Origin of the sequence: Pseudomonas veronii, from assembly GCF_002028325.1 — a bacterium.
GTDB lineage: Bacteria > Pseudomonadota > Gammaproteobacteria > Pseudomonadales > Pseudomonadaceae > Aquipseudomonas > Aquipseudomonas veronii.
The window spans coordinates 4,057,236-4,114,906 of record NZ_CP018420.1; the positions used below are offsets into that span (position 1 = coordinate 4,057,236).

Sequence of the window (57,671 nt, forward strand, 5' to 3'; positions counted from 1 at the left end):
CTTGATCGCCGTGGCCAGGTCGCGCACCTCTTGCTCGCTGCGGCAACCGCAACGGCCGCCGACCACGCCGTACTCGATCATCACGTTCAGGCGCAGGCCACGGGCGGCGAAGAACAGGCCCAGGTCGGCGACGTTGTCCGGGTGGTCGACCAGACAGTGGAAGTCGAAGTCTGCGTCGGCCAGCAAGTCGGCGATCAACGCCATGTTCGGCGCGCCCACCAGTTGGTTGGCCATCAACACACGGCGCACACCGCCGGCATAGGCGGCGCGGGTCTGTACCGCGCTGGCCAGGGTGATGCCCCAGGCACCGGCGGCGATCTGGCGCTGGAACAGGGCCGGCATCATGCTGGTTTTGCCATGGGGCGCAAGCTCGGCGCCGCTGTTGCTGACAAAGGCCTGCATCCAGCGGATGTTGTGTTCGAGGGCGTCGCGGTGCAGCACCAGGGCCGGCAGGCTGACGTCACGGACCAGATGGGCGCCGACAGCGGCGGCGCCCTTTGCAACGGCGTTGATGGCAGGCATGAACTGCTCCTATTCGTTGATGCGACGGGCCAGGTTGTTGGCGCTTTCGATCAACACCCGGCGGTAGTCGTTGTAGTTTTTACTGGCATCGGCGCGGGGCGCGACGATGCACAGGGTCGCAATGCTGACGCCCTGCGCGTCCCGGACCGGGGCGGCAAAGCAATGGGTAAAGGTGTCGGCCACGCTGTCGAAGGAAAAGAAGCCATCGACGCTGGCCTGACGGATCTGAGCGAGGAAGGTCTCCAGCGGCAAGCGCTGGCCGTCCGGCAGGACGAAATCGTCGGGGTCGATCAGCTCGACGATCTGCTGGTCGCTCAAATGCCCCAGCAACAGGCGCCCGGACGCGGTCCACGGGATCGGTGCGTTTTCGCCGATGTCCGAGGAAATCCGGAAATGCCGCTCGCCTTCACGCATCAGCGCCACCGTGTATTTGCGCCCGTTGAGCAGGCACATCTGCGCGGTTTCGTGGGTCTGGCTGACGATTGCCTGCAAGGCGTGGTCGGCCTCGCGGGTCAGGTCGAAATGGCGCAGGTGCGCCTGGCCGAGGAAGTACAGCTGACGGCCGAGGTAGACGTGCCCGTCCTTGCCCACGGTTTCCAGGATGCGGCGTTCCAGTAAGGAGGCGACCAACTCGTAGACCGTGGACTTGGGGCTGCCGATGCCGCTGGCGATATCATTCGGGCGCAGGGGCTGGCCGACTTCCTTGAGGAAATCGAGGATGTCGAATGCACGGTCCAGGCCTTTGGCGCGGCGTTTGATGGTGTCTTCGGTCATGGAAGTTTCGGTCCGCTCGAAATGGTAGGGCTGGCGCAGGTCCACTGTGGGAGGGGGCTTGCCCCCGATGGCGGTGTGCCAGTGGACACATCTGTTGCTGAGACACCGCTATCGGGGGCAAGCCCCCTCCCACATTGGATTTGATGTGGTCTTGAGAGTGGGGCATTTAGCCCTTTTTCTTGTAGGCCACGCAATCGATCTCGACCTTGCAGTCCACCATCATGTTGGCCTGCACGCAGGCACGTGCCGGGGCGTGTTCGGGGCTGAAGTATTCGCCGAAGACTTTGTTGAAGCTCCAGAAATCCCGTGGGTCTTCCAGCCACACGCCGACGCGCACCACGTCGTTCAAGGCGTAGCCAGCCTCTTCGAGAATCGCCACCACGTTGCGCATCGTCTGGCGGGTTTGCTCGACGATACCGCCGCTGATGATTTCACCGTCCACCGCTGGCACCTGGCCCGAGACGTAGAGCCAGCCGTCCGCTTCCACCGCGCGGGCGAAAGGCCGAGGCTGGCCGCCGCCGGCAGTGCTGCCGGTGCCGTAACGAGTAATGCTCATAAATAGTGCTCCTTGACTGACAGTTAAAAACGAATGTTCTTCAGGAATTCCGCCAGGCGCGGCGACTGCGGCCGTTCGAAGATGTCCTTCGCCGAGCCTTGTTCTTCAATGCGCCCCTGATTCATGAAGACGATTTTGTCCGAGACTTCGTAGGCAAAGCGCATCTCATGGGTCACCAGCAACATGGTCATGCCCTCTTCCGCCAGGCCCTTGATCACGCTGAGCACTTCGCCCACCAGTTCCGGGTCGAGGGCCGAGGTGACTTCGTCGAACAGCATTAGGCTGGGGTTCATCGCAATCGCACGGGCGATGGCCACGCGCTGTTGCTGGCCGCCGGACAACTGGCCGGGGAAGTGATTGCGGCGTTCCAGGAGCCCTACACGGTCCAACCATTTTTCCGCCAAGGCCACGGCTTCGTCCTTAGGCATTTTCTTAACTTTCAACAAGCCCAGGGTGACGTTCTGCAGCGCCGTCAGGTGCGGGAACAGGTTGAACTGCTGGAAGGCCATGCCGGTCATGGCGCGGTGCTGGGCGATCACCCGCTCCGGGTGGCGCACGCGCTTGCCGGCGATGTCGCTGTAGCCGATGGACTCGCCATCCAGGCTGATCTGCCCGCCCTGGAACTCTTCGAGCAGGTTGACGCAGCGCAGCAGCGTGGTCTTGCCCGAGCCGCTGGAGCCGATCAACGTCACCACGTTGCCGCGCTGCATGGACAGGTCGACGCCCTTGAGCACTTCCACCGTGCCGTATTGTTTGCGCAGGCCGCGAATGTCCAGCAGCGGTTGGGTCGTTTGAGGTTGGTTCATGGCAAGGCCACCCGCTTTTCAATGTAGCGCCCGAATAACTCGATGGCGTAGTTGATGACAAAAAACAGAACACCCGCGAACAGGTAGAACTCCAGGGTCATGAAGGTGCGCGCGATCACCTGCTGGGTGCTGAGCAGCAACTCGGCGACACCGATCACCGACAGCAGGGTCGAGGCCTTGACGATTTCCGTGGAGGAATTGACCCAGGTCGGCAAAATCTGCCGCAGCGCCTGGGGCAACAGCACGTAGCCCAGGGACTGGTAGAACGTCAGACCAATCGCCTTGCCCGCTTCCATTTGCCCGCGGGGAATGGCTTGCAGCGCGCCGCGCACGATCTCCGCGACGTGGGAGCCGCAGAACAGCGTCAGCCCGACCGCACCGGCCTGGAACGCGCTGATCTGCCAACCGAGCGCCGGCAGCATGTAGAAACACGCCAGCACCAGCACAAACACCGGCGTGCCACGGATCAGGTCGACATACAGACGAAACGGCAGGCGCATCCAGAATCTGCCGTAGGTCAGGATCAACCCGGCGACGATGCCGATCAGGGTGCCGAAGATAATCGCCAGCGCCGAGACATAGACGCTGGCCTGGAACCCGGCCCAGAGGGTGTCCCGGGCGATCCACAACTCATGCAGCCAGCTGGGGGATTGGTACATGCGAGCCTCTTCTAACGACGGATCGCCAGACGCTGTTCCAAGTAACGGAGCAGCATGGCGATCAGGTAACAGGCGGCCACGTAGAGCGCGGTCGTGACCAGCCAGGTTTCAATCACCCGGTAGCTTTCGACGTTGATCTTGCGGGCGTAATAGGTCAGCTCCGGCACCGCGATCGCGGCGGCCAGCGAGGTGTCCTTGAACAGCGAAATGAAGTTGTTCGACAGCGCCGGCAGTACGTTGCGCAGCATCACCGGCACGGTGATATAGGCGCGAATCCGCCACTCGCCCAGGCCGATGGCCAACCCGGCTTCGCGCAAGCCCTTGGGAATATTCAGCAGCCCGGCGCGGAACACTTCGGTCAGGTAGGCACCGGCGTACAGCGACAGGGTGATGATGAACGACGGGATCTTGTCCAGGCGGATACCCAGGCTGGGCAAGGCGAAGTAGATCAACAGGATCAGCACCAGGATCGGCGTATTGCGCACCACCGTCACATACACCGAGGCCAACAGGCGCAGCGCGCGGTGCTTGGACAGCATGGCAAACGCCATCAGCAGGCCGATCACGCAACCGATGGCGATCGACAGCAGCGCCAATTCGAGGCCCAGCCACAGCCCCGCCAGCAAGGTGTCGAAGTCGCGCCACACGGCGGCAAAGTTCAACTGATAGTTCATGGTCGACAGTACCTGATGGGGGCGCCGTTCGCGGCGCCCCGGTTTTCACGAATCACTTGAACTCGACGGGGAAACCAATCGCCGGCTCCGGCAGGTCGACGCCGAACCATTGCTTGAACGAGGCCTTGTAGGTGGGGAATTCCACACCGGTCATGGCTTCGTGCAGTGCGGTGTTGACGAAGTTCAGCCAGTCCTGGTCGCCACGCTTGACCGCGCACGCGTAGGTTTGCGGGCTCCAGGCATACGCCGGGCTGCGGTAGCGCCCAGGGTTCTGCACCATCAGGTACTTGACCGAAGACTGGTCAGTGGCGGCGGCATCGGCGCGGCCGGAGTTCACCGCCTGGTACATCAGGTCGACGCTGTCGTACTGGTCGACCTTGGCCTTGGGCAGCGCCTGGTGGACCAGTTCTTCGGCGTAGACGTTTTGCAGCACGGCCACGGTGACGCCGTCGCCAGCAGCCTGCAGGTCTTCGATTTCCTTGTATTTGCTGTTGTTCGGCAGCAGCAGGCCGACGCCTTCGCGGTAGTACGGCAGGGTAAACGCCACCTGCTGCGCACGGCTGGCGGTGACGGTAATGAACTGGCAACTCATGTCGACTTTGTCGGTCAGCAGGTTGGGAATCCGCGCGTCGGAGGACTGCACCACAAACTCGACCTTGCTCGGGTCATTGAACAAGCCCTTGGCCACGATGCGACCGATGTCGATATCAAACCCCTGCAACTTGCCATCCGCTCCCTGGAAGTGCCACGGCGCATTGGTACTGCCTGTACCCACGATCAGATGCCCACGCTTGAGCACATCATCGAGCTTGCTACCCGCCGCCTGCACAGTGCTTGCGAGGGAAGCCGATGCGGCGAAGAGAAAAACACACGCTTTGAACACGGAAGGTCGGTGATGCATGACAAGCACTCCAGGAATTGTGTATTCCGCTATACCGGAACTTAGTATGTAACAACGGAATAGACAGCAGAAAGTGTGCCATACGCAGCAACGGAAAAATATGCAGGGAATAAACTCGTTCTAAATCAGACGGATAAGTCTTGAGAAGCGACAAGGCGCAGTGCCAGCAGTGGCAATCACGTTGCTACCCAAGGCCCCACACGGCGGTGACAGGCTCAACCGAGCGCACCACGCCAGCGTTACCCCGCACTGTTACGGGGCATGAAGCAGACCTGTGAAGGTTGACAGTAGACGACGGCGCACGCCGCGCTTAGCGTTGGCAAACAACCGTGTCTGTCCAGGAGGAAAGCCATCATGGGGTATGCCAACGCGATTATTGCCAATGCCGAGGACTATCAACGGGTGCTGAGTACATCCCGTCCAGTATTCCTGTTGTTCGTCTCAAGCCACTGCGCCGCCTGCTCGAACGCGGTGCCGCTGTTCAAGCGCATTGCCGGGGAACACCCTGACACAGTCAGCCTGGTACTCGATTGCGCAGAGACGCCGAAGCACCCGCAAGTCACAGGCACTCCGACCCTGCTGATCTACCTCAACGGCCAGATGGTGGAGAAAGCCAAGGGGTTTGGCCCCCAGACAGAACAGACACAGTTCGTCGAGCACCTCTTCAAGCGCTACGCCCCGCACTAGGGCGCAACGTCACGTGTATCACCCGCCGTTCCTGACGATGCCCGGCCCTTCGATCTCACTGGCGTCCGGCAGCTCACCGGCGATGGATTCGAGGATATCGGTCATGCTCAACACGCCGATGAAATCACCGTATTCGTTGATCACGAACGCGATGTGGGTCGAGGCTTGGCGCATCTGCTCCAGGGCGTTGAGGATCGAGCAGCTCTCCAGCAAATTGATCGCCCGCCGCACCAACCGCTCAAGGTCCGGTTCGTTGCCCGCCAGGTAATCCTTGAGCAATTCCTTCTTATGCACAAAACCTAATGGCTCATCGACAGCACCGTTGCGGATCAACGGCAGGCGCGAGTAGGACGAACGCATCAGTTTCAGGCGGATAGTGTCGCGATCGTCTGCCAAATCGATAAAGTCGACCCTGGCCCGCGGCGTCATCAAGCTGCGGATCGGCCGCTCGGCCAGTTGCAGCACGCCGCTGATCATTACGCGCTCACGTCGGTCGAACAGCGGGCCCTGAGTCACATCCGGTTCACCCAACAGATCAGCCACCTCTTCGCCCACCTCGTCCTCCGTCAGGTTGCGCCCGCCGAGCAAGCGCATCACCGCATGGGCGGTGCGCTCCCGCACGGGCAACACGCCTTGCGCCGACTTCTTGCGCCGGGCCCGGGCAATCTGGTTGAACACCTCGATCAGGATCGAGAAACCAATCGCCGCGTACAGGTAGCCTTTCGGAATATGAAAGCCCAGGCCTTCGGCGGTCAGGGCAAAACCGATCATCATCAAGAAGCCCAGGCACAGCATGATCACCGTCGGGTGCGCGTTGACGAAGCGGGTCAGCGGCTTGCTCGCGACGATCATCAAGCCGATGGAAATGATCACCGCGGTCATCATCACCGCCAACTCATCGACCATGCCCACGGCGGTAATCACCGCGTCGAGGGAGAACACCGCGTCGAGCACCACGATCTGCGCGACGATCGGCCAGAACATCGCATAGGCCACATTGCCCGAGCGTTGCGCCACATGGCCCTCAAGGCGTTCATGCAATTCCATGGTGGCCTTGAACAACAGGAACACACCACCGAACAGCATGATCAGGTCACGCCCGGAGAAGCTCTTGTCGAACACCTCGAACAACGGCTGGGTGAGGGTCACCAACCAGGAAATACTCGCCAGCAAGCCCAGGCGCATCAGCAAGGCCAGGGACAAGCCGATCAACCGCGCACGGTCGCGCTGCTCCGGCGACAACTTGTCCGCCAGGATCGCGATAAACACCAGGTTGTCGATGCCCAGCACCAGTTCCAACACAATCAACGTCAACAGGCCAAGCCAGGCCGTAGGGTCCGCTAACCATTCCATTTATAGAGTCTCTTTATCGGTGTTCAGAATGCCGGGCACGGCAAAGCGCGGTCAGGGGACCGGGAAAGGGTTAACCATTGGAATACGAGGTGCTTCAGCGGGAACAGCGACAGCGGTTGTCTTGGAGAAAGACGACTGGGGGGCTCCGAAAGGGCGTTCATGCAAGTCCTGAAATAACAAAAGGACCTCAATCCTACATTCGAAATACAAATTCCCTACAACACAAAACCATTACAAAACCTGTCCCCAAACCCCATGTGGGAGGGGGCTTGCCCCCGATGACGGTGTATCAGCCAGCATATGAGTAACTGAAAAACCACTATCGGAAGCAAGTCAAATCGTCGCACCGCCCTCCCACACCTTGACCTGTGGCGTGTCAGGCTTTACGGGTCGCTTCATCCAGCGCCAATATGGTATGAGCATTCGTGACCGTGGTCGCAAGGGTGTTGATCACCCCCGACCGCAACGCCCCCAACGTGGCCGCCGCCTTGGTGTTCTCGCTGGCAATCGCCACCACATCCGGAATCCGGAACAACTCCTGCACCGTCAGCCCGATCACCCGCCCCTGGATGGCGTTGACCGCCGGCTGCCCGTGGATATCGATAAAGTCATACCCCATCATGTCGCCCACCGTGCCGGACAACCGCGCCTGGGCAATCTCCTGGGGCGAGAACCAGCCCATGCGTACCATGTTGCTGTTCTCGCTCATGTCGCCGATGCCGATCAGCGCAATGTCGGCACGCCGCGCCCGATCGAGGGTCGAGCGCACCGTGTCGTTATTGATCAGCACGCCGCGCAGCTCCGGGTTGGCCACCAGGGCCGGCGCGTACAGGCTTTCACTCTCGCCGCCAAAGCGCAGGGCCAGGCGCCGGCAGATATGGTCGGGGTTCATGTATTCGCCAGCCTTGAGCGAACCGCCGATGGCGCAGACAAATGTGCAATTGCGCGTCACCGGCAGGAACACGTTATCGGCCACCGCGCCAACATTACGCCCCATGCCCACGGCGACGATCATGCCGTCGCTCAAAGTCTTGTTCAGGTAATTGGCCACCAGACTGGCGACGGCCGAGCGCTGGGTGTCGGGGTCGCTGTGGTCGACGGCGATCAGGGCACGGTCGAGCTTGAAGCGCTCCACCAAGGCGCGTTCCAGCTCATTGTTCATCGCCGGGTGCTGCAACACGCGCACTTCGACAATGCCTTCATCGCGCGCACGTTTGAGCAGGCGGCTGACTTTTGCCCGCGACAGGTCAAAGCGCTTGGCGATGGCTTCCTGAGTGACGTTTTCGAGGTAATAGAGCATCGCCACTTCGGTCATCTGATCGATATCGCTGGCAATGCGCTGGCTACTGTCACTCATGGGGACGGGCTTCCGTTTCGGCGTCAAAGGCACATTCTCCCGACTCTTGCCCCGCCACGTCCACTACTGATGCCCATCGCGCTCGATCGCATTGATGCGCGCGACCTTGGCCCCGGAACGCGCCGCCTCGAACTCCGAGGCCAGGAACGCAGTGACGATGCTCTTGGCCAGCTCGGCGCCGATCACCCGTGCGCCGATGGACAGGATCTGTGCATCGTTGCTCTTGCGCGCGCGCTCCGCCGAGTAGGTGTCATGGGCCTGCGCCGCGCGAATCCCCAACACCTTGTTCGCCGAGATGGCCATGCCGATCCCGGTGCCGCACACCAGCACGCCCAGGCGCTGCTGCCCGGCATTGATGGCATTGGCCACGGCCAGCGCGATGTCCGGGTAGAGCACCGGCGCGGTGGAATGGGTGCCGAAGTCGGTCACCGGGTAGCCCAGCGTCTCGATATGGCGCTTTAACAGCTCTTTGAGCTCAAAACCCGCTTCATCGCATCCGATAGCCACCGGGAAAGGTGTGTTCATGGCGTCTGGCTCCGCTGCCGAGGTCGTACTTATGACTGATCAGATGATCACTCAGTGAAATATCGTTCAGTCATTTCGCGGGCATCACCCCCTCTCTGTCAAGCATGATTTAACTGACCCGGCAGTCAAAGCGGTCTAGAAAGGCGTTATTGGCGAAAAACATCAGAATCCCAGCTTTTACATGAAAGAGATTGACTGATCAGAATTTCATTTGATACACATATGCTCACAGCGAAACATGACTGTGCGACCTAATAAGAATTCACAGCACGAGGACACGCCGATGGCCACGCCATTACTGCTCCAGGCTGAACACGTCGCCAAGGCTTACGCCGGTATCCCTGCCCTGCGTGACGGGCGCCTCTCTCTGCGTGCCGGCAGCGTCCACGCCCTGTGCGGCGGTAATGGCGCGGGCAAGTCGACGTTCCTGAGCATCCTGATGGGCATCACCCCGCGCGACGCCGGCACCATCCTGCTCAACGGCACAGCGGTGCAGTTCAACCGCCCGAGTGAAGCCCTGGCATCGGGGATCGCAATGATCACCCAAGAGCTGGAACCCATCCCCTACATGACCGTCGCCGAAAATATCTGGCTGGGCCGAGAACCACGCCGCGCCGGCTGCATCGTCGACAACAAGGCCCTGAACCGGCGCACCCGCGAGCTGCTCGAAAGCCTGGAGTTCGACGTCGACGCCAGCAGCCCGATGCACCGCCTCAGCGTGGCGCAGATCCAACTGGTGGAAATCGCCAAGGCGTTCAGCCATGACTGCCAAGTGATGATCATGGACGAACCCACCTCGGCCATCGGCGAGCACGAAGCGCAGACCCTGTTCAAGGCGATCCGCCGCCTCACCGCCCGTGGCGCCGGCATCGTGTATGTGTCGCACCGCTTGAGCGAACTGGCGCAGATTGCCGATGACTACAGCATCTTCCGCGACGGCGCCTTCGTGGAAAGCGGGCGCATGGCAGATATCGACCGCGACCATTTGGTGCGCGGCATCGTCGGCCAGGAACTGACGCGCATCGACCACAAGGTCGGCCGCGAATGCGCCGCCGCCACCTGCCTGCAGGTCGACAATCTGAGCCGTAAAGGCGAGTTCCACGACATCAGCCTGCAACTGCGCCAGGGCGAGATCCTTGGCATCTATGGCCTGATGGGTTCGGGGCGCAGCGAGTTCCTCAATTGCATCTACGGGCTGACGGTGGCCGATTCCGGCAACGTCACCCTGCAAGGCAAACCCATGCCGATCGGGCAGCCCAAGGCAACCATCGACGCCGGCATGTCGCTGGTCACCGAAGACCGCAAAGACAGCGGCCTGGTGCTGACCGGCAGCATTCTGTCGAACATCGCCCTGTCGGCCTACAAACGCCTGTCGAGTTGGTCGCTGATCAACGCGCGCAAGGAAACCCGCTTGGCCCAGGACATGGTCAAGCGCCTGCAGATCAAGACCGCCTCCCTGGAACTGCCGGTGGCCTCCATGAGCGGCGGCAACCAGCAGAAAGTCGTGCTCGCCAAATGCCTGTCGACCGAACCGGTGTGCCTGCTGTGCGACGAGCCCACTCGCGGCATCGACGAAGGCGCCAAGCAGGAGATCTACCACCTGCTCGACCAGTTCGTGCGTGCCGGCGGCGCCGCCATCGTGGTGTCGTCGGAAGCCCCGGAACTGCTGCATTTAAGCGATCGCATCGCCGTATTCAAAGGCGGCCGGCTGGTGACCATCAGCACCGACACCGCCCTTTCCCAGGAAGCCTTGTTGAGTCTTGCCTCATGAATGCCAAAACCCTGTCCACCCCCGCCACCTCCATCACCGCCGCGCCGCGCAACCGCCTGCGCCTGTCCCTCGACCGCTTCGGCCTGCCGCTGGTGTTTATCCTGCTGTGCGTGGTGATGGCGTTTTCTAGCGAATACTTCATGACCTGGCGCAACTGGATGGACATCCTGCGCCAGACCTCCATCAACGGCATCCTCGCCGTGGGCATGACCTACGTGATCCTGACCAAGGGCATTGACCTGTCCGTGGGTTCGATCCTGGCGTTTGCCGGACTGTGCAGCGCGATGGTCGCGACCCAGGGTTACGGCCTGCTGGCGGCGGTGAGCGCCGGGATGTTCGCCGGGGCGATGCTCGGCGTGGTGAATGGCTTCATGGTCGCCAACCTGTCGATCCCGCCGTTCGTGGCCACCCTCGGCATGCTCAGCATTGCGCGCGGCATGACCTTCATCCTCAACGACGGCAGCCCGATCACCGACCTGCCAGATGCCTACCTGGCGCTGGGTATCGGCAAGATCGGCCCGATCGGCATCCCCATCATCATCTTTGCCGTGGTCGCGCTGATCTTCTGGATGGTGCTGCGCTACACCACTTACGGCCGCTATGTGTACGCGGTGGGCGGCAATGAAAAGAGCGCGCGCACCTCCGGCATCGGCGTGCGCAAGGTGATGTTTTCGGTGTACGTGGTCTCGGGCCTGCTCGCCGGGCTGGCCGGCGTGGTGTTGTCGGCACGCACCACTTCCGCCCTGCCCCAGGCTGGGGTGTCCTATGAGCTGGACGCGATTGCCGCCGTGGTGATCGGCGGCACCAGCTTGTCGGGCGGCACCGGCAGCATTGTCGGCACGCTGTTCGGCGCGCTGTTGATCGGCGTGATCAACAACGGGCTGAACCTGCTCGGCGTGTCGTCCTATTACCAGCAGGTCGCCAAGGGCCTGATCATCGTGTTCGCAGTACTGATCGACGTGTGGCGCAAGAAAAAACGCTAGAGAACGACCCAACTACAACAATAACGGAGTTCCCCTCATGAAACTTGGTACCACCTTGGCCGCCGTGGCGGCCCTCTCCCTGCTCGCCAGCAGTATCGCCGTGGCCGCCGACGGCAAGACCTACAAGGTCGGCGCAGCCGTCTACGGCCTCAAGGGCCAGTTCATGCAGAACTGGGTCCGCGAGCTCAAGGAACACCCGGCGGTCAAGGACGGCACCGTGCAATTGACCGTGTTCGACGGCAATTACGACGCCCTGACGCAGAACAACCAGATTGAAAACATGGTGACCCAACACTACGACGCGATCCTGTTCGTGCCCATCGACACCAAGGCCGGCGTCGGCAGCGTGAAGCAGGCCATGAGCAACGACGTGGTGGTGATCGCCTCCAACACCAAAGTGGCCGACGCCGCCGTGCCGTATGTGGGCAACGACGACGTCGAAGGCGGCCGCCTGCAGGCCCAGGCCATGGTCGACAAGCTCAACGGCAAGGGTAATGTGGTGATCATCCAGGGCCCGATTGGCCAGTCGGCGCAGATCGACCGGGAAAAAGGCGAGCTGGAAGTGCTGGGCAAACACCCCGGCATCAAGATCATCGAGAAAAAAACCGCCAACTGGGACCGCGCCCAAGCCCTGGCGCTGACTGAAGACTGGCTCAACGCCCACCCCAAAGGCATCAACGGCGTGATCGCGCAGAACGACGACATGGCCCTGGGCGCCGTGCAGGCCCTGAAGTCCCACGGACTGACCTCCAAGGACGTGCCCGTCACCTCGATCGACGGCATGCCGGATGCGATCCAGGCGGCGAAGAAAGACGAAGTCACCACCTTCCTCCAGGACGCCCAGGCCCAGTCCCAAGGCGCATTGGACGTGGCATTACGCGCCCTCGCCGGCAAGGACTACAAACCGCAATCGGTGATCTGGGAACGTTATGCCAAGGACGTGAAATGGGCCGACGGCACCGCCAAGACCTACATCCTGCCGTGGGTGCCGGTGACCAACGCCAATGCCGACGCGCTGTACCAACAAGTCAGCGGCGGCAAGTAACTACTGGCTTGAAACACACTCAAGTGTGGGAGCAAATGTGGGAGGGGGCTTGCCCCCGATAGCGGTGCACCAGTGATAGATCAGGTGACTGACACACCGCCATCGGGGGCAAGCCCCCTCCCACATTGAATCTCCAGTGCTATTAAAAGAGGAGTCATTCATGTCTGGATTCTGGAACCAAGCCTTCGACCTCACCGGCCGTTGCGCGGTGATCACCGGCGGTGCCGCCGGCATCGGCCTGGCCTGCGCCAGCCTGCTGGTCGAACGCGGCGCGCGGGTGGCGCTGCTGGACCGCGACCCGGCGGTGGTGGCCGTGGCCGCCGGCCTCGGCGCCGAGCATCTGGGCATTGCCGTCGACCTCAGCCAGATCGACCAGGTGCAACACAGCGTCGACCGGGTTTTCGCCCACTTCCAACGCCTCGATTACCTGATCAACAGCGCTGGCGTGGCCTTGCTGGACAAGGCCATCGACGTCAGCGAAAACGCCTGGGACACCACCCTCGACATCAACCTCAAAGCCAGCTTCTTCGTCGCCCAGGCCTGCGCCCGGCACATGCTCGCCCAGGGCGGCGGGCGCATCGTCAACCTGGCCTCCCAGGCCGCGGTGATCGGCCTGGACCGGCATGTCGCGTATTGCGCGAGCAAAGCGGCCATCGTCGGCATGACCAAGGTATTGGCCATGGAATGGGCGCCACAGATCAACGTCAACGCCATCTCCCCCACCATCGTCGAGACCGCGCTGGGCAAACAGGCCTGGGCCGGCGAAGTCGGCGAACGGGCCAAATTGCAGATCCCGGCGGGCCGCTTTGCCCAGCCGGAAGAAATCGCCGGGCTGGCGCTGTACCTGCTCAGCGACGCGGCACAAATGATCACCGGCGCCAACATGGTGATCGACGGCGGCTACAGCATTCAATAATTCATCTATTTGTCGTGAGGTTTTGTCATGTCCACCGTTACCGAACGCACGCCCGAGCAACTCACCCCGATCATCCCGAAAACCATGCAGGCCGTGGTCTGCCATGGCCCGGAAGACTACCGCCTGGAAACCGTCGACGTGCCCACCCCCGGCCCCGATGAAATCCTCACCAAGGTCGAGCTGTGCGGCATTTGCATGGGCGACATCAAGACCTATCGCGGCGCCCCGTCGTTCTGGGGCGACGCCGAGCAACCGCGCTACGTCAAGCCGCCGATGATCCCCGGCCACGAATTCGTCTGCCGCGTGGTGGCCCTCGGCCCCGGTGCGGAAAAGCGCGGGGTGAAGGTCGGCGACCGGGTGATCTCGGAACAGATCGTGCCGTGCTGGGGTTGCCGCTTCTGCAACCACGGCCAGTACTGGATGTGCCAGAAACACGACCTGTATGGCTTCCAGAACAATGTGCAGGGCGCCATGGCGCAGTACATGATCTTCACCAAGGAAGGCATCATCCATAAAGTGCCGGACTCGATTGCGCCGGACGAGGCGATCCTGATCGAACCGCTGGCCTGCTCGCTGCACGCGGCGGAGCGCGCCAATGTGGATTTCGACGACGTGGTGGTGGTCGCCGGCGCCGGTACGCTGGGCCTGGGGATCATCGGCGCGGTACGCATGCGCAATCCGAAAAAACTGATCGTGCTCGACATGAAACCCGAACGCGCCGCCCTCGCCCTGCGCATGGGCGCCGACGAAGTGTGGAACCCGGCCGAGGTGGACGTGCTGGCGAAGATCCGCGCAATCACCGACGGCTACGGCTGCGACATCTATATCGAAGCCACCGGTCATCACAAGGCCGTCAACCAGGGCCTGGCGATGCTGCGCAAACTCGGGCGATTCGTTGAGTTCAGCGTGTTCAACGACGAGGCTACGGTGGATTGGTCGATCATCGGCGACCGCAAGGAACTGGACATCCTCGGCTCGCACCTGGGGCCGTACATGTACCCGCGCGCCATCGACTTTATCGGCAACCGCAAGATCGACATGCGTGACGTGGTGACCCACAAGTTCGCCCTGGCGGACTTCAAGGAAGCGTTTGCGGTGATGGAACGAGGCGACAAATCACTCAAGGTCGTCCTCGAACCCTAAGCACACCACACATCCCAATGTGGGAGGGGGCTTGCCCCCGATAGCGGTGGCTCAGTAATTGATGAGCTCACTGTCACGCCGCCATCGGGAGCAAGCCCCCTCCCACACTGAACAGCTGTGAACCCATAAAACAAGAACACAGGAACCCGCGTTATGAATCGAGTCATCAACGATCCGGACCACGTGGTCGAGGACATGCTGCGCGGCATCCTGGTCGCGCATCCGCAATTGCGCCAGTACGAAACCAATCCACGGGTCATCGTCAAAGCCAAACCGTCGGGCCAAGGCCGCGTCGGCATCGTCACCGGCGGCGGCTCGGGCCATGAGCCGGCCTTCCTCGGCTACGTCGGTCCCGGCCTGGTCGACGCCGTGGCCATCGGCGAGATCTTTTCCTCGCCCACCGCCAAGAGCTTCTTCGATGCGTTCCGCGCCGCCGACCACGGCGCCGGCGTGGCCTGCCTGTACGGCAACTATGCCGGCGACAACATGAACGTGAAGCTGGCGATGAAAATGGCCGCCAGCAAAGACATGCGTATCCGCACCGTGGTCGCCAACGACGACGTGGCGTCCGCGCCCAAGGCCGAGATCGCCAAGCGGCGCGGCGTGGCCGGGGAAATCTTCATGTGGAAGATCGGCGGCGCCGCCGCTGCCCAGCACTACGACCTGGACGGTGTGATCCGCGTCGCCCAGAAAGCCGTCGACCACTGCCGCTCGATCGGCATCGGCCTCACCCCCTGCACCATTGCCGCCGTGGGCAAGCCGAACTTCGAGATTGCGGACGGCCAGATGGAACTGGGCATCGGCCATCACGGCGAACCGGGCATCGAAGTCATCCCGATCGAACCCGCCGCCGCCATGGCCGAGCGCATGCTCGCGCCGATCCTCGCCGACCGCGACTTCAGCCAGGACGACAGCGTGGTGGTGCTGGTCTCCGGCCTCGGCGCCACGCCGGTGATGGAGCTGTATATTTTCTACGCCGAGGTGGAACGCCAACTCACCGCCAAGGGTTTGAAGATCCACCGTTGCTACGTGGGCAACTACTTCACGTCCCTGGAAATGATGGGCGTGACCCTGACCCTGCTCGGCCTCGACACCGAGCTGAAAACCCTGATCGACCAACCCTGCCGTTCCATCGGCATGACCCAGGCGGAGTGAACCATGAGCGAGCATTTTCCCACCCGCGACGGCAGCGCCATCGTCGCCGACCTGGTCAGCGTGATCGTGGCCAACCGTGAGTACCTCAGCGAAATCGACGGCGCGATTGGCGACGGCGACCACGGCATCAACATGGCCAAGGGCTTCGCCCATTGCGGGCGTGCGATCGAAGGCCGCCAACTGAGCCTGGCCGAAGCCCTGGACGAACTGACCCTGAGCCTGATGGAAGGCATCGGCGGCTCCATGGGGCCGTTGTACGGCAGCCTGTTTATCGGCATGGCCGATGAAGTGCGCGGCTGCGAAGACATCGATGCGGCCACCTTCGCTCATCTGCTGCGCGGCGGCCTGACCTCGTTGCAGGACATCACCGAGGCCGGCGTGGGTGACAAGTGCCTGATGGACACCTTGATCCCGGCGGTCGAAGCGTTCGAGCGGGCTCATGCGCAGGGGGCGTCCTTCGGCGATGCGCTCGACGCGATGAAAACCGCCGCCTCACAGGGGCGCGACTCGACCAAGGACCTGGTGGCCAAGATCGGCCGCGCCAGCCGCCTGGGCGAACGCTCACTGGGCGTGCTGGATGCCGGCGCGGTGTCGTGCTGCCTGATCCTCACCCGCCTGGCCGATTCCGTGCAGCCGCGGCTGGTGTAACGCCTCAGGCTGGCGCTTGCTTGACCTGCTGGATATACCGCGCCACCGCCGGCGCTTGCTCGAAGCGCCGGTGAATCAACGACAGCCACGACGCCGCCTCACTGCCCTGGATACTGCGATAGACCACGCCCGGCAGACTCACATGCCCGACCACCGATGCCGGCACCACGGCCACGCCCTGCCCCAACGACACCAATGCCACCACCGCGACCAACCCGCCCGGCTGCGGCCCCAGGCGCGGCGCATAACCGCCTTGGGCGGCGACGTGCAACGTGCCGCTGATCTGCTCCGGCAGGATAAACGTCTCGTTTTGCAGATGCTCGCAACCGATGCCCTTCAAGCCCAGTAACCAGGAATCCTGGGGCAGCGCCAGCACGAAACCTTCGCGGTGCAGGCGTACCGCCTCCACGCCGTCGGGCAACGTCATCGGCGAACGGATGTAGCCTATGTCGTAGCGCCCATCCGCCACCGCGCCGGGCAAGGTCGCCATCGCACATTCGCGCACGTTCACGCTGACGTCGGGAAACGCCTGGCTGAACCCGTGCATTTGTCGCTGCAACAGCCCGGAATACACCGCCGAAGCCACGTAGCCCAATTCGATGTGGCCGGTCTCGCCACGCCCGGCACGCTGGGCACTGCGCTGGGCAAATTCGAATTGACGCACGGTGGCTTCGGCCTCGACCAACAGCGCGGCGCCGGCTTCGGTCAGGCTGACTTCGCGCTGCTGACGGATAAACAAGCGCGTGCCCAGGCTGGTTTCCATGTCCTGGATCTGCCGGCTCAAGGTCGGCGGGGCGATGCCCAGTTGCTCGGCGGCGCGGGTGAAGTTGCGCTGTCGGGCCACGGCCAGGAAGTAGCGAAAATGGCGGATGTCCATACGAGGATTAGCTCAAAGGTAATGAAGTGCTTCGCCGTGGCTAACAAAGGCAGCAGCGTGCGGGGATAAGCTCAAGGTACTTCAACAGTAGAGAGCCCTTGCGATGTCCGTCAACTGCCTTTTCCATATTGCCTATAGGGTAATTACAGCATGAGCCGGGTCAGTCCACGCCTGACACTGCTGACCGCTTCCGGCGTCTGCTCGCTGATCGTGCTCGACACCAATATCGTCGCCGTCACCCTGCCGAGTATCGCCCGCGACCTGGGGGCCAATTTCGCGGATATCGAGTGGGTGGTCAGCGCCTATATGCTCGCCTTCGCCGCGTTGTTGTTGCCCGCCGGCAGCGTCGCCGACCGCTTCGGCCGCAAGCAGAGCCTGATCTGGGGCCTGGGTATTTTCATCCTCGCCTCCCTCGGCTGCGGCGCCGCGCCCAGCGCGCTGTGGCTGGATATCGCGCGCGCCGTCAAAGGCGTCGGCGCCGCGCTGCTGCTCACCTCGGCGCTCGCCTCCATTGGCCACACCTTCCACGACGAAGTGGAACGGGCCAAGGCCTGGGCGTTCTGGGGCGCGTGCATGGGCGTGGCAATGACCGCCGCACCGACCCTCGGCGGCTTGATCACCGAGTACCTGGGCTGGCGCTGGATTTTCTACCTCAACCTGCCGGTGGGCCTGGGGTTGATGGCGCTGGTGCTGCACGCCATCCCCGAGTCCCGCGATACCCTGGCTGCGCGGCTCGACCCGTGGGGCAGCCTGGCATTCAGCGCCAGCCTGTTGTGTTTGATCTGGGGGTTGATCGAGGCCAACCGCATCGGCTGGGACAACCCGCTGACCTACGCGCGCCTGCTCGGTGGCGGGTTGCTCCTGGGCGTGTTCGTGCTGGTCGAGCGGCTGCAGCAGCGGCCGATGGTCGACCTGCAACTGTTCCGTCACCCGCGCTTTATCGGCGCCCTGCTGGGCATGTTCGCCTACGCCGGCTGCGCCCAGGTGATGATGACGTTGCTGCCGTTTTACCTGCAGAACGGCCTGGGCTTTTCCGCGATTGCCTCGGGCCTGGGCATGCTGCCGTTCGCGCTGACAATGCTGATTGGCCCACGGATCGGCGCACGCCTGGCGCAACGCTTGGCGCCGGCGACCATGATGGCCAGCGGTTTGACCCTCGTCGGCTGCGGCAACCTGTTGAGCGCCTGGGCGCTGAATGTCGGCGGCTACCTGCCCTTTGCCCTGGCGATTGCAGTCACCGGGGCCGGTGCCGGTTTGCTCAACGGCGATACGCAGAAAAACATCATGGCCTGCGTGCCACGGGAGCGTGCGGGGATGGCCTCGGGCATGAGCACCACCATGCGCTTCAGCGCGATCATGTTGGCCATCGGCGTATATGGGGCACTGCTGAGCAGCCACAGCGAACAGTTGTTGCGCGCAAGTATCGACCCGCAATGGCAGGCGCAGGTGGCGGGAATCGCTTCGCGGGTGGTGGCGGGTGATATGCCGGCGGCGCTGAACCTGGTGCCCGAGGCGGCGCGGGTGAGGCTGCAACCGCTGGCGCGGCAGGCGTTTGTGGACGGGTTCAGCGGGGTGTTGTGGGTGGCAGGGTTATTGGGATTGCTCGGAGCGCTGGTGGTGGGGAGGCTGATGCGCAAGCCGATACCCACACAGAACTAAATGTGGGAGGGAGCAAGCTCCCTCCCACAGGTATTACCTATACCCCAAAAAGGCTTACCAGAACCGCTGCTGGGTCAACCGGCTCCACCAGGTCAGCAGCACGCGGTCCACCGAACCGCTGGCCGCCAGGCCCACGCGCTCTTGCAGGCTCTTGCGCTCAGAGTAATGCAGGTGGAATACCTCGGCGGTCTTGGCCTTGGTGGCCAGGTATTCGTCGCTGGTTTGCAGCTCGTCGACCAGTTGCTTGTCGAGGGCTGCAACACCCAGCCACACTTCCCCGGTCGCCACTTCGTCGATCGCCAGCTGCGGGCGATAGCGCGACACGAAGTTCTTGAACAACTGGTGGGTGATGTCCAGGTCTTCCTGGAACTTCTCCCGGCCCTTCTCGGTGTTTTCGCCAAACACGGTGAGGGTGCGTTTGTATTCGCCGGCGGTCAGCACTTCAAAGTCGATATCGTGCTTTTTCAACAGGCGGTTGACGTTGGGCAACTGCGCCACCACCCCGATGGAACCGAGGATCGCGAACGGTGCGCTGATGATCTTCTCGCCAATGCACGCCATCATGTAGCCGCCGCTGGCCGCGACCTTGTCGATGCACACGGTCAACGGCACGCCCGCCTGGCGAATCCGCGCCAGTTGCGACGACGCCAACCCGTAGCTGTGAACCATGCCGCCGCCGCTTTCCAGGCGCAGCACCACTTCGTCCTTGGGCGTGGCCAGGCTCAGCAAGCCAGTGATTTCATGACGCAGGCTCTCGGTGGCCGAGGCCTTGATGTCGCCGTCGAAGTCGAGCACGAACACCCGTGGCTTGGCCTCGGGTTTCTTTTTGCTGTTCTTCTTTTCGGCTTTGCTTTCAGACTTGCGCAGGGCCTTGAGCTGATCCTTGTCGAGCACGGTCGATTCAAGGCGCTCGCGCAGGCCTTTGTAGAAATCATTCAGCTTGCTGACCTGCAACTGGCCAGCCGATTTGCGACGACCTTTGCTGCGCAGTGCCGCGAAGCTGATCAGTACCACCAGAATCGCGACCACCAGGGTGACGGTCTTCGCCAGAAAGCTCGCGTATTCAGCCAAAAAATCCATGTGTCTCCTTAACAATGCACGGCGCCAGGCGCGGATCGCCCAAGCATACCGACGGGACCGCCGGGGAGCCAGTGCTCAAACCGCCAGCAGGCAGGCGCTCTAACACGCTTTTAAAACAAGCGTATGTTTTTTCATTGACAGCTCGCAGGCATCCTCATAACCTCGCCAGACTTTCAACGTACCGGGAAAACGGACGTGGGCAGCATCTATCTGATTCGACATGGCCAGGCCTCCTTCGGTGCAGACGACTATGACGTCCTGTCGCCCGTCGGCGTGGAACAAGCGCAAATCCTCGGTCGCCACCTGGCAGACATGGGCGTGACGTTCGACCGCTGCGTCGCCGGCGACCTGCGCCGCCAGCAGCACACCGCCACGGCCGCGTTCGATCAATACAGCGCCCTCGGCCTGGCGGTTCCAGCCCTGGAAGTCGACAGCGCCTTCAACGAATTCGACGCCGACGCGATCATCCGCGCCCTGCTCCCCGACCTGCTCACCCGCGAACCCGACGCCCTGGACATCCTGCGCAACGCCGCGCAGAACCGCAGCGAGTTCCAGCGCATCTTCGCCCTGATCATCGAGCGCTGGGTGGCCGGCACTTACGATACGCCGGGGCTGGAAAGCTGGCTGGGGTTTGTCGAGCGCGTCCAGGGTGGCCTGCAGCGTCTGCTGGAAGCGGCCGACAACACGCACAAGATCGCCGTGTTTACCTCCGGCGGCACTATTACTGCCCTGCTCCACCTGATTACCCGGATGCCGGCCGCCCAGGCCTTCGAACTGAACTGGCAAATTGTTAACACCTCGCTCAACCAGCTGAAATTCCGCGGTCGCGAGGTGGCACTGGCTTCCTTCAACAGTCATACCCACTTGCAACTGTTGAAGGCGCCGCAGCTCATCACTTTCCGATGAAGTGCGGCCAACCGTGACCCCAAGGTCGCTGGACTCTACCCTAAAGGATCGAAACCATGACTGACGTAGCTAAAGCCGTAGAAGCAATGAAAGCCAAATTCAACCCAGCCGCTGCTGCCGGCCTGGACCTGGTATTCGGTTTCTGTATCGATGACAGCGAACACTTCTCGCTGATCGTCAAAGACGGCACCTGTGAACTGCAGAAAGGCGAAAACCCAGACGCCCTGGTGACCCTGGTCATGAACGGCGAAACACTGAAAGGCATCGTCAGCGGCGAAACCGACGGCATGCAGGCCTTCATGAGCGGCAACCTGCGCACCGAAGGCGACATGATGCTGGCGATGAAGCTGAGCGATCTGTTCCCTTCCTGAGAACGCTGGCTGTAACGCACGCATTGAAACGACAAATCCCGCCAATGGCGGGATTTGTCGTTTCTCGGCCGGCGATCAGCGGCGTCGACTTTCTTGAACTGCTCCAAATCTGGTGGGGGATGGCAGCGTTCGCCATGATCTACATCCTTGTAAAACTCGGGGCGGCGAATTTACCCGATTCAAGGCGTGGAGGGTACATGCAACAGCAACGCCACCAACGCACTCCACCCCGTCTGGTGTGACGCCCCCAACCCGCGCCCGGTCTCCCCATGGAAATACTCATGGAACAACACCAGATCACGGCTGGCCGGGTCCGCCTCCAACTGCGCATACCCGGCCATCGACGGACGCAGGCCATTGTCATCCCTGAGGACCAATCGGCTCAGACGCTGGCTGAGGCTGTCGGCGACTTCCTCCAGGGACGACAGATAACCACTGCCCGTCGGGTACTCCACCGAGAAGTTATCCGCGTAGTACCGATGAAACTCGCGCAACGATTCGATCAGCATGTAATTCACCGGCATCCACAACGGCCCGCGCCAGTTGGAATTGCCGCCGTACAAACGCGAATCGGATTCACCGGGTTGGTAGCGCGCGCACAACGTGTCGCCGTTCATCTTCAGCGCCAGGGGCTGCTCGGCAAAGGCCTTGGACATTGAGCGCACACCAAATGCCGAAAGAAACTCATCGTCATCCAGCATGCGCCGCAGCAAGTCCTTGGTGCGCTCGCCGCGCAATAACGCCAGCAACAGGCGATTGCCCTGCCCCGGTTCGTTCCAGCGCGAGACCAGCTTGGCCAGGTCCGGCCGGTGGTGCATGAAGCCCAACAACCGCTCACGCAAGCCTTCGAGGCCCTCATGCTCGCGCTGTTCCAGCACCAGCACGGCGAACAGCGGCATCAGGCCGACGATGGAACGCAGGCGCACCGGTTCGTTCTGACCGTCGGGACGGTGCAGTACGTCGTAGAAGAACAGGTCCTGTTCGTCCCACAGGCCCTCGGCGCTGTCGTCGACACGGTTGATCGCGCCAGCGATATACAGGAAGTGCTCGAAAAACTTCACCGCGATATCGACGTACACGACATTGCGCTTGGCCAGTTCCAGCGCGATACGCATCAGGTCCAGCGCATACGCCGCCACCCACGCCGTGCCGTCGGCCTGATCCAGTTGGTAGCCCGGCGGCAGTGCGGCCGAGCGGTCGAACAAGGCGATATTGTCCAGGCCGAGGAACCCACCCTGGAACAGGTTGCGCCCTTCGGCATCCTTGCGGTTGACCCACCAGGAGAAATTCAACAGCAACTTGTGGAAGATCCGCTCCAGGAAATCCATGTCGCCGACGCCGGTCAACGCCTTGTCCTGCTGATACACCCGCCAACAGGCCCAGGCATGCACCGGCGGGTTGGCGTCGTCGAAGCGCCATTCATAGGCCGGCAACTGGCCGTTGGGGTGCATGAAGCGGTCCTTCACCAGCAGCAACAGTTGTTGCTTGGCATACCCCGGATCGATCAGCGCCATGGCCACCGCCTGAAAGCCCTGGTCCCAGGAGGCGTACCACGGGTATTCCCAGGTGTCGGGCATGGAGAGGATGTCGAAGTTGGACAGGTGCCGCCAATGGCTATTGCGCCGTTGCAGACGCTCGGGCGGCGGCGCGGGTTGGGTCGGGTCGCCGTCGAGCCATTGGTTCACGTCGAAGTAATAGAGCTGCTTGGACCACAGCAAACCGGCCAGGGCCTGGCGCTGCACATTGCGCGCATCGGCATCGGCAATACCCTGTTGCAACGCGGCGTAGAAGTCATCGGCTTCCTGGCGGCGCTGTTCAAACAGCTTGCGCGCATTGACCTCGGGCGCGTCCTTGGGCGCAAAGCGCAGATACACGACTTTGCGCTCCAGACCCGCCAACTCCAGGATGAAACGCGCGGCCGCCTTGGTGCCGCTGTCGCGGCGAATCGCGGTTTCCTGCCCCGCCACCACGTAATCGTTGATCCCATCCTTGAACGGCCCCGGCGCCGGTTGCCCGTCCAGCTTGGGGGCGTTGCTTTCGTTTTCGCAGAACAGCCATTCGACGCCGTCCTGGCCCCAGGCGCTGAGGTGGCGGTCCGGCAATTCATGATGCCGCGCCAGCACGCGCTCGCCGTCCAGCCGCAACTGCGGTTTCGGCGCGCCGACGGTCCAGCTCCAATCATTGCGCGCCCACACCTGCGGCAGCACTTGCAGGCGTGTCGGCTGGTCGGAGCGGTTGTGGACGCTGACGCGCATGAAGATATCGTCGGGCTGGTGCTTGGCGTATTCGACGCTGACGTCGCAATACCGGTTGTCTTCGAACACGCCGGTATCGAGGATTTCGTACTCGGCGTCCGCCAGCCCGCGCTGGGCGTTTTCGGCGATCAGGTCGGCGTAGGGAAACGCCGCGTGGGGATATTTGTAGAGCATACGCATGTAGGCATGACTCGGCACACCGTCGACGAAAAAGTACAGTTCCTTGACGTCCTCACCGTGGTTGCCCTCGGCGTTGTTCAGGCCGAACAGGCGCTCCTTGATGATCGCGTCACGCTCGTTCCACAGCGCCAGGCCCAGGCACCAGCGTTGCGCCTTGTCACTGAACCCGGCCAGGCCATCCTCGCCCCAGCGGTAAGCGCGGCTGCGCGCCTGTTCGTGCGGGAAGTAACGCCAGGCATCGCCGTCGGCGCTGTAGTCCTCGCGCACCGTGCCCCATTGGCGTTCGCTCAGGTACGGGCCCCACTCGCGCCAGCACTCGGCGGAATCGGCGGCCAGGCGCTGGCCTTCAGTGGTTTGCACAATAGTGGCGCTCATCCAATCCTCCCTCAGCCATCGCGTAAGGCCAGTGTAGAACCCATTCCCGGCGGGATGCACATGAAGACGGTTTTACCCCACTCATTCGTTTGCAGAATGAAGTCCAGAGGAATCTTCGTTTGCGCGGGCCTGCGGCGCCCAACAGAATCGGGGGTAACGGCATTCATTACTCTTACCGCAGCCAGGAATTTTTCTATGCCCAGCACCGCGTTTATCAGCCCCGACGACATCCGCAAAGGTTTTTCCAAGGCCATGTCCGACATGTACCGCGATGAAGTGCCCCTGTACGGCGCGCTGATGGGGCTGGTGGCCGACATCAACCGCCGCGTGCTCGACGCCGACCCGAGCCTGGCGCAACAGCTGCAACGGACCGGCGAAATCCAGCGCCTGGACATGGAACGCCACGGCGCCATTCGCCTGGGTACCGCCGCCGAACTGGCGACCATCCGCCGCCTGTTCGCGGTGATGGGCATGCAACCGGTGGGCTACTACGACCTGACCCCGGCCGGCGTGCCGGTGCATTCCACCGCATTTCGCGCCGTGCATGAATTCGCGCTGCAAACCAGCCCGTTCCGCGTGTTCACCTCGTTGCTGCGCCTGGAACTGATCGAGAACCCCGAACTGCGCGCCTTCGCCGAAGCCGCCCTGGCCAAGCGTTCGATCTTCACCCCCGGCGCCCTCGCCCTGATCGAACAAGCGGAACGCGATGGCGGCCTCAACGCTGACGACGCCGAGGCATTCATCCGCCAGGCCCTGGAAACCTTCCGCTGGCACCACACCGCCACCGTCACCGCCGCGCAGTACCGGCAACTGAGCGACCAGCATCGCCTGATCGCCGACGTGGTGGCCTTCAAGGGCCCGCACATCAACCACCTGACCCCGCGCACCCTGGATATCGACCAGGTCCAGGCCGCCATGCCCGGCAAAGGCATCACCCCCAAAGCCGTGATCGAAGGCCCGCCGCGCCGCCACTGCCCGATCCTGCTGCGCCAGACCAGCTTCAAGGCCCTCGACGAAACCATCGCCTTCACCGACGCCCAAGGCAGCCACAGCGCACGTTTCGGCGAAATCGAACAACGCGGCGTCGCCCTCACACCCAAAGGCCGCGCGCTGTACGACCAACTGCTGAATGCCGCCCGCGACGCACTCGGCGCCTTCCCCAACGAAGCCAACGCCGCGCATTACATGCACTTGATGGAACAGCACTTCCAGGCCTTCCCGGACGACCACACACAAATGCGCGAACAAGGCCTGGCCTACTTCCGCTACTTCGCCACCGACAAAGGCCTCGCGGCACGCGGCCAAGCCGACCAACCGCGCACGCTGGACGCGCTGATCGCCGCCGGTCACGTCGATGTAGAACCGCTGGTGTATGAGGATTTTCTGCCGGTGAGTGCCGCGGGGATTTTCCAGTCGAACCTGGGGGATGCAGCGCAAAGTCACTACGCAGCCAATTCGAACCAGGCCGAATTCGAACAGGCACTGGGGCGCAAGACCCTTGATGAGTTGGCGCTGTATGCCGAGACGCAACAACGCTCGATGGATGAATGCACTCACACGCTACTGGCCTGAAACAAACTGCCCGCCCGGCTCAGCAGCGCAATCCTCGCGCCCTATAATCCCCCAGAGCCGGGTGGACGGCGGGCATCATAAGTATCGGCGGGAAGGATGTCGTTCAGCCAAATCTGAAAAAATGTGCAAGGGAGCGACTGACGCGCTCCCTGCGGGGTGAATGGATCGCGCGCTTTACTCCAGCAAACCCTTGATCTCATCTTTAACCAACAAGCGTTTTTCCTTTAACTTCTTCAGTTCCTCATCGCTGCCGGCCGCCTTTTCAGCGCTCACCACCAGTTCGTCGACGGCGTTGTATTTATCAAACAGCGCGTTCAGACGCGGATTTTTCGCCCGGTGTCCATCGACTTCGTCCTTGCTCAAACCCAAGTCCTGATACAGGTCGTGTTTCACTGGCATGGCCTACCTCCGCAAGTTGATCAATGATTACGCCCTTGAAGCTAGCCCATTCCAGGGGGTCTTGTCATGTTTGCGGGCAAACCAGTTCCGTTCGTCGCTACACCGGCGATGGAATCAAACCTTTGCCGCGCCCTGCCCTCCACTGTAGATCGCCACCCGAGGGAGACCGGTTTCATGAATCACGCCGCCACCGCTGTCGACACCCAATGCATCAACACCCTGCGCACCCTGGCCATGGATGCCGTGCAGAAGGCCAATTCCGGCCACCCCGGCACGCCCATGGGCCTGGCGCCGGTGGGGTATACGCTGTGGAGTCGCTTCCTGCGTTATCACCCGGAGCATCCCGACTGGCCCAACCGTGACCGCTTTGTGTTGTCGGTGGGGCATGCGTCGATGCTGCTGTATTCGTTGCTGCACCTGGCCGGCGTGGTCGAGATCGATGCCCAGGGCCAGCGCTCGGGGCAGCCGGCGATCAGCCTGGACGATATCCAGCAGTTCCGGCAGATGGGCTCCAAGACCCCAGGCCACCCCGAGTACCGCATGACCACCGGCGTAGAAACCACCACCGGCCCCCTCGGCCAGGGGTGCGCCAACAGCGTCGGCATGGCCATGGCCGGGCGCTGGCTGGGCGAGCGCTTCAACCGCGACGGCCAGGTGCTGTTCGACTACAACGTCTACACCCTGTGCGGCGACGGCGACATGATGGAAGGCATCAGCAGCGAAGCCGCCTCCCTGGCCGGGCATTTGCGGTTGGACAACCTGTGCTGGATCTATGACAACAACACCATCAGCATCGAAGGCCACACCGAACTGGCCTTCAGCGAGGACGTGATCCAGCGTTTCCAGGCCTATGGCTGGCACACCTTGCATGTGACCGATGCCAACGACCTGAGTGCTCTGAGCACGGCGCTGCAGACCTTCCAGCGCAATACCGGTGCGCCGACCCTGATCGTGGTCGACAGCGTGATCGGCTACGGCTCGCCGCACAAACACAACACCGCCGCCGCCCATGGCGAGCCGCTGGGCGAGGCGGAGATCCGCCTGACCAAGGCCGCGTATGGCTGGCCGGAAGACGCCAGCTTCCTGGTGCCCGAGGAGGCGCGCACGGTGTTGCGTGATGCATTGCACGCGCGGGCCGAGCCGTTGTACCGACAGTGGCAGCAAACCCTGGCGTCCCTCGACCCGCAACTGGCCGACGAACTGCAACGCATGCGCGCCGGGAACATGCCCGAGCAATGGCAAGCTGAACTGCCCAGCTTCGACCCCGACGCCAAGGGCGTGGCCAGCCGTGCCGCCGGCGGCGCGGTGCTGAATGCCTTCGCCCGGCAGATTCCCTGGCTGCTGGGCGGCTCGGCGGATTTGTCGCCGTCGACCAAAACCAACCTGACCTTCGACGGCGCCGGACGTTTCAGTGCCGACGACTACAGCGGACGCAACCTGCACTTCGGCATCCGTGAACATGCCATGGGGGCGATCGCCAATGGCATGGCGCTGTCCTACCTGCGCCCGTACACCTCGACGTTCCTGGTGTTCAGCGACTACATGAAGCCGCCGATCCGCCTCGCGGCAATCATGGAATTGCCGGTGGTGTTCGTGTTTACCCATGACTCGATCGGCGTCGGCGAAGACGGCCCGACGCACCAGCCGATCGAACACCTGAGCCAACTGCGCGCCACGCCGGGGTTGCTGACCCTGCGTCCCGGCGACGCGAATGAAACCCTGGAACTGTGGAAGGTTGCCCTGGCCCAGACTCACCGGCCGAGCTGCATGGTGTTGTCGCGCCAACCGCTGCCGACTCTGGACCGCACGCAGTACGCAGCCGCGTCCGGTGCCGCCAAGGGAGCCTATGTGCTGGCCGGCGCCGCACACCCCGAGGTCATCCTGCTGGCAACCGGCAGCGAAGTCAGCCTGGCGGTGGCGGCGTATGAACAGCTCAAAGGCGAAGGCATTGCCGCGCAGGTGGTCTCGATGCCCAGCTGGGAGCTGTTCGAAGAGCAGCCCACCGCCTACCGCGACAGCGTACTGCCGCCAGCGGTGACCGCGCGGGTGGTGGTGGAACAGGCCGGCCCCTTGGGCTGGGACCGCTATGTCGGACAGACCGGCGCCAAAGTGGTGATGAACAGCTTTGGCGCATCGGCGCCCCTGGCCAAGTTGCAGGAGAAGTTCGGGTTTACCGTGGAGAATATGGTGAAGCTGGCCAAGCAACAGATCCAACGGCAGGAACATTGATCACAACGGTGACTGACACTCCGCTATCGGGGGCAAGCCCCCTCCCACATTGACCGCATTCCCTTGGTAGATCGGCGGGGTTAGTGGCATTTGCTCATGCTCGGGTGCCGGCGGTGAGCCCCACTCTCCCATGTGGGAGGGGGCTTGCCCCCGATAGCGGAGTGTCAGTCACTGCATGAGTACCTGAACCACTGAAGTGCGCCCCATTGATGGTCAGACCAGCTCTCGGGCGAGGAACGGCGCGGTGCGGCTTTTCTTGCTCTTCGCCACCTGTCGCGGCGTGCCGCTGGCAACCACCTTGCCGCCCAGGTCCCCAGCGCCCGGCCCGATATCGATCACCCAGTCACTCTGGGCCACCACGCGCATTTCATGCTCCACCACAACCACCGTATGCCCGGCGTCGACCAGATGGTTCAACTGGCGGAGCAAGCGGTCCACATCCCGTGGGTGCAGGCCGGTCGTCGGTTCGTCCAGCACATACAAGGTGGCGCCCCGGGCATTGCGTTGCAACTCAGTGGCCAGCTTGATGCGCTGCGCTTCGCCCCCGGACAGTTCCGTCGCCGGTTGGCCGAGGCGCAGATAGCCCAGGCCGATGTCGCGCAGCACCAGCAACGACCGCAGCACCCCCGGCTGCTCGGCGAACACCGCCACCGCCTGCTCGACGGTCAAGCCGAGCACTTGGGCAATGTTCAAACCTTGCCATTGGATCGCCAGGGTCTCGGGGTTGTAGCGCGCCCCGTGGCAGGTCGGGCACGGCGCATACACGCTGGGCATGAACAGCAACTCAACGCTGACGAACCCTTCGCCCTCGCAATTCGCGCAGCGGCCCTTGGCGACATTGAAAGAAAACTGCCCCGCATCGTAATCACGCTGCTTCGCGGCCGCTGTGGCAGCGAACAGTTTGCGCACGTTGTCGAACAGCCCGGTATAGGTCGCCAGGTTGGAGCGCGGGGTGCGGCCGATGGGTTTCTGGTCCACCTGCACCAGCCGGTGAATCCGTTCCAGCCCGGCGCTGATGCACCCGCCGCTGGTGGGCGGGGCATCGTCTTCCAGGCTCGGTTCGTCGTCGCTTTCCGGCACGCGGCCGAGGCCGCTGCCCACCAACTCCAGCAGCGCCTGGCTGACCAGGCTGGATTTGCCCGAGCCGGAAATACCGGTCACCGCAGTGAAGCAACCCAGCGGGAAATCGACACTCAAATCCTTGAGATTATTACGTGTGACGCCCTCCAGGCTCAGCCAGCCGGTCGGTTCGCGGCGCCGGGGATTGGCCGGGCGCCGTTCGGCAAACAGATACTCACGGGTCTGCGACGCTTCAACCTGCGCCAAACCCGCCGGCGGTCCGCTGTACAACACTTGCCCGCCGTGTTCACCGGCCGCCGGTCCGACGTCGATCAGCCAGTCGGCGCGGCGCATGGTTTCCAGGTCGTGTTCCACCACAAACAACGAATTGCCGGCGGCTTTCAAACGCGCCAGCGCAGTGAACAGCGCTTCGCCATCCGCCGGGTGCAGCCCCGCCGACGGCTCATCCAGCACATAGATCACGCCGAACAACTGCGAGCCCAGTTGCGTAGCCAGGCGCAAGCGCTGCAACTCGCCAGACGACAAGGTCGGCGTGCTGCGCTCCAGGGACAGATAGCCCAGCCCCAGCTCGGTCAGGGTGCTGACCCGTTCGAGCAGATCCTCGGCGATGCGCTGGGCGGCCAGGCGCTTTTCCAGCGACAGTTTCATCGTGTCTTGCCCCGCCGCCACCGGCCGCAGCAGCTCGGCCAATTGAGTCAGCGACAGTTGCGAGAGTTCGCCGATGTCCACCCCGGCAAACTTCACCGACAACGCCGCCTGGGTCAGCCGCTTGCCGTCGCACAACGGGCAGGCGCTGCCCTGCATGAACTGCGCGACACGCTTTTTCATCAGCGCACTTTGGGTGTGGCTGAAGGTGTGCAGGATATAGCGCCGCGCGCCGCTGAACGTGCCCTGGTAGCTCGGCTCCAGCTTGCGCTTCAGCGCCTCGCGGGTCTGCTCCGGGGTGAAACCGGCGTACACCGGCACGGTCGGGGTTTCTTCGGTGAACAGGATCCAGTCGCGCTGCTTTTTCGGCAAATCACGCCACGGGATGTCGACGTCATAGCCCAGGGTCACCAGGATGTCGCGCAGGTTCTGGCCTTGCCACGCCAAGGGCCAGGACGCGACCGCACGCTGGCGGATGGTCAGCGAGGGATCGGGCACCATCAGCGCCTCGGTCACCTCATACACGCGGCCCAGGCCGTGGCATTGCGGGCAGGCGCCCTGGGGCAGGTTCGGCGAAAAGTCCTCGGCATACAGCATCGCCTGCCCCGGCGGATAACTGCCGACGCGCGAATAGAGCATGCGGATCAGGCTGGACAACGTCGTGACACTGCCCACCGACGAACGCGCACTCGGCGTGCCGCGCTGTTGTTGCAGGGCCACGGCAGGCGGCAGGCCTTCGATGGAGTCCACATCGGGCACGCCGACCTGATCGATCAGGCGTCGCGCATAGGGCGCCACCGATTCGAAATAGCGCCGCTGGGCCTCGGCATACACCGTGGAAAAAGCCAGGGACGACTTGCCGGAACCGGACACGCCGGTAAACACCACCAGGGCATCCCGCGGGATATCCACATCGACGTTACGCAGGTTATGTTCGCGAGCGCCGCGAACCCGGACGAACCCAAGGTGTTGGGTGGTGATCTGAGGGATGTTGCGCGATGAAGTCATGGTCAACCTTGTGGCGCGGCAAGCACGCGGCGCACCCGATGCGTCTGGGTTTCGGGGTTATAGGGCTTGCTCAGCAGATGAATGTCGGGCTCAGCAGGTGCGGGATTTCGTTTCATTGCATATAGCTTATCCACGCAGGCCGGGGCAACTGCGCTCAGTGAAAATCCCGGCTGCGCACGGCGATGCCTTGCAGCAACGGCGACAGGTCGGTGAGGCGCCCAGCGATCAGGTGCCGCACCTCGCCCACCGCCTCCCAGCGCCCGTCCACCTTGAGCAGGCGCGAGCCGACCAGGGCCTGGCGCTGACGTTCTGCCAGGTCGCGCCAGACCACCACATTCAGGTTGCCGAATTCATCCTCCAAGGTGACAAAGGTCACACCGCTGGCGGTGCCGGGGCGCTGGCGACCGGTCACCAGGCCGGCGACGCTGACAGTGCGGCCATGCTCCACCGCCATCAGCTCGCGGGAACTGCGGCAGCGCCGTTTGCGCAATTCATCGCGCAACAACGCCAATGGATGCGGGCCCAGGGTGGTGCCGAGCGTGGCGTAATCGGCCTGCAGGTCTTCGCCCACCGTGGGTGTCGGCAACTCCACCCGCGCTTCGTCGGGGCTGGGCAGGCCGGCGAACAGCCCGAGTTGTTTGTGTACCCCCGCCACTTCCCAGCGCGCCGTGTGCCGGCTGCCGGCCAACGCCCGCAAGGCTCCGGCATCCGCCAGCAAGGCTTGGGCGCGGGGATCCAGCCCGGCGCGTCGGTCGAGGTCGGCAATGTCGCTGAATGCACGGTGCTCGCGCGCCGCTTCGATCCGTCGCCCATCCTCTTCGCGAAACCCCGCGATCATGCGCAACCCCAGGCGAATCGCCGGTTGCGCGCCAGCGATGGGTTCCAGGCTGCAATCCCAGTCACTGGCCTGCACGTCCACCGGGCGGATCTGCAAACCATGGCGCCGCGCGTCCTGCAGGATCTGGTCCGGGCTGTAGAACCCCATGGGCCAACTGTTGATCAACGCACAGGCGAAGGCCGCCGGTTCATGGCATTTGAGCCAGCAACTGGCGTAGGTCAACAAGGCAAAACTGGCGGCGTGGGATTCCGGGAAGCCATAGCTGCCAAAACCCTTGATCTGCTCGAAGATCTGCGCGGCGAAGGCTTCGCTGTAGCCGTTTTTGAGCATACCGGTGCGCAAGCGTTGCTGGTGCGGTTCAAGGCCGCCGTGACGCTTCCAGGCCGCCATGGAACGGCGCAACTGATCAGCTTCACCGGGGCTGTAATCGGCGGCAACCATGGCGATCTGCATCACCTGTTCCTGGAACAACGGCACGCCGAGGGTGCGTTCGAGCACCGCTTCAAGCTGCGGCGACGGATAGGTGGTGGGCTCCTCTTTGTTCCGCCGCCGCAGGTACGGATGCACCATGCCGCCCTGGATCGGCCCCGGGCGCACGATGGCGACTTCAATCACCAGGTCGTAAAAGGTCTGCGGCTTGAGCCTGGGCAACATCGACATCTGCGCCCGCGACTCGATCTGGAACACGCCGAGGGTGTCGGCCTTGCTGATCATTGCGTAGGTGGCCGGGTCTTCCTTGGGGATCGTCGCCAGGCACAGGTCGTGGCCACGGTGGCGACGCAGCAGGTCGAAACAGCGGCGGATCGCGCTGAGCATGCCCAGGGCGAGGATATCCACCTTGAGCAGGCCGACGGCGTCGAGGTCGTCCTTGTCCCACTGGATGATGGTGCGCTCGGCCATCGCCGCATTTTCCACCGGCACCAGGGTGTCCAGCGGGTGTTCGGAAATCACGAAGCCGCCGGGGTGCTGGGACAGGTGCCGGGGGAAGCCGATCAGTTGCTGGGTCAGCGCGAGTATGCGGCGCAGCACCGGGCTGTCGGGGTCGAAACCGCCCTCGCGCAGGCGTTCCAGGGGCGGCGCTTGGTCACTCCAGCGCCCGCAGCACTCGGCCAGGGCATTGACCTGGTCCGGCGGCAAACCCAGGGCCTTGGCCACATCGCGCACCGCGCCGGCACCGTGGTAGCTGCTGACCACCGCCGTCAGTGCTGCGCGGGTGCGGCCGTAGCGCTGGAACACGTATTGCAGCACCTCTTCGCGGCGTTCGTGTTCGAAGTCGACGTCGATGTCCGGCGGCTCGTTACGCTCCCGGGACAGGAAGCGCTCGAACAGCATGTTCATCAGGCTCGGGTTGATCTCGGTGATGCCCAAGGCGAAACACACCGCCGAGTTGGCCGCCGAACCCCGGCCCTGGCACAGGATCGAACGGCTGCGGGCAAAGCGCACGATGTCATGCACCGTGAGGAAATAGCTTTCATAGCCCAGCTCGCTGATCAGTTCCAACTCGCGGTCGATCTGCTGCCGGGTCTTGGCGCCGACCCCTTGCGGCCAGCGCCGGGCGATGCCTTCTTCGGTGACGGCGCGCAGCCAGGATCGGGCGTCATGGCCGGCGGGCACCAGCTCACGCGGATAGTGGTAGCGCAGTTGGCTGAGGTCGAAGGTGCAACGGCGCGCGATGGCCAGGGTTTCGTCGAGCAACGACGGCGGATACAACGCCTGTAACGCCGACAGGCTGCGCAGATGCCGCTCGCCATTGGGATGCAGGCGCGTGCCGGCTTCGGCCACCGGTACGTGATGGCGGATGGCGGTCATGGTGTCTTGCAGGGCGCGGCGGCCGCGGGCATGCATATGCACATCGCCGCAGGCCACCGCCGGGAGCTGCAGGCTGGCGGCCAGGGCCAGGCGTTGCTCCAGGTGACGCGCATCGTCCTGCCCGCAATGCAGATGCACCGCCAGCCACAGGCGCTCGGCGAAGGTACGGCGCAGCCATTGGATCGAGGCCTGGGTGTCGCTGTCTTCGGCAATCCAGAGCGCCAACAGGCCGGGCAGCGGTTGGTCGAAGTCTTCTGGCAGCAGGCGATAACGGCCCTTCTCCGCCCGCCGCCGGGCCAGGGTGATCAAGCGGCACAGGTGCTGGTAGCCGCTGAGGTCTTCCACCAGCAGTAGCAGTTTCGGGCCGTTTTCGACGCGCATCTCACTGCCGATGATCAGCGGCAAACCCACCGCTTTCGCCGCCTGCCAGGCGCGCACGATGCCAGCCAGGGTGCATTCGTCAGTGATCGCCAGGGCGCTGTAGCCCTCGCGCTTGGCCCGCTCGAACAACTCCAGCGCCGTGGAGGCGCCGCGCTGGAAGCTGAAGTTGGACAGGCAATGCAGCTCGGCGTAACTCATGCGAACCAGCCTTGCAGCCACAACCCGTCGCATTGTCCCACGGTGCGGTAGGCCCAGCCTTGCTGGCCGGCGCGGGTCTGGATCAGGTAATAGTCGCGGCGGATATCGGCGCCATCCCACCAGCCCGATTCGATGCGCTCCGGGCCCTTCAGGATCTGCACGCCCGCCTCGGCCAGCAAGGTCGGCTCGGCGAGCAGCCAGCCGGGGCGTTGCACGTTGTTCAAAGTAGGGCACGGGTTTTTATCGGTCGCCGCTTGCCAGGCACATTCGGGGCGGTGGTCGGCGTGAAAGCGCAGGCCGTGTACCGCCTCATCGCCAAGCCGGGCGCGCAGGCGTTCGCGCAGTTGCGCCCAGGGCAGGGTCTGTTGCGGGCGGTCGTCGAACAGGTCCTGGCGTTGCGGCACGAACACCGGCAGGTCCTGGGCCACCAGGCGAACACCGCGCACGGGGGACGTCACTTGCACCTGCTCCAGACGCCCGCGGGCCAGTTCGAACAGCATCGGCGCTTCACGCTCGGCGCTGAGCAGGCCGACCGGGATCACGCTGTCGGGGGCCTGGGCGTGTTCCAGGTGCAGGGCGAAACGCTGGACGCCACTGTCGCGGCCACAGAGGAAGGCGGACAGGTCGCCGGTCAGGCGGCGCAGCGGGAATAACAGGGCCTGGTGGGATTGCACGTCGTAGTTCAGCTCGATGCGTACATCGAAGCGGTCCGGCGGCTGATAGAAGCCCAGCGCCAACGGCCGCTGCCCGCTCAGGGCATCCAGATGCTTGAGCAACGCCGCATCGAAGCGCCGCGCCAGTGTGTGCCGGGGCAACGCCTGCACCTGGGCCAGGCTGCGCAAGCCCATGCGCGACAAGGCGATAGCGGCCTGCGGGTCCAGGCCGGCGCGGTCGATGGGCAGTGGCGCCAAGGCCTGCATCAACGCGTGATCATCGGCCACGGCCAGGCCATCGTAGCGGTTCGCCAGCACCCGCGCCGCCGCCGGGTTGGGCGCAGCGACGATGCGATGACGAAAGCCCAGCTCGCTCAGCTCTTTGCGCAGGCGGGCCTCGAAGCGCGGCCAGGGCCCGAACAGGCCCAGGCTCGACTCGATCTCAAACAGCAAGGCGCGCGGGTAAAACACGCTGACCTGGGAACTGAACTGGTAGGCCCAGGCCGCCAGAAACTGCTGCCAGCGTTCGATCTCCACGGGGTCGTATTCGGCGCAGGCAAAGGTTTTGACCAGCGCATGCGCCGCCGTCAGCGATTGACCGGAGCGCAGGCCCAAGGCATGCGCGGCCGCGTTGACGGTTTGCAGGACGCGCCGCTGCGGCGTGCCGGCCAGCAGCGCCAGCGGCTCGTGCGGCGTCGGATGCATACGCTGCACCGCGTCCAGCGCCAATTGCGGGAAGACAATACACACCCAGCGCATGCCAACCTCAGTGCCCGGCCAGCGCAATCGGCGCCGGGTGGGCCAGCCCGCCCCGGCACTTGAGCACCCGCACTTGCGCGGGCCGGGCGTCGACCGCCAGGCGCAGAGCGGCCGGCGAGGCGTTGAGCGCGTCACTCAGGGCGCGCCAGGCAAACGCCAGGGTCTGCCCGGTTTCCGCCGCCACCTGCAAGCGCCGCAAGGCACGATCATCGGCCTTGCGCGGCCAGCACAACACCGCACCGCAACTGCCCGAACGCAGGCACTGCTCGACCGCCCACAACGCATCCCGCTCCTCGGCCCGGACCACCGCGAGCTGACGCAAATCCACCCCGGCGTTCTGCCAGGCGTGGGGGTACGGCGTGTAGGGCGGCGCCACCAGCACTATGCGCTCTCCCGCCGCCGACAAACGTGCCAGGGTCGGCAACACCAGTTGCAGTTCGCCCACGCCGTCCTTGGCCATGAGGATTTCGCTGAGGGCCGACTCCGGCCAGCCGCCCGTGGGCAGCACCGCATCCAGCGCCGCCAGCCCCGTGGGGTGAACACTGGCCGGTGGCGCGGCGGGCCGGCCCTTCCACACGCGCCCGCCATTGAACAGCGCGTCCAGGGCAACGACGGCGCCCATCAGCCTTGCCTCACCAGGCCGCAGAACACGCCTTCGATGGCCAGGTCCTGATCGGGCCCGACCACGATGGGTTGATACGCGGGGTTGCGCGGCAGCAGCCGCACGCTGTCGCCATTGCGTTCGAAACGTTTGATGGTGACTTCACCGTCCAGGCGCGCCACCACAATCTGCCCGTTCACGGCTTCGGCACTGCGGCGCACGCCCACCAAATCGCCGTCGAGGATGCCGTCTTCGATCATTGAGTCGCCCTGCACCCGCAACAGATAGTCCGGGGTTTTCGCGAAAGTGGCCGGGTCGAGTTGCAGGCGGCTGTGGACTTCGGCATCGGCGCCGATGGGCAAACCGGCGGCGACACGGCCCAGGACCGGGACGTCCAGCCATTCGGGCCGCGCTGGCGGGTTGAGCAGGCGAATGCCACGGGCCTGGTTGGGGTTGACTTCGATGAAGCCGGCTTCGGTCAGGGCCACAACGTGTTTGCGGGCGACGCTGCGGGAGGCGAAGCCGAATGCCTCAGCGATCTCGGCGAGGCTGGGGGATTGGCCTTGTTGCGCGATACGGTCGCGGATGAAGGTCAGGATGGCGGTGCGGCGGGGGGTTAGGGTTGTCATGGAGTACATTTGTACTCTTGTGGGAAATTTCTGACAAGTGCCGGTAGTCGGGGGTTGGGGTTGGGGTTGTGTGTATATCCGTTATTTAGGTAACGGCAGCTATTGGTTCCGCTCTTACAGCGGGTCACTTTGGAAAAAAAGCCCCAAAGTAACCAAAGTGCTCTTGCACCACCACTCGGTGCCTCGCCTAGGCTCGGCATGCCCTCACTCCGGCTTGAATCCGTGGGCCGCCGTCATGGGCCATCCCTGGCCCAGGACGGCTAACCCGGCGTCCTGCCGGGTTGCCCACGGATTCAAGCCTGCGTTCGGCCAGCGTGGTTTTACGGGGCGCCTAAGATCAAAAGCCAGAGCCAGAGCCAGAGCAAAGTGAGGTCTATCTGATCCATGGAGATCAAAATGTGGGAGGGGGCTTGCCCCCGATGGCGGTGGATCAGTCATGCATGTAGTGACTGACACACTGCCATCGGGGGCAAGCCCCCTCCCACATTTTTGACCGGGTTCGGCTCGCAGAGTCAGGTCGGCTACAAGGCCGCTTTGCTTTTGATCTGAGGCACACCGAGCCTAGTTTTGGCTACTTTTGAGAAAACGGATATCGACACGCCCCACTCTCACCATCCCTCTTTCAACATCCGCAATTCCAGATGCTGCAACAGCATGATGGTCTTCCCATCCACGATCTCACCGCTCGCCACCATCGCCAACGCCCGCTCGAACCCCAGTTCCAGTACCTCGATGTCCTCGCCTTCCTCTTCGATCCCGCCGCCCATTCCCACCCGATCCTCCGGTTGGTATTCGCCGAGGAAAAAGTGAATCCGCTCCGTCACCGATCCCGGGCTCATGAATGCCGCATAGATCTTCTCCACATGCCCCACGCGATAGCCCGTCTCTTCTTCGGCTTCCAGGCGAATGCGTTCCTCGGGGCTGGCGTTGTCCAGCAACCCGGCCGCGGCTTCGATCAGGTAACCCGGGTAGTCGTTGACGAAGGTGGGCATGCGGAACTGTCGGATCAGCAGCACAGTGCGCTGGGCGCGGTTGTACAGCAGGATGGTCGCGCCGTTGCCCCGGTCGTACACTTCGCGGGTCTGGGCCTGCCAGCTGCCGTCGCGGCGGCGCAGGTCGAAGCTGTATTTTTTCAGCAGGTACCAATTCTCCGAGAGCGTCTCTTCGGCGGTGATGCGAACGGGGCTGTTGTCCATGGTCGGGCCTTTGCTCAAAGGAGCAGGAGCATGTCGCGCCAGCAACGCCAACGTCAAGCCGGTCGCATACCGCTACAATCGGGCCCCATAAAAAGTCTCTGCAAGGGCAAGGCAATGTCGCTGCATATCCCGACGCTACTGATAGTCGCCGTGTTCGTGTTCTGCCTGATGGGCCTGCTCACCGTGCATGCCTGGAGCCGTGGCCGTGAACCGACCCTGGGCTATCTCGGCATCATGCTGCTGCTCGCCACCCTGGGCACCGGGCTGATCGCGGTGCGCGGCGTGGGCCTGGATTTTGTCGCGTTGATCCTCGGCAATGTCGTGCTGTTGCTCAGCGCCGCGATGAACTGGACCGCCATGCGCGCTTTCGTGCAGCGCAAGCCGAGCCTGCCGGGGATCTTTGCCGGGTGTGGCGTGTGGCTGTTGATGTGCCTGTTGCCGCAGTTCTATGGTTCGCTGTCGGCGCGGGTCACCCTGTATTCGCTGCTGGCGGCCGGTTATGGCGTGCTGTCGGCCCTGGAGCTGTGGCGCAACCGCGCGACCCTGGAAGTCGCCTACGCTCCCGCGCTGGCGCTGATCCTTTGGCACACCGCGTTCTATGGCATACGCGCAATCACCGACGCCGGCCTGCCGCTGAAAAACGCCCAGGCCTCGGGGGGTGAAGGCGTGCCGTTTTTCTCGTTCATGCTGTTTGAATCGATGCTGTATGCCATCGGCATTGCCTACATCACCCTGGCGATGGTCAAGGAGCGTGCCGAGTTGCGCTTCAAGGCCGCCGCCTTCAGCGATGCGCTGACCGGCGCCGGCAACCGCCGCGCCTTTATGCTCAAGGGCGAAAAACTGCTGGCCGACTGCAGCCGTCGCCAGCGCAGCGCGGCCCTGCTGCTGTGCGACCTGGACCACTTCAAGCGCCTGAACGACAGCTTCGGCCACCCCATGGGCGACCAGGCGCTGATCGCCTTCAGCCAGATGACGCGGGCCATGCTGCGCAGCGGTGATGTGTTTGCGCGTATCGGCGGTGAAGAGTTCGCCTGCCTGCTGGCCGACAGCGATGCGGCCGGGGCGTTTGAAGTGGCCGAGCGCATCCGTCGCGGGTTTGCCGAACTGGACCTGCTGACGCCGGGGTTCTTGAGCGTGAGCATCGGCATCGTCACCACCACGGCGGCAGGCCACGACCTCTCATACTTACTGTCCCAAGCCGACCAGGCGCTGTACCAGGCCAAGGCCTATGGACGCAATCGCGTGCAGGTGGTGACGCTCGCCTGAGCGGACGACGCTTGAATGCCGCAATACTTTGCAAGCAATCAGTAAACGCCTAATCTACGGGCATTCCGTGGCGGATACCGCCTTGCCGGTGCGCTGGCTGCTGTCGCAGAAATTCGATTCCATCGACAAGATTGCCGACATCCATATGCCGCTGCTGGTGGTCCACGGCCTGGACGACCGCTACGTTCCCCCACGGTTCAGCGAGCAATTATTTGCCGCCGCCCAGGAACCCAAGCGCCTGTTGCTGGTGCCCGGCGCCAGCCACAACAACAGCATGAGCCTGGCCGGGCGCAGCTATCGCAAAGCGCTGGACAACCTGATGCAAGCGAAGATGCCGACACAGGTTGTCACCCACTCAACCGGGCGCGCCAACGACTCATAAAATGTGTTTTCGGCACTGGGTTCGCGCGGGGCTGTCAAGCGTAAACCCAGCCTATGCTGGCCCGCGCCAGAAGTTGATCAAATATTGATCTTGGGTTGAATCGCCAACCCCTGCCGGGCCCTCGCAAAGTTATCCACAGAGATACCCACGGTTTTCGTGGACAACTCTTTTTATTTTTTTACGATTTTTTTGCTCAGCCCGCGCCTTGGGGAAAGGTGCCAGGCAGCAAAATTTCGCGATTCACATCGCGTATATCGTTATACCCGCACAGCGCCATCGACACGTCCAACTCGCGGGCGATGATCTCCAGCGCCTTGGTCACCCCCGCTTCACCCATCGCGCCCAAACCGTACAAATGCGGGCGACCGATCAGGGTGCCTTTGGCGCCCAATGCCATGGCCTTGAGCACGTCCTGGCCGGAACGGATACCGCCGTCGAGCCACACTTCAATACGCTCGCCCACCGCCTCGACGATCGCCGGCAATTGGCTGATGCTCGACGGCGCGCCATCCAACTGACGACCGCCGTGGTTACTCACCACCAACGCATCGGCGCCGGCATTCGCCGCCAGGCGCGCATCTTCCACATCGAGGATGCCCTTGATGATCAACTTGCCGCCCCAGCATTTCTTGATCCATTCCACATCGTCCCAACTCAGGCGCGGGTCGAACTGTTGGGCGGTCCATGCCGACAGCGAACTCATGTCCGCCACACCTTTGACATGCCCGACGATATTGCCGAAGCCATGACGCTTGGTGCCGAGCATGCCCATCACCCAGCGCGGCTTGGTCATCATGTTGAGGATATTCGGCAGGGTCAGTCTGGGCGGCGCCGACAGGCCGTTGATCAGGTCCTTGTGACGTTGGCCGAGGATCTGCAGGTCCAGGGTCAACACCAACGCATCGACACCGGCGGCCTTGGCGCGCTCGATCAACTGCTCGATAAAGGCGCGGTCGCGCATCACATAGAGTTGAAACCAGAACGGCTGGCCGACCTGTTCGGCGATGTCTTCCAGGGAGCAGATGCTCATGGTCGACAAGGTGTAGCGCAGGCCAAAGGCAGCAGCGGCACGAGCGGTGAGAATCTCACCATCGGCATGCTGCATCCCGGCCAGGCCGGTGGGCGCCAGGGCGACTGGCATGGCCATGTCCTGGCCGATCATGGTGGCGCGGATCGAACGTTTATCGATATTGCGCGCCACCCGTTGGCGGAATTTGATCTGGGCAAAATCGCTTTCATTCGCCCGGTAAGTGCTTTCAGTCCAAGAGCCGGAATCGGCGTAGTCGTAAAACATCCTTGGAACACGTTTTTGCGCCAGCTTGCGTAAGTCTTCGATGGTTGTGATCAACGACATCTGCGTCACCTCTCCCTGAACTGAGTAGGAAGAGTAACCGCCCATCCGCCGTACAACCAGCCATTGCGTTGATTGATCAGGCCGCTGACGGCTCGTCCGTGGCAGGTGGCTCGGGGGTGAGTCCCCAGTCGCCGTGCTCGTACCAGTCATCGCCGATCATCTCGGCCGGGTGCATGGTACGGTCGGCGCCGTTGCCACAGGCCAGATCGGTCGTGGCGCAATAACGGTCGCAGCCCCAGCAGATGCGTTCGGGGTGCTTGGGGTGCAGCGGAAAAGGCTTGGCCATGATGAGGTTCCCTACCGGCGAACAATAGAGTCAACCTAACCTGCTCGAGGGGGCATGGCCTTGACTGCAGTCAAGGTTGGCCAACATGAAATATCGCAGAAACTTGACAAGAATCATTATTATTTACGATCAACCTTCCTAGACTCGGGTTCTTTCCCCTCACCCGTCAGGAAGCCTCCATGCGTATTCCTTCTACTGTGTCCCTGGTCCTGCTGTTGTCCACCTCTGCGGCGTTCGCCAAGGAGTACCCGATCGGCGAGCCGCAGCACTGCCCAGGCCTGGAAATCGGCGCGGTGTACCTGCAACCGATCGAAATGGCACCCGCCGGCATGATGCGCGCCACGGCCGACTCCGACGTCCACCTTGAAGCCGATGTGCGCGCCACGGCGGACAATGCCCAAGGCTTCCAGGAAGGCAGTTTCGTGCCGTACCTGAACCTGTCCTTTACGTTGAAAAAGCAAGGCAGCGACACGCCGATCACCGGTGATTTCCACGCCATGGTCGCCAATGACGGGCCGCACTACGGCGACAACGTCAAGCTGCAAGGCCCGGGCAAATACACCCTGACCTTCAGCGTATTGCCGCCCAGCGGCCACCAGTCCCTGGGCCGCCATACCGACAAGGAAACCGGGGTCGCACCGTGGTTCGAACGCTGCGAAGTCCACTACGAATTCGTCTATGCCGGCATCGGCAAGAAAGGCGGTTACTGATGCGTCGCGCCTTGCTGCTGGGCAGCTTGCTGCTGAGCGGCGCGGCCCTGGCGGCGCCGTTGCCGACCTATGAACTGACCTTGCAGGACGGCCACTTCATCCCGCCGCAACTCACGGTCAAGGCCGGCGAGCGCTTCAAGATCGTGCTGCACAACCTCGGCCAAGGCCCGGCCGAATTCGAGAGCACGCCGCTGCGCGTGGAGAAAGTCTTGTCGCCCGGCGTGACCACCTTCGTCGTGATCCACCCGCTCACGCCGGGGTTGTATCCATTCTTTGACGAGTTCAACCCACAGTTGCCCGAAGGCAGCATCCTCGCCCAATAGCCCCGGGAGCCGTTGATGAATCAATCGATGTTTATTGTCTGGCGCGAAAGCGTCGAGGCGCTGCTGGTGATCGGCATTCTGCAGGTCTGGATCAGCCGCCAGACCGCGCACTCGCGCCTGGGGCGTTTCCTGTGGGCCGGGGTGGTCCTGGGCTTGTTCTGCTCGGCCGGCCTGGCCGGCTTGATGCTGTGGGCCGGTGAGGCCATGACCGGCCCCCAGGGCGAATGGCTGCAAGCGGCGCTGACGTTATTGGCCAGCGGCCTGATGGTGCAGATGGTGTTCTGGATGCATCGTCACGCGGCCACACTCAAAAACACCCTGGTACGCGAAGCCGATGAACGCCTGGCGCGCCAGGGCGGTTGGGGCGTGTTGCTATTGACGCTGTTGGCGGTGAGCCGCGAAGGCAGTGAAACCGTGGTGTTTCTGTACGGTGCCGGCGCGCGTCTGCAGGGCCCGGCGCTGAACCTGTTCGCGATCGGCGGCGTGCTGGGCCTGGTGTTGGCGGGGCTCACGGTGCTGTTGTTGCGCAGTACGCGGCGCTTCATTTCCTGGTCGCTGTTTTTCGCCCTCAGCGAAGCGCTGTTGCTGCTGCTCGGCGGGGCTTTGCTGGTGGCGGCCGTGGACCGTATCAGCGGGCAATTGCTGGCGATGGACATGCCCGAGTGGGTCTATTCAAGCTTCGGTGAAAGCCGCTGGGACAGCAGCACCCTGCTCAGCGACAGCCACGGCCTGGGCGCGATGTTGGCTGACTTTGTCGGCTACCGCGCCGCGCCGAGCCTGGTCACCGTGCTGGTGCTGCTCGGTTATTGGCTGTGGGTGGGCAACGGCCTGCGCCGTTCGCGGCACGCGGCATGAGCTGGCTGCAGCGCCTGGGCGATGGCATGCGCCGCCATGGGCGCTTGATCCGTGCCGTGCAATGGGCGGTGGTGCTGGTCTACGCCGTGCTGCTGGTGCTGCCGGCGCTGCTGCCGTTGCCGGACAGCCAGGCGCGCCTGGTGAACAACCTGACGCTGCTCGCGCAATTCATCTTCTGGGGCCTCTGGTGGCCGTTCGTGTTGCTGTCGATGGTGTTGTTCGGGCGCCTGTGGTGCGGCGTGCTCTGCCCGGAAGGTTCCCTGAGCGAATGGGCCAGCCAGCACGGGCGCGGCCTCGGTATTCCGCGCTGGCTGCGCTGGGGCGGCTGGCCGACGCTGGGCTTTTGCCTGACCACCCTCTATGGCCAATTGATCAGCGTGTATGACTACGCCCAGGCGGCCCTGTTGATTCTCGGCGGCTCGACCCTCGGCGCGGTGATCGTCGGCCTGTTGTTCGTGCGCGGCAAGCGCGTGTGGTGTCGGTACCTGTGCCCGGTCAGCGGCGTCTTCGCCCTGCTCGCCCGCCTGGCGCCAGTGCATTTCGCGGTGGATGAGCAACGCTGGAAAGCCAACGACGCGCCCCGCCTGCCGCTGCCCAACTGCGCGCCGCTGCTGGATATCCGCCGCCTGCAAGGGGCCAGCGAGTGCCATGCCTGCGGCCGTTGCAGCGGGCAACGCGGCGCGGTGCAACTGATCGCCCGCTCGTGCAATCAGGAGATCCTGCAGGCGCCGCGGCAACCCGGCTCAGTGTGGGACGCGCGGCTGTTGCTGTTTGGTGTGATCGGCCTGGCGATGGGGGCGTTTCAATGGACCGTCAGTCCGTGGTTTATCGCGCTCAAACAAACCCTGGCGACGTGGCTGGTCGGCCATGACTGGCTGTGGCCGCTGCAAGACAACGCGCCATGGTGGCTGCTCACTCATTATCCGCAGCTCAATGACAGCTTCAGTTGGTTGGATGGCTTGTGCATTGTGTTGTATCTGGGGGGGAGTTCGTTGGTATTGGGGGGCGGCTGCTGGCTGCTGCTGCGGTTGGCCGCGTGGGTGGCGGGTGATCGTGCACTGTTTCGGCCCTTGGCGCTGACGCTGACGCCCCTCGGTGGTGCGGGTTTGTTCCTGGGGTTGTCGGCGACCACGGTGAAGTTGTTGCGGTATGAGGGGTTGGGGTTGGCTTGGGTGCAATCGGCGCGGGCCGTGTTGTTGATGGCGGCGGTTGGGTGGTGTTTGTGGTTGGGGTGGCGGCAGCTTCGGGGGGTTGGGGGGCTGCGGCGTTGGGGTGGGTGGTTGTGTGTGGGGTTGAGTGTTGGGTTGGTGGGGGGTGGATGGTGGTTGCAGTTTTGGGGGTGGGGTTGAGTACATATCCGTTGTTTAGGTTACGGCAGCTATTGGTTCCGCTCTTACAGCGGGTCACTTTGGAAAAGCCTGTACGGACCGGACACATGGTTGACGGGGCGCCTAAGATCAAGATCAAAAGCCAGAGCCAGAGCCAGAGCCAGAGCAAGAGCAGAACGAGTTCTATCTGATCCATGGAGATCAAAATGTGAGAGGGGGCTTGCCCCCGATGGCGGTGGATCAGTCATGCATGTAGTGACTGACACACTGCCATCGGGGGCAAGCCCCCTCCCACATTTCTGACCGAGTTCGGCTTGCAGGATCAGGTCGGCTATAAGGCCCCGCCCAAGAGCAAGAGCCAGAGCAGAACGAGTTCTATCTGATCCATGGAGATCAAAATGTGAGAGGGGGCTTGCCCCCGATAGCGGTGGATCAGTCATGCATGTAGTGACTGACACACTGCCATCGGGGGCAAGCCCCCTCCCACATTTCTGACCGAGTTCGGCTTGCAGGATCAGGTCGGATATAAGGCCGCGCCCAAGAGCAAGAGCAGAACGAGCTCTATCTGATCCATGGAGATCAAAATGTGGGAGGGGGCTTGCCCCCGATGGCGGTGGATCAGTCATGCATGTAGTGACTGACACACTGCCATCGGGGCAAGCCCCCTCCCACATTTCTGACCGAGTTCGGCTTGCAGGATCAGGTCGGATATAAGGCCGCGCCCAAGAGCAAGAGCAGAACGAGCTCTATCTGATCCATGGAGATCAAAATGTGAGAGGGGGCTTGCCCCCGATAGCGGTGGATCAGTCATGCATGTAGTGACTGACACACTGCCATCGGGGGCAAGCCCCCTCCCACATTTCTGACCGAGTTCGGCTTGCAGGATCAGGTCGGATATAAGGCCGCGCCCAAGAGCAAGAGCAGAACGAGCTCTATCTGATCCATGGGGATCAAAATGTGGGAGGGGGCTTGCCCTCGATGGCGGTGGATCAGTCATGCATGTAGTGACTGACACACTGCCATCGGGGGCAAGCCCCCTCCCACATTTCTGACCGAGTTCGGCTTGCAGGATCAGGTCGGATATAAGGCCGCGCCCAAGAGCAAGAGCAGAACGAGCTCTATCTGATCCATGGAGATCAAAATGTGGGAGGGGGCTTGCCCCCGATGGCGGTGGATCAGTCATGCATGTAGTGACTGACACACTGCCATCGGGGGCAAGCCCCCTCCCACATTTTTTGACCGCGTTGGGCTTTCAGGATCAGGTCGGCTATAAGGCCGCCGCGCGTTGGTTACTTCTCGGGTTGGCCATTACCGAAGAAACGCATCGCTACACCACCTAAACCTTAAACCGCGCCACCGTCTGATGCAGTTCCCCCGCCATCCCTGCCAGATCATGCCCCGCCGTTTCGGTATGCAAGGCCCCTTGCAATACCTGTTGCGACAGGTTCCGAATCCCCACCAGGTTGCGATCCACTTCCCGCGCCACCAGTGCCTGTTCTTCGGTGGCGCTGGCAATCATCAAGTTGCGTTCATTGATCTGCGAAATCGAGCGGGTGATTTCATCCAGCGCCTCCCCCGAGCGTTGCGCTACGCCCAAGGTCGCCTGCACCCGTTCGCTGCTGCTGTGCATGGCGGCCACGGCGTGTTCGGTGTCCTGGCGGATGTTGCCGATCATCTGCTCGATCTCCTGGGTCGAGGTCTGGGTACGATGGGCCAGGGCGCGCACTTCATCGGCGACCACCGCAAAACCACGCCCGGCATCGCCGGCACGGGCCGCTTCGATCGCGGCGTTGAGAGCCAGCAGATTGGTCTGGTCGGCGATGCTGCGGATCACATCCAGCACGCCGCTGATGTCTTGCACGCGGCCGGCGAGTTGCTGGATGCGTTCGGAGGTTTCCACCACGCCGGTGGCCAGGGTGTTGATCGAGGCCACGGTTTCCTGCACCTGCGCCCGCCCAAGCTGGGCGGTCTGTTCCGACAGGCGCGAGGCTTCGCTGGTGCTCACCGCGTTGCGCGCGACTTCATCGACGGCGGCGGTCATTTCGTTCACCGCGGTGGCGGCCTGTTCGATTTCCTGGCCCTGCAACTGCAGGCTGCTGCTGGTCTGGCTGCTGACCGCGCTCAACTCTTCGGATGAACTGGCCACGCCATCCACCGAAGCGGCGATCTGCCGGACCATCTGGTTGAGGTTCTGCTGCATCTGGTGCAGGTTGCGCATCACGCTGCCGTCGGCACTGTTGCCCAGCGGCACCTCGATGGTCAGGTCGCCCTGGGCGATATGGCTGAGCACCCGCGCCACCTCGTCCGGCTCGCCGCCCAAAGGCCGGGTGACGCTGCGCGTGACGATCACGGCGGCCGCCACGACCAGGCTCACGCATAGCAGGAATAATCCGATCATCGTGCGGCGCGCATCGTCGTAGAGAATTTGCGCAGCCTGCTCGCGCTCGACGAACAGTCGGCCTTGCATGGCCATCAACGCATCGAGGCTCTTGAACACCTCAAGCTCGGCCGGCACCACCTGCTGTTTGAGCTGGGCCAGGCCCTGCTCGCGGGCGCCCTGCTTGATCAGCGCCTGCACCTGGGTAAAGGCCGCGACGTAGGTTTCCCGATGGGTTTTCAACGCGGCATAGGCCGCCTTGCCTTCGGTGGTATCGAACAGTGGCTCCAGGGTGGCGAACGCCTGGGTAATGCGCTGCCGGGTGGTGCCAATGGCCTCTTGGGCCTGCTGGTTATCCTGGTCGATCAGCAGGTCGCGGGTGTTGCGCCCGTTATCGCGCACGCCGGTGGCGATCACCATGATCGGTGCGATTTTCGGCCAGTCCTGCTGCACGATCTGTTCGGACTGTTGCTTGAGGGTTGCCAGGTCATGCAAGGCGTAAAACACCAAACCGACCAGAGCCAGCGGCGCAATCGCGAAGCCGATGACAATGCGTTGTGCCGTGGTTAACTGCGTCATTCTAAACATTCCTTGATGAATACCTGCCCAAAACGGGCAGCATCTTTAAAAATCCTGGGAGGGCGATCGGTCACCCTCGTAATACAAAAGCCGGAAACAACTCGCGCATGCAGCCCCATAACTCCGGCAATGCCATCTGTGCCGGGGCAATCGGCAGTTGCTCATCGAGCATGCTTGCCGTGCGGACCATCTGCACGGCGAAGCGCTTGACACCACTGGCTTGCAAACGCTGGGCCAGGCGCAGCAGGCGCGACGTATCAATCAGATGCCAATGCACCGTGGTGCGGCACTCGTAGTCCACGCCACTGGCCAGCAAGGTCTCCAAACTGCGCCAATTGGCGACGCCGCTGCCTTTGACCTGGGTGACCAGTTGATAGTCCTCGACCAGGGCCTTCACATCGAAGCCCACCCAGTCGGCATGGCGCAGCGCATTGGCAAAGCCTGCCGGTTTGATCCCCGCACTGTGCAGGCCCACGCGAAAGCCCATGGCGCGTACCTCGTCCATCGCCGCTGGCAAACCTTCCTGCAAGGTCGGCTCACCGCCGCTGAACACCACTGCGTCCAACAGGTCCTGGCGGCGCTGCAAAAACAGCAAAACCCGGCGCCAATCGATCTCCGCGCTACCGCGCGGTGCAATCAGGTCCGGGTTATGGCAGTAACGACAGCGCCAGGCACAACCCTGGCAGAACAGCACACAAGCGAGCATGCCGGGGTAGTCGAGGGTGGTCAGGGGCACCATGCCCCCAACCCGTAGCATTCGACTCATTGGCGCCCGGCCGCGCAAGCCGCTTCGGTAAAGTGAACACGCTCCTTGTGTTCGGACTGTTTGCCGGGGTTGAACGCGGACACCGGCCGGTGGTAACCCATCACCCGGGTCCAGACTTCGCAGCGCTGACGTTGTGGCTGGGATGTTTGCATGGTGAATCTCCTTGCGGGTTGAAAAACAGGTTCAAGACTGGGCGGCAAGCGCGAGGATCTCATCGCACTTGGGGCAGAACTCGTGTTCGCCGGCGAGGTAGCCGTGTACCGGACAGATCGAGAAGGTCGGGGTCACGGTCAGGTACGGCAGGCGGAAACGCCCCAGCGCTTTGCGCACCAATTGCTTGCAGGCCTGCGCCGAGGAAATCTGTTCGGCCATATACAGGTGCAGCACGGTGCCGCCGGTGTATTTGCATTGCAGTTCGTCTTGCAGCTCGAGGGCTTCGAAGGGGTCTTCGGTGAAGCCCACCGGCAGTTGCGACGAGTTGGTGTAGTACGGCGCATCCAGGCTGCCGGCTTGCAGGATGTCCGGGTAGCGCTTGCGGTCTTCCTTGGCGAAGCGGTAGGTGGTGCCTTCCGCCGGTGTGGCTTCGAGGTTGTAGAGGTGACCGGTTTCTTCCTGGAAGCGCAGCAAGGTGGCGCGCACATGGTCGAGCAGGCGCAGGGCGAACGCGCGGCCTTCTTCGGTGTGCGTGCCCTGCGTGTCATCCGTGAAATTGCGCAGCATCTCGTGCATGCCGTTGAGGCCGATAGTGGAGAAATGGTTGCGCAACGTCCCCAGGTAACGCTTGGTGTAGGGGTACAACCCGGCGTCCATGTGGTGCTGGATCACCTTGCGCTTGACCTCCAGGCTTTCCATGGCCATTTCCATCAGGCTGTCCAGACGTTGCAGCAAGCCGCTGGTGTCGCCCTTGAACAGGTAACCGAGGCGCGCGCAGTTGATTGTCACCACGCCCAGCGAGCCGGTCTGCTCCGCCGAACCGAACAGCCCGCCGCCGCGTTTGAGCAGCTCACGCACGTCCAGTTGCAGGCGACAGCACATGGAGCGCACCTGGTTGGGTTGCATGTCCGAATTGAGGAAGTTCTGGAAATACGGCAGGCCATAGCGCGCGGTCATCTCGAACAGGCGGTCGGCGTTCTCGCTGTCCCAGGGGAAATCATGGGTGATGTTGTAGGTCGGAATCGGGAAGGTGAACACCCGCCCCTTGGCATCCCCGGCCTGCATCACTTCGATGTAGGCGCGGTTGATCAGCTCCATTTCCGTTTGCAGGTCGCCATAGGCAAACGGCATTTCCTTACCACCGATCACCGGCACCTGCTCGCGCAAGTCTTCCGGGCAGACCCAATCGAAGGTCAGGTTGGTGAATGGCGTCTGGGTGCCCCAGCGCGACGGCACGTTGAGGTTGTAGATGAACTCCTGCACCGCCTGGCGCACCTCGGGGTAGCTCAACTGGTCTTTGCGCACATAAGGCGCAAGATAGGTGTCGAACGAGCTGAACGCCTGGGCGCCGGCCCATTCGTTTTGCAGGGTGCCGAGGAAGTTGACCATCTGCCCCAGGGCACTGCTCAAATGCTTGGGCGGCCCCGCTTCGACGCGACCCGGCACGCCATTGAGGCCTTCGTGCAGCAACGAACGCAGCGACCAACCGGCGCAGTAGCCGGCGAGCATGTCGAGGTCGTGGATATGCAGATCCGCCTCACGGTGCGCGCGGCCGATCTGCTGGCTGTAGACCTCGTCCAGCCAGTAATTGGCAGTGACCTTGCCCGACACGTTCAGCACCAGCCCGCCGAGGGAATACCCCTGGTTGGCATTGGCCTGCACACGCCAGTCTTCACGGTCGAGGTATTCGTTCATCGAGGTGGCGACTTCCACCAGGGTCTTGCGGTCACGGCGCAAGCGACCGTGCTGTTCGCGGTAGACGATATACGCGCGCATCGACAGGAAGTAACCGGCGTCCATCAACACCCGCTCGACACTGTCCTGGATCTGCTCCACATCCAGCCGTTCGATGCCGCGCAGCCGCGCCAGTACCGCACCGAGCAACAGGTCGACCTCGGCCTCCCGATACTCGCCGGTGGCATTGCCGGCGGCGATCAGCGCCTGACGGATTTTTTCGGCGTCGAAGGCAACGAGGCTACCGTCGCGTTTGTGCAGGCGGTTACTGACCAGCGGGCTGAGCATGCTTTGCATTGGAAGGCTCCAGACACTACATATAGATTTAATAAATCTTTGAAACACAATATGCAGTGATATTACGGTCAAGCGTTTGGGCTGCCATTGATCAAGGTCAAGTCTGAACGAAGATCAAAATGTGGGAGGGGCGGTGCGACGATTCGGCTTGTTCCCGATAGCGGTGGATCAGTCATGCATGTATTGGCTGACACACTGCTATCGGGGGCAAGCCCCCTCCCACAGTAAGCCTCCTCCCACAGTAAGTTCCCTCCCACAGTAAGCCTCCTCCCACAGTAAGTTCCCTGCTACAGCAAGTCCCCTGCCACATTCAACCGCCGCTCATATTCATGAAGCGCACCACCTGCACCTCCCCTGCCCCGGTGAAATCATGGCGCAGCGGCTTACCCCGCAATCCCTTGTGCAACGCCTCGATCAACGGCGCGTCGTCCAACGGGTAACGCCGCAGCAAAGCGCGGAAGTCCACCGCGTTGTCCTGCCCCAGGCACAGCAGCAACTGCCCTTCGACGGTCATCCGCACGCGGTTGCAACTGCCGCAGAAGTTGTGGGAGTTGGGCGAGATAAAGCCGATGCGCGTGCCCGGATGCCGCGCCAGGCGCACATAGCGCGCCGGGCCGCCGCTGTTTTCGGTGCTGTCGAGCAAGGCATGGTGACGGGCGATCACGCTGCGTACTTCATCACTGGCACAGAACGTCTCGCCGCGGGAGCGGCCCACGTCGCCCAGGGGCATTTCCTCGATAAAGCTGATGTCGATGCCTTGGTCGATCGCGTACTGCACCAGCGCCGGCACTTCATCGAAGTTGCGCCCTTTCATCACCACGCAATTGAGCTTGACCCGCTCGAACCCGGCCTCTCGCGCCGCCTCGATACCGTCCAGCACCTGGCGCAGATCACCGTTGCGGGTGATCGCGCGAAAGCGCTGCGCATCCAGGCTGTCGAGGCTGATGTTCATGCGCTTGACCCCGGCGTCCACCAGCGGCTGCGCGAGGCGCGCCAACTGCGAGCCGTTGCTGGTCATGACCAGTTCGCGCAAGCCCGGCAGTGCCGCGATATTGCGGCACAACCCGACAATGCCCGGGCGGATCAACGGCTCGCCGCCGGTCAGGCGGATCTTACGCACGCCCTGGCCGACGAACAGCGCGGCCAGGCGTTCCAGCTCTTCCAGGGTCAGCACCTGCTGGCGCGGCAGGAACGTCATGTTTTTCGCCATGCAGTACACACAGCGGAAATCACAACGGTCGGTCACCGACAAGCGCAGGTAATCGATCGAACGGCCCACCCCATCCACCAGGCTCATGTCACTGCACCAACGGCGAGTCGGCGCCCTGCAGCGCGATGCCACGAATGTCCGCCGCGCCGATCAGGGTTTGCAGGTACTGCACCAATGCCTTTTGCCACACGCCTTGCTGCAACTGGGTGCGGATCGCCACCGCCACCGCTTCATACGGCAGCGGTTGGCCTTCGATACGCTGATCGACATAGATCACATGCCAGCCATAACGACTCTCCAGCGGCTTGCCGGCCAGGCCCGGCGCGAGGGTGAACAACTGACGCTCCAGCTCGGGCACGGTCTGACCCTTGCTCACCTGGCCCAGCGAACCGCCCTGGGCCTTGGACGGGCACGCCGAATACTGCAGGGCCAGCTCGGCGAATTGGCCGGGCTGCTCGTTCAGGTTCTGCAGCAGCACTTCCGCCTGGCCGTGCGCCAGATGGCGCGCCTCGGCGTCGTCCGGCGCGCATTCGAGCAGAATGTGCCGCACCGCCAGCAACGGCGCGCTGTGAAAGCGCCCGCGGTTGTTCTCGAAGTAGCGCACACAGGTGGCCTCGTCGCACTCAGGCACCTTGACCTCACGCTCGAGCAGCAAGCGCGTGGCGGCTTCTTCTTCGTTCTCGCCGGCGGCGATCTCCACCGCCAGGCCCAGCTCGGCGATCCGCTGCTGCAACAGCTCGCGGATCACCAGCGCACGGGCGGCCAGATACACCGCCTCCTCGCGGCTTTCGGCCGGGTGATATTGCAACTCCAGGGCCATGGCCTCCGGCGTGACGGGCACGCCGTTGACGCTGATGATCGGCCATTCCTGTTCACTGCTGGCGATCAACTCAGGCGCCTTCAGTTCCTCGAACAGAGCCGGGGCCGCAACCTCGGCCACCACCGGTTCTTTGACCGACGAGCCGCAACCGCCGCTGCCGCCATTACCGCCACCACATCCGCATCCAGTTGTCATGACGCTCTCCTCAATACTTCTGCCGCACGATTTGATAACGACGCCCCAGGTACCAGATCGGCGCGCTGACCATATGCACCAAGCGGGTAAACGGGAACAGCACGAACAGGGTCAAGCCCAGCGCCACATGCGCCTTGTAGATCAGGCTGACCGGCTCGATCGACGCCGCCGCGTCCACTGGCCGCAACAGCACCACGTTCTGCGCCCAGTCGGCGAGCATCACCATGACCGAACCGTCCATATGCCCGGTGGACGCGACGATGGTCAGCAAACCGAGCACCAACTGCGCGAGCAGCACCAGCAGGATCAGAATGTCCGACGGGCTCGACGTGGCCCGCACACGCGGGTCGCCCAGGCGGCGCTTGACCAGCATCAGCAAACCCACCAGGCACAGCAGGCCGAAGACGCCACCGGAGACCATCGCCAGCAACTGCTTGTGTTCAGTGCTGATCACATGGTGATAGACCGACGCCGGGGTCAGCAGGCCGACAAAGTGCCCGGCCAGCACGAACAGCACGCCAATGTGGAAGAAGTTGCTCGCCACGCGCATGCCACGGTTGTTGAGCATCTGGCTGGAGCCAGCCTTCCAGGTGTACTGCGACAGGTCGAACCGCGCCCAACTGCCCAACAGGCAGATCGCCAGGGCGACATAGGGGTACACCCCGAATACCAGCAAATTCCACTTAGACATTACCCACCTCCGTGGCCGGCACTGCGGCCTGCCCTTCTTGCTGAAAATCCACCCAGTGCAACGGCACCGCGCTTTCTTCGCGGGCTTTGCCCGGTGCGCTGGGCATCGAGCTGCAACGGTCTTGTTGTTCGGCCTGCATAAAGTCCACCGCTTCCTCTTCCCAGATCTTGTCCAGGGCTTCGAGGGAGTCGTCACGCGGCTCGGCGGCGACCTGCGCGCGCAGTTCGGCCACGGCCTGGTGCGGCTCGGCACCCGAGATCTGCAGCAACGCACGGAAGCAACTGGCGTAGGCGCTCTCGCGCTCGTCCAGGCGTGCGGCGAGCAGCGCCAGCAAATGCGCGACATCCGCCAGGCCCTCGCGGGCCTCGATGTCTTCGCGGGTCGAGAGGAACTCCAGGTACAGCGGGATATAGTCCGGCAGCTCCTTGACGCCGATGGCAAACCCGGCCTCTTCGTACTGGGCCATCATGTCGACCATGGCCTGGCCACGGTCGCGGGACTCGCCGTGGACGTGTTCGAACAACAGCAACGACAGCGAGCGCCCACGGCCGAACAGCGCGCCGTAGTGTTCCTGGCCGTCCATCAGGTCATTGGCGCAGATCAGCTCGAGCAACTCGAACAACGCGCCGCGCTGCTTGGGGCTGATCTCCCGCGACTCGATGATCGCCTGTTCCAGTTCGTCGCGGCCGCTCACCAGGGTTTCGGTGGGGTAGTCCAGCAGCAACGAAATCACTTTGAGAATACGCATGCTCAGTCCTCCCAGATCTGTACGGTTTTCAACACGTCGCGACGGTTGGCCTTCTTGGCACCGAACATGTTGGTGTCGGAGCTGCCGCTGCAACCGCTGCCGAAGCTGAAGCCACAGCCGGAGCGTTCGGCGAACGCGTCGCTCATGGCGTCTTCACGGTGCGCGCTCGGCACCACAAAGCGGTCTTCGTAGTTGGCGATCGCCAGGTAGCGGTACATCTCTTCCACCTGTTCCACGCTCAGGCCGACGTCTTCGAGCACTTGCAGGTCCTGCACGCCATCGACTTGCTGGGAGCGTTTGTAGGCACGCATCGCCAACAGGCGTTTGAGCGCACGCTTGACCGGTTTTTCATCGCCGGCGGTGAGCAGGTTGGCCAGGTAACGCAGCGGAATGCGCAGGCTGTCGACATCCGGGATCACCCCGTTCATGCCCACAGTGCCGGCGGCGGCAGCGTTCTGGATCGGCGACAGTGGCGGTACGTACCAGACCATCGGCAAGGTGCGGTATTCCGGGTGCAGCGGCAGTGCGAGTTTCCAATCGACGGCCATTTTGTAGACCGGCGAGCGCTGGGCCGAGTCGATCACCGACTGCGGCACGCCATCGGCCAGGGCCTGGCGAATCACCGCCGGGTCATTCGGGTCGAGGAAAATTTCCAGCTGTTTCTCGTACAGGTCTTGCTCGTTGGCGGTGCTCGCCACTTCGCTGATGCGGTCGGCGTCGTAGAGCAGCACACCGAGGTAGCGAATCCGGCCGACGCAGGTTTCGGCACACACGGTGGGCATGCCGGCTTCGATGCGCGGGTAGCAGAAGATGCACTTCTCGGATTTGCCGCTCTTCCAGTTGAAGTAGATTTTCTTGTACGGGCAGCCGCTGATGCACATGCGCCAGCCGCGGCACTTTTCCTGGTCGATCAGCACGATGCCGTCTTCTTCACGCTTGTAGATCGCACCGCTCGGGCACGAGGCCGCGCACGCCGGGTTGAGGCAGTGCTCGCACAGGCGCGGCAGGTACATCATGAAGGTGTTTTCGTACTCGCCATAAATGTCGGCCTGGATCTGGTCGAAGTTCTTGTCCTTGCGGCGCTTGGCGAACTCGGTACCGAGGATTTCTTCCCAGTTCGGGCCCCACTCGATTTTCTGCATGCGCTTGCCGGACACCAGCGAGCGCGGACGCGCGGTCGGTTGGTGCTCGCCCAAAGGCGCGGTGTGCAGGTGCTGGTAGTCGAAGTCGAACGGCTCGTAGTAGTCGTCCAGGCTCGGCAGGTCAGGGTTGGCGAAAATGTTCGCCAACACGCGGAACTTGCCGCCGATGCGCGGGTTGATCGAGCCGTTGGCGTTGCGCACCCAACCGCCCTTCCACTTGTCCTGGTTTTCCCATTCTTTCGGGTAACCGATGCCGGGCTTGGACTCGACGTTGTTGAACCAGGCGTATTCCATGCCTTCACGGCTGGTCCAGACGTTTTTGCAGGTGATGGAACAGGTGTGGCAGCCGATGCATTTGTCCAGGTTCAGGACCATGCCGATCTGTGAGCGAATCTTCATCTCAGTTCTCCTCGATATCAGTCGGCAATGGGCGCGGCAAGTCATCGCCGGTGGAACCATCGAGCCAGTCGACCTTGGCCATTTTGCGCACCACGACAAACTCGTCGCGGTTGCAACCGACCGTACCGTAGTAGTTGAAACCGTAGGCTTGCTGGGCATAGCCGCCGATCATGTGGGTCGGTTTGAGCACCACGCGGGTCACCGAGTTGTGGTGGCCGCCGCGGGTCTTGGTGGTTTCCGAACCCGGCACGTTCACGATGCGTTCCTGAGCGTGGTACATCATCACCATGCCTTCCTTGACGCGCTGGCTGACCACCGCACGGGCGGTCAGTGCGCCGTTGACGTTGAAGCACTCGATCCAGTCGTTGTCCTCGATCCCGGCGCGCTTGGCGTCGATCTCCGAGAGCCACACAATCGGCCCGCCGCGGCTCAAGGTGAGCATCAGCAAGTTGTCGCTGTAGGTGCTGTGGATGCCCCACTTCTGGTGCGGAGTGATCCAGTTCAGCACGATCTCGGTTTCGCCATTGCTGCGCTTGCCCTTCACGCCTTCGATGGTCTTGGTGTTGACCGGTGGCCGGTAGCTCATCAACTGCTCGCCGAACGCCTGCATCCACGGGTGATCCTGGTAGAACTGCTGGCGGCCGGTGATGGTGCGCCATGGGATGTTTTCATGGACGTTGGTGTAGCCGGCGTTGTAGCTCACGTGTTCGTCTTCCAGGCCGGACCAGGTCGGGCTGGAGATGATCTTGCGCGGCTGCGCCTGGATATCGCGGAAGCGGATCGCTTCATGGGCCTTGGAAATCGCCAGGTGGCTGTGGTCGATGCCGGTGAATTCCGACAGCGCGGCCCAGGCTTTCACCGCGACCTTGCCGTTGGTTTCCGGAGCCAGGGACAGGATCACCTCGGCCGCGTCGATAGCGGTGTCGATTTTCGGCCGGCCATGGCTGATCCCGGCATCGTTTTCGTGATGGTTCAGTTCGCCGAGGAACTCGACTTCTTCATCGGTGTTCCAGTTGATGCCCTTGCCGCCGTTGCCGAGTTTTTCCAGCATCGGGCCCAGCGAGGAGAACTGCTTGTAGATGTTCGGGTAGTCGCGTTCCACCACTGCGATGTTCGGCGCGTTCTTGCCGGGTACCGGGGCCACGCGTGCGCTTTTCCAGTCGGTGCCGCCAAACGGTTGGGCCAGTTCGCCGACGCTGTCGTGCATCAGCGGTACGGTGACCAGGTCTTGTTCCACACCCAGGTGACCGACCGACATGGCCGAGAACGCCTTGGCGATGCCTTTGTAGATTTCCCAGTCGGAACGCGATTCCCACGCCGGGTCGATAGCCGCCGACAACGGGTGGATGAACGGGTGCATGTCCGAGGTGTTCATGTCGTCTTTTTCGTACCAGGTGGCGGTCGGCAAGACGATGTCGGAATACACGCAGGTGGAGGACATGCGGAAGTCCAGCGTGGTCACCAGATCGAGCTTGCCGATGGCGCCGTCCTCGACCCATTCGGCCTCGGTGGGCTTGCATTCGGTGCTGTGGCCGATGTCTTCGTTCATCACGCCGTTCTTGGTGCCCAACAGGTACTTGAGCATGTACTCATGGCCCTTGCCCGACGAACCGAGCAGGTTGGAGCGCCAGATGAACATGTTGCGCGGGAAGTTCACCGGGCTGTCCGGCTGTTCGCAGGCAAAACGCAGGCTGCCGTCCTGCCAGGATTTGACCACGTAATCTTTCGGCGTCATGCCGGCTGCGGCCGCCTCACGGCAGATGTGCAGCGGGTTGGTGTTGAGCTGCGGCGCGCTGGGCAACCAGCCGGCGCGTTCGGCGCGGATGTTGTAGTCCAGGGCGTGTTCGGGGAACTGCGACTTGTCGGCCAGAGGCGAGAGCA

49 protein-coding genes and 2 pseudogenes (2 of these 51 cut by a window edge) are annotated in these 57,671 nt (G+C 63.0%); 19 read left to right on the plus strand and 32 right to left on the minus strand.

The window, feature by feature from the left end:
- From PverR02_RS18325 to PverR02_RS18355, 7 genes are all read right to left on the minus strand, one after another.
- Nucleotides 1-522: the 5' end (the start) of an amino acid deaminase gene (locus PverR02_RS18325; RefSeq protein ID WP_017846647.1), read on the minus strand. It extends 687 nt beyond the left edge of the window; 522 of the gene's 1,209 nt are visible here — the first part of the coding sequence; its start codon is at nt 520-522; its stop codon lies off the left edge, out of view.
- A 9-nt stretch (nt 523-531) separates the two neighbouring features.
- The gene (locus PverR02_RS18330; RefSeq protein WP_079445026.1) at nt 532-1,296 is read right to left on the minus strand and encodes an IclR family transcriptional regulator; all 765 of its coding nucleotides are present in this window, start codon (nt 1,294-1,296) and stop codon (nt 532-534) included.
- Between the two features lie 166 nt (nt 1,297-1,462).
- Nucleotides 1,463-1,852, minus strand: a complete 390-nt coding sequence (locus tag PverR02_RS18335) for a RidA family protein (protein WP_017846649.1) — start codon at nt 1,850-1,852, stop codon at nt 1,463-1,465.
- 23 nt (nt 1,853-1,875) lie between these two features.
- On the minus strand, nt 1,876-2,658 hold the full coding sequence (locus tag PverR02_RS18340; protein WP_017846650.1) for an amino acid ABC transporter ATP-binding protein: 783 nt from the start codon (nt 2,656-2,658) through the stop codon (nt 1,876-1,878).
- Complete coding sequence (locus tag PverR02_RS18345; RefSeq protein WP_079444097.1) at nt 2,655-3,317, minus strand: amino acid ABC transporter permease; 663 nt, start codon at nt 3,315-3,317, stop codon at nt 2,655-2,657. The genes PverR02_RS18340 and PverR02_RS18345 overlap by 4 nt, the downstream gene beginning before the upstream one ends.
- Nucleotides 3,318-3,328: 11 nt before the next feature.
- Nucleotides 3,329-3,991 (minus strand): amino acid ABC transporter permease, encoded by a 663-nt coding sequence (locus PverR02_RS18350; protein WP_046383111.1) that lies wholly within the window; start codon nt 3,989-3,991, stop codon nt 3,329-3,331.
- 52 nt (nt 3,992-4,043) lie between these two features.
- A complete protein-coding gene (locus PverR02_RS18355; protein WP_017846653.1) occupies nt 4,044-4,892 on the minus strand; it encodes a transporter substrate-binding domain-containing protein in 849 nt (282 codons plus the stop codon).
- Between the two features lie 354 nt (nt 4,893-5,246).
- Between PverR02_RS18355 and PverR02_RS18360 the strand changes: the two genes are divergently transcribed.
- Complete coding sequence (locus PverR02_RS18360; RefSeq protein ID WP_079444098.1) at nt 5,247-5,579, plus strand: thioredoxin family protein; 333 nt, start codon at nt 5,247-5,249, stop codon at nt 5,577-5,579.
- Nucleotides 5,580-5,612: 33 nt separating this feature from the next.
- Here the strand turns inward: PverR02_RS18360 and PverR02_RS18365 are convergent.
- From PverR02_RS18365 to rpiB, 3 genes and pseudogenes are all read right to left on the minus strand, one after another.
- Nucleotides 5,613-6,932, minus strand: a pseudogene (locus tag PverR02_RS18365) (TerC family protein); the annotation flags it as partial.
- Between the two features lie 376 nt (nt 6,933-7,308).
- Entirely contained in the window at nt 7,309-8,289 is a 981-nt protein-coding gene (locus PverR02_RS18370) for a sugar-binding transcriptional regulator (protein WP_017846656.1), read from the minus strand.
- A 63-nt stretch (nt 8,290-8,352) separates the two neighbouring features.
- Nucleotides 8,353-8,814, minus strand: a complete 462-nt coding sequence (gene rpiB / locus PverR02_RS18375) for a ribose 5-phosphate isomerase B (protein ID WP_017846657.1) — start codon at nt 8,812-8,814, stop codon at nt 8,353-8,355.
- Nucleotides 8,815-9,097: 283 nt separating this feature from the next.
- Between rpiB and PverR02_RS18380 the strand changes: the two genes are divergently transcribed.
- From PverR02_RS18380 to dhaL, 7 genes are all read left to right on the plus strand, one after another.
- The gene (locus PverR02_RS18380) at nt 9,098-10,585 is read left to right on the plus strand and encodes a sugar ABC transporter ATP-binding protein (RefSeq protein ID WP_046383108.1); all 1,488 of its coding nucleotides are present in this window, start codon (nt 9,098-9,100) and stop codon (nt 10,583-10,585) included.
- Nucleotides 10,582-11,568, plus strand: a complete 987-nt coding sequence (locus PverR02_RS18385; RefSeq protein WP_017846659.1) for an ABC transporter permease — start codon at nt 10,582-10,584, stop codon at nt 11,566-11,568. The genes PverR02_RS18380 and PverR02_RS18385 overlap by 4 nt, the downstream gene beginning before the upstream one ends.
- 37 nt (nt 11,569-11,605) lie before the next feature.
- A complete protein-coding gene (locus tag PverR02_RS18390) occupies nt 11,606-12,613 on the plus strand; it encodes a substrate-binding domain-containing protein (protein ID WP_017846660.1) in 1,008 nt (335 codons plus the stop codon).
- A 160-nt stretch (nt 12,614-12,773) separates the two neighbouring features.
- Complete coding sequence (locus PverR02_RS18395; RefSeq protein ID WP_079444100.1) at nt 12,774-13,529, plus strand: SDR family oxidoreductase; 756 nt, start codon at nt 12,774-12,776, stop codon at nt 13,527-13,529.
- A gap of 27 nt (nt 13,530-13,556) precedes the next feature.
- Entirely contained in the window at nt 13,557-14,672 is a 1,116-nt protein-coding gene (locus PverR02_RS18400; RefSeq protein ID WP_046383106.1) for an MDR/zinc-dependent alcohol dehydrogenase-like family protein, read from the plus strand.
- Nucleotides 14,673-14,825: 153 nt separating this feature from the next.
- On the plus strand, nt 14,826-15,827 hold the full coding sequence (locus PverR02_RS18405) for a dihydroxyacetone kinase subunit DhaK (RefSeq protein ID WP_079444101.1): 1,002 nt from the start codon (nt 14,826-14,828) through the stop codon (nt 15,825-15,827).
- Nucleotides 15,828-15,830: 3 nt separating this feature from the next.
- The gene (gene dhaL / locus PverR02_RS18410; protein WP_079444102.1) at nt 15,831-16,475 is read left to right on the plus strand and encodes a dihydroxyacetone kinase subunit DhaL; all 645 of its coding nucleotides are present in this window, start codon (nt 15,831-15,833) and stop codon (nt 16,473-16,475) included.
- Between the two features lie 4 nt (nt 16,476-16,479).
- On the opposite strand, the gene PverR02_RS18415 is transcribed toward dhaL, so the two are convergent.
- Entirely contained in the window at nt 16,480-17,352 is an 873-nt protein-coding gene (locus PverR02_RS18415; protein ID WP_046383104.1) for a LysR family transcriptional regulator, read from the minus strand.
- A gap of 150 nt (nt 17,353-17,502) precedes the next feature.
- Here PverR02_RS18415 and PverR02_RS18420 point away from each other — a divergent pair, with 150 nt between their 5' ends.
- A complete protein-coding gene (locus tag PverR02_RS18420; protein WP_079444103.1) occupies nt 17,503-19,011 on the plus strand; it encodes an MFS transporter in 1,509 nt (502 codons plus the stop codon).
- 54 nt (nt 19,012-19,065) lie between these two features.
- On the opposite strand, the gene sohB is transcribed toward PverR02_RS18420, so the two are convergent.
- On the minus strand, nt 19,066-20,091 hold the full coding sequence (gene sohB / locus PverR02_RS18425; RefSeq protein WP_046383102.1) for a protease SohB: 1,026 nt from the start codon (nt 20,089-20,091) through the stop codon (nt 19,066-19,068).
- A 195-nt stretch (nt 20,092-20,286) separates the two neighbouring features.
- On the opposite strand from sohB, the gene PverR02_RS18430 reads away from it, so the two are divergent.
- Nucleotides 20,287-20,997 (plus strand): histidine phosphatase family protein, encoded by a 711-nt coding sequence (locus PverR02_RS18430; protein ID WP_017846668.1) that lies wholly within the window; start codon nt 20,287-20,289, stop codon nt 20,995-20,997.
- Between the two features lie 56 nt (nt 20,998-21,053).
- Complete coding sequence (locus tag PverR02_RS18435; RefSeq protein WP_046383100.1) at nt 21,054-21,368, plus strand: SCP2 sterol-binding domain-containing protein; 315 nt, start codon at nt 21,054-21,056, stop codon at nt 21,366-21,368.
- Nucleotides 21,369-21,547: 179 nt separating this feature from the next.
- Here the strand turns inward: PverR02_RS18435 and PverR02_RS18440 are convergent, their stop codons facing one another.
- Nucleotides 21,548-24,178, minus strand: coding sequence for an MGH1-like glycoside hydrolase domain-containing protein (locus tag PverR02_RS18440; RefSeq protein ID WP_079444104.1), 2,631 nt, complete (start codon nt 24,176-24,178; stop codon nt 21,548-21,550).
- A 195-nt stretch (nt 24,179-24,373) separates the two neighbouring features.
- Between PverR02_RS18440 and hglS the strand changes: the two genes are divergently transcribed.
- Nucleotides 24,374-25,750 carry a 2-oxoadipate dioxygenase/decarboxylase HglS gene (gene hglS, locus PverR02_RS18445; RefSeq protein ID WP_079444105.1) on the plus strand — a complete coding sequence of 459 codons (1,377 nt, stop codon included), beginning with the start codon at nt 24,374-24,376 and terminating at the stop codon, nt 25,748-25,750.
- A 174-nt stretch (nt 25,751-25,924) separates the two neighbouring features.
- On the opposite strand, the gene PverR02_RS18450 is transcribed toward hglS, so the two are convergent.
- On the minus strand, nt 25,925-26,149 hold the full coding sequence (locus PverR02_RS18450; RefSeq protein WP_046383097.1) for a DUF465 domain-containing protein: 225 nt from the start codon (nt 26,147-26,149) through the stop codon (nt 25,925-25,927).
- Nucleotides 26,150-26,323: 174 nt separating this feature from the next.
- Here PverR02_RS18450 and tkt point away from each other — a divergent pair, with 174 nt between their 5' ends.
- Nucleotides 26,324-28,378: a transketolase gene (gene tkt / locus PverR02_RS18455; RefSeq protein WP_079444106.1), complete on the plus strand. Its 2,055-nt coding sequence runs from the start codon at nt 26,324-26,326 to the stop codon at nt 28,376-28,378.
- Nucleotides 28,379-28,591: 213 nt separating this feature from the next.
- Here the strand turns inward: tkt and PverR02_RS18460 are convergent, their stop codons facing one another.
- The 6 genes from PverR02_RS18460 to PverR02_RS18485 all read right to left on the minus strand — a co-directional run bounded on the left by PverR02_RS18460 (nt 28,592) and on the right by PverR02_RS18485 (nt 38,175).
- A complete protein-coding gene (locus PverR02_RS18460; protein ID WP_079444107.1) occupies nt 28,592-31,111 on the minus strand; it encodes an excinuclease ABC subunit UvrA in 2,520 nt (839 codons plus the stop codon).
- Nucleotides 31,112-31,265: 154 nt separating this feature from the next.
- Complete coding sequence (locus PverR02_RS18465) at nt 31,266-34,358, minus strand: error-prone DNA polymerase (protein ID WP_167379487.1); 3,093 nt, start codon at nt 34,356-34,358, stop codon at nt 31,266-31,268.
- The gene (locus PverR02_RS18470; protein WP_057006075.1) at nt 34,334-35,749 is read right to left on the minus strand and encodes a Y-family DNA polymerase; all 1,416 of its coding nucleotides are present in this window, start codon (nt 35,747-35,749) and stop codon (nt 34,334-34,336) included. Before PverR02_RS18470 ends, PverR02_RS18465 begins: the two co-directional genes overlap by 25 nt.
- Nucleotides 35,750-35,756: 7 nt before the next feature.
- Entirely contained in the window at nt 35,757-36,371 is a 615-nt protein-coding gene (gene imuA / locus PverR02_RS18475) for a translesion DNA synthesis-associated protein ImuA (RefSeq protein WP_017846677.1), read from the minus strand.
- A complete protein-coding gene (gene lexA, locus PverR02_RS18480) occupies nt 36,371-36,988 on the minus strand; it encodes a transcriptional repressor LexA (RefSeq protein WP_017846678.1) in 618 nt (205 codons plus the stop codon). Before lexA ends, imuA begins: the two co-directional genes overlap by 1 nt.
- A gap of 599 nt (nt 36,989-37,587) precedes the next feature.
- The gene (locus PverR02_RS18485) at nt 37,588-38,175 is read right to left on the minus strand and encodes an NUDIX domain-containing protein (RefSeq protein WP_017849304.1); all 588 of its coding nucleotides are present in this window, start codon (nt 38,173-38,175) and stop codon (nt 37,588-37,590) included.
- 114 nt (nt 38,176-38,289) lie between these two features.
- On the opposite strand from PverR02_RS18485, the gene PverR02_RS18490 reads away from it, so the two are divergent.
- Both PverR02_RS18490 and PverR02_RS18495 read left to right on the plus strand, forming a co-directional pair.
- Complete coding sequence (locus PverR02_RS18490; RefSeq protein WP_079444109.1) at nt 38,290-39,441, plus strand: GGDEF domain-containing protein; 1,152 nt, start codon at nt 38,290-38,292, stop codon at nt 39,439-39,441.
- Nucleotides 39,442-39,505: 64 nt separating this feature from the next.
- Nucleotides 39,506-39,823 (plus strand): annotated as a pseudogene (locus PverR02_RS18495) (alpha/beta hydrolase); the annotation flags it as partial.
- Nucleotides 39,824-40,016: 193 nt separating this feature from the next.
- On the opposite strand, the gene PverR02_RS18500 reads toward PverR02_RS18495, so the two are convergent.
- The gene (locus PverR02_RS18500) at nt 40,017-41,177 is read right to left on the minus strand and encodes an alpha-hydroxy acid oxidase (RefSeq protein WP_079444110.1); all 1,161 of its coding nucleotides are present in this window, start codon (nt 41,175-41,177) and stop codon (nt 40,017-40,019) included.
- A gap of 76 nt (nt 41,178-41,253) precedes the next feature.
- Nucleotides 41,254-41,463 (minus strand): DUF3079 domain-containing protein, encoded by a 210-nt coding sequence (locus tag PverR02_RS18505; RefSeq protein WP_017849308.1) that lies wholly within the window; start codon nt 41,461-41,463, stop codon nt 41,254-41,256.
- Nucleotides 41,464-41,642: 179 nt separating this feature from the next.
- Here PverR02_RS18505 and PverR02_RS18510 point away from each other — a divergent pair, with 179 nt between their 5' ends.
- The 4 genes from PverR02_RS18510 to PverR02_RS18525 are packed head-to-tail and all read left to right on the plus strand — an operon-like array spanning nt 41,643 to nt 44,700.
- Nucleotides 41,643-42,173 carry an iron transporter gene (locus PverR02_RS18510; protein WP_017849309.1) on the plus strand — a complete coding sequence of 177 codons (531 nt, stop codon included), beginning with the start codon at nt 41,643-41,645 and terminating at the stop codon, nt 42,171-42,173.
- Complete coding sequence (locus PverR02_RS18515) at nt 42,173-42,496, plus strand: cupredoxin domain-containing protein (protein WP_017849310.1); 324 nt, start codon at nt 42,173-42,175, stop codon at nt 42,494-42,496. The genes PverR02_RS18510 and PverR02_RS18515 overlap by 1 nt, the downstream gene beginning before the upstream one ends.
- Nucleotides 42,497-42,511: 15 nt before the next feature.
- The gene (locus PverR02_RS18520; RefSeq protein ID WP_046383091.1) at nt 42,512-43,351 is read left to right on the plus strand and encodes an FTR1 family iron permease; all 840 of its coding nucleotides are present in this window, start codon (nt 42,512-42,514) and stop codon (nt 43,349-43,351) included.
- A complete protein-coding gene (locus tag PverR02_RS18525) occupies nt 43,348-44,700 on the plus strand; it encodes a 4Fe-4S binding protein (protein ID WP_079444111.1) in 1,353 nt (450 codons plus the stop codon). Before PverR02_RS18520 ends, PverR02_RS18525 begins: the two co-directional genes overlap by 4 nt.
- 1,315 nt (nt 44,701-46,015) lie before the next feature.
- On the opposite strand, the gene PverR02_RS18530 is transcribed toward PverR02_RS18525, so the two are convergent.
- The 10 genes from PverR02_RS18530 to PverR02_RS18575 form a co-directional block, all read right to left on the minus strand.
- Entirely contained in the window at nt 46,016-47,635 is a 1,620-nt protein-coding gene (locus PverR02_RS18530) for a methyl-accepting chemotaxis protein (protein ID WP_017849315.1), read from the minus strand.
- A 70-nt stretch (nt 47,636-47,705) separates the two neighbouring features.
- Complete coding sequence (locus tag PverR02_RS18535; RefSeq protein ID WP_169850799.1) at nt 47,706-48,401, minus strand: anaerobic ribonucleoside-triphosphate reductase activating protein; 696 nt, start codon at nt 48,399-48,401, stop codon at nt 47,706-47,708.
- Nucleotides 48,398-48,553, minus strand: coding sequence for an anaerobic ribonucleoside-triphosphate reductase (gene nrdD / locus PverR02_RS32900; RefSeq protein ID WP_017849317.1), 156 nt, complete (start codon nt 48,551-48,553; stop codon nt 48,398-48,400). The genes PverR02_RS18535 and nrdD overlap by 4 nt, the downstream gene beginning before the upstream one ends.
- 31 nt (nt 48,554-48,584) lie before the next feature.
- Nucleotides 48,585-50,585 (minus strand): ribonucleoside triphosphate reductase, encoded by a 2,001-nt coding sequence (locus PverR02_RS18545; RefSeq protein WP_057006084.1) that lies wholly within the window; start codon nt 50,583-50,585, stop codon nt 48,585-48,587.
- Between the two features lie 310 nt (nt 50,586-50,895).
- Nucleotides 50,896-51,882 (minus strand): GTP 3',8-cyclase MoaA, encoded by a 987-nt coding sequence (moaA, locus tag PverR02_RS18550; RefSeq protein WP_017849319.1) that lies wholly within the window; start codon nt 51,880-51,882, stop codon nt 50,896-50,898.
- 1 nt (nt 51,883) lies between these two features.
- Nucleotides 51,884-52,810 carry a peptidylprolyl isomerase gene (locus tag PverR02_RS18555; protein ID WP_046383086.1) on the minus strand — a complete coding sequence of 309 codons (927 nt, stop codon included), beginning with the start codon at nt 52,808-52,810 and terminating at the stop codon, nt 51,884-51,886.
- A 10-nt stretch (nt 52,811-52,820) separates the two neighbouring features.
- Nucleotides 52,821-53,501 (minus strand): respiratory nitrate reductase subunit gamma, encoded by a 681-nt coding sequence (gene narI, locus PverR02_RS18560; RefSeq protein ID WP_017849321.1) that lies wholly within the window; start codon nt 53,499-53,501, stop codon nt 52,821-52,823.
- Nucleotides 53,494-54,249, minus strand: a complete 756-nt coding sequence (gene narJ, locus PverR02_RS18565) for a nitrate reductase molybdenum cofactor assembly chaperone (RefSeq protein ID WP_046383085.1) — start codon at nt 54,247-54,249, stop codon at nt 53,494-53,496. The genes narI and narJ overlap by 8 nt, the downstream gene beginning before the upstream one ends.
- Nucleotides 54,250-54,251: 2 nt before the next feature.
- Nucleotides 54,252-55,790, minus strand: coding sequence for a nitrate reductase subunit beta (narH, locus tag PverR02_RS18570; protein ID WP_017849323.1), 1,539 nt, complete (start codon nt 55,788-55,790; stop codon nt 54,252-54,254).
- A gap of 1 nt (nt 55,791) precedes the next feature.
- A protein-coding gene (locus tag PverR02_RS18575) for a nitrate reductase subunit alpha (RefSeq protein ID WP_079444112.1) crosses the window boundary here: on the minus strand, nt 55,792-57,671 show its 3' end. It continues 1,894 nt past the right edge of the window; only the last 1,880 of its 3,774 coding nucleotides appear in the window; the start codon falls outside the window, past its right edge; it ends in the stop codon at nt 55,792-55,794.

Coding starts and splice junctions, on each gene's coding strand:
- lexA (WP_017846678.1), bottom strand. CDS start 36,988: ATGTACTCCATGACAACCCTAACCCCCCGCCGCACCGCCATCCTGACC.
- PverR02_RS18460 (WP_079444107.1), bottom strand. CDS start 31,111: ATGACTTCATCGCGCAACATCCCTCAGATCACCACCCAACACCTTGGG.
- PverR02_RS18525 (WP_079444111.1), top strand. CDS start 43,348: ATGAGCTGGCTGCAGCGCCTGGGCGATGGCATGCGCCGCCATGGGCGC.
- PverR02_RS18405 (WP_079444101.1), top strand. CDS start 14,826: ATGAATCGAGTCATCAACGATCCGGACCACGTGGTCGAGGACATGCTG.
- nrdD (WP_017849317.1), bottom strand. CDS start 48,553: ATGCAAACATCCCAGCCACAACGTCAGCGCTGCGAAGTCTGGACCCGG.
- PverR02_RS18515 (WP_017849310.1), top strand. CDS start 42,173: ATGCGTCGCGCCTTGCTGCTGGGCAGCTTGCTGCTGAGCGGCGCGGCC.
- hglS (WP_079444105.1), top strand. CDS start 24,374: ATGCCCAGCACCGCGTTTATCAGCCCCGACGACATCCGCAAAGGTTTT.
- PverR02_RS18330 (WP_079445026.1), bottom strand. CDS start 1,296: ATGACCGAAGACACCATCAAACGCCGCGCCAAAGGCCTGGACCGTGCA.
- rpiB (WP_017846657.1), bottom strand. CDS start 8,814: ATGAACACACCTTTCCCGGTGGCTATCGGATGCGATGAAGCGGGTTTT.
- PverR02_RS18520 (WP_046383091.1), top strand. CDS start 42,512: ATGAATCAATCGATGTTTATTGTCTGGCGCGAAAGCGTCGAGGCGCTG.
- dhaL (WP_079444102.1), top strand. CDS start 15,831: ATGAGCGAGCATTTTCCCACCCGCGACGGCAGCGCCATCGTCGCCGAC.
- PverR02_RS18530 (WP_017849315.1), bottom strand. CDS start 47,635: ATGACGCAGTTAACCACGGCACAACGCATTGTCATCGGCTTCGCGATT.
- PverR02_RS18545 (WP_057006084.1), bottom strand. CDS start 50,585: ATGCAAAGCATGCTCAGCCCGCTGGTCAGTAACCGCCTGCACAAACGC.
- PverR02_RS18555 (WP_046383086.1), bottom strand. CDS start 52,810: ATGACAACTGGATGCGGATGTGGTGGCGGTAATGGCGGCAGCGGCGGT.
- PverR02_RS18380 (WP_046383108.1), top strand. CDS start 9,098: ATGGCCACGCCATTACTGCTCCAGGCTGAACACGTCGCCAAGGCTTAC.
- PverR02_RS18490 (WP_079444109.1), top strand. CDS start 38,290: ATGTCGCTGCATATCCCGACGCTACTGATAGTCGCCGTGTTCGTGTTC.
- sohB (WP_046383102.1), bottom strand. CDS start 20,091: ATGGATTTTTTGGCTGAATACGCGAGCTTTCTGGCGAAGACCGTCACC.
- PverR02_RS18485 (WP_017849304.1), bottom strand. CDS start 38,175: ATGGACAACAGCCCCGTTCGCATCACCGCCGAAGAGACGCTCTCGGAG.
- PverR02_RS18385 (WP_017846659.1), top strand. CDS start 10,582: ATGAATGCCAAAACCCTGTCCACCCCCGCCACCTCCATCACCGCCGCG.
- PverR02_RS18535 (WP_169850799.1), bottom strand. CDS start 48,401: ATGAGTCGAATGCTACGGGTTGGGGGCATGGTGCCCCTGACCACCCTC.
- PverR02_RS18435 (WP_046383100.1), top strand. CDS start 21,054: ATGACTGACGTAGCTAAAGCCGTAGAAGCAATGAAAGCCAAATTCAAC.
- narI (WP_017849321.1), bottom strand. CDS start 53,501: ATGTCTAAGTGGAATTTGCTGGTATTCGGGGTGTACCCCTATGTCGCC.
- PverR02_RS18340 (WP_017846650.1), bottom strand. CDS start 2,658: ATGAACCAACCTCAAACGACCCAACCGCTGCTGGACATTCGCGGCCTG.
- PverR02_RS18400 (WP_046383106.1), top strand. CDS start 13,557: ATGTCCACCGTTACCGAACGCACGCCCGAGCAACTCACCCCGATCATC.
- PverR02_RS18470 (WP_057006075.1), bottom strand. CDS start 35,749: ATGCGCTGGGTGTGTATTGTCTTCCCGCAATTGGCGCTGGACGCGGTG.
- PverR02_RS18370 (WP_017846656.1), bottom strand. CDS start 8,289: ATGAGTGACAGTAGCCAGCGCATTGCCAGCGATATCGATCAGATGACC.
- narH (WP_017849323.1), bottom strand. CDS start 55,790: ATGAAGATTCGCTCACAGATCGGCATGGTCCTGAACCTGGACAAATGC.
- PverR02_RS18390 (WP_017846660.1), top strand. CDS start 11,606: ATGAAACTTGGTACCACCTTGGCCGCCGTGGCGGCCCTCTCCCTGCTC.
- narJ (WP_046383085.1), bottom strand. CDS start 54,249: ATGCGTATTCTCAAAGTGATTTCGTTGCTGCTGGACTACCCCACCGAA.
- PverR02_RS18505 (WP_017849308.1), bottom strand. CDS start 41,463: ATGGCCAAGCCTTTTCCGCTGCACCCCAAGCACCCCGAACGCATCTGC.
- PverR02_RS18360 (WP_079444098.1), top strand. CDS start 5,247: ATGGGGTATGCCAACGCGATTATTGCCAATGCCGAGGACTATCAACGG.
- PverR02_RS18335 (WP_017846649.1), bottom strand. CDS start 1,852: ATGAGCATTACTCGTTACGGCACCGGCAGCACTGCCGGCGGCGGCCAG.
- PverR02_RS18420 (WP_079444103.1), top strand. CDS start 17,503: ATGAGCCGGGTCAGTCCACGCCTGACACTGCTGACCGCTTCCGGCGTC.
- PverR02_RS18415 (WP_046383104.1), bottom strand. CDS start 17,352: ATGGACATCCGCCATTTTCGCTACTTCCTGGCCGTGGCCCGACAGCGC.
- imuA (WP_017846677.1), bottom strand. CDS start 36,371: ATGGGCGCCGTCGTTGCCCTGGACGCGCTGTTCAATGGCGGGCGCGTG.
- moaA (WP_017849319.1), bottom strand. CDS start 51,882: ATGAGCCTGGTGGATGGGGTGGGCCGTTCGATCGATTACCTGCGCTTG.
- PverR02_RS18440 (WP_079444104.1), bottom strand. CDS start 24,178: ATGAGCGCCACTATTGTGCAAACCACTGAAGGCCAGCGCCTGGCCGCC.
- PverR02_RS18395 (WP_079444100.1), top strand. CDS start 12,774: ATGTCTGGATTCTGGAACCAAGCCTTCGACCTCACCGGCCGTTGCGCG.
- PverR02_RS18510 (WP_017849309.1), top strand. CDS start 41,643: ATGCGTATTCCTTCTACTGTGTCCCTGGTCCTGCTGTTGTCCACCTCT.
- tkt (WP_079444106.1), top strand. CDS start 26,324: ATGAATCACGCCGCCACCGCTGTCGACACCCAATGCATCAACACCCTG.
- PverR02_RS18355 (WP_017846653.1), bottom strand. CDS start 4,892: ATGCATCACCGACCTTCCGTGTTCAAAGCGTGTGTTTTTCTCTTCGCC.
- PverR02_RS18345 (WP_079444097.1), bottom strand. CDS start 3,317: ATGTACCAATCCCCCAGCTGGCTGCATGAGTTGTGGATCGCCCGGGAC.
- PverR02_RS18350 (WP_046383111.1), bottom strand. CDS start 3,991: ATGAACTATCAGTTGAACTTTGCCGCCGTGTGGCGCGACTTCGACACC.
- PverR02_RS18450 (WP_046383097.1), bottom strand. CDS start 26,149: ATGCCAGTGAAACACGACCTGTATCAGGACTTGGGTTTGAGCAAGGAC.
- PverR02_RS18500 (WP_079444110.1), bottom strand. CDS start 41,177: ATGTCGTTGATCACAACCATCGAAGACTTACGCAAGCTGGCGCAAAAA.